The following is a 57,371-nucleotide window of genomic DNA, read 5'->3' as shown; positions in this document are numbered from 1 at the left end:
CCGCCGAGCCGCAGCGCGATCCCGGGCAGCGGGACGCTGGTGACGAGGACGTCGAAGAGCAGCCGGGCGGCCTGGGCGAGGAGGGGGCCGCCGAGCCGGTGCCCGAGCGGCGGCACGTGCTCGGCGAGGAGCGCCACGGCGCCCGCGCCGCGCTCGGGGCCCGCCTCCTTGTTGCGGTCCATGGCCGTGCGCACGCGGCGCAGCCTGACCAGCGGGTCCTCGTCGCTGACCGGGAGGCGCACCAGATAGCCGGAGAGCCGGTTGCCCGGCGGCTGCGCGGAGCGGGGGCGGCGCCGCGAGACGGGCACCAGGGCGCGCGGCTCGACGCCCTCGCTGCAGTCCCCGCGCTCGTCGAGCCAGCGGCGCAGGGCCCCGGCGACCACGGCGATCAGCACGTCGTTCACGGTGCCGCCGACCGCCTTGCGCACCTGGTGGACGTCGTCCAGGTCGAGGACGACACCGGCGGTGCGGCGGGTGCCGGTGGCCGACGAGGTGAGCGCGTCGCAGGAGCGCGCCCCGAGCGTCGCGCGGGCCACGGAGGTGCCGATGCCGAGGACCTGGCCCACCTCGGCGGCGGTGCCGCGGACGAGTCCGGGCAGCCGGCGCGGGTCGGCGAGGGCCCAGCGGGAGACGGCGGGCGCGGGCGGGCGCGGGCGGGAGGGGGGCAGGTCGGCGGGGTCGAGCAGGGCGGCCCCGAGGGTCAGCGCGCGCAGCCCGTCGGCGAGGGCGTGGTGGAACTTGAACAGCACCGCGAAGGACGTGCCGTCGGCGCCCGGCAGCACGTGGGCCTCCCACGGCGGCCGGTCGCGGTCCAGCTGCCGCCGCATGAGCTCGCCCGCAGCGGCGTGGAAGTCCGTGACGGGCTCCGCGAGCCGCACGTGCTCCAGCGGGTCGAAGGCGGACACGGGCACACGCGTCGATCCGCCGACCGGGAGCCAGACGGAACGTATGCGCATGCGAAGCCCCGGGACGGCGTCCGCGCGGGCCGCGAGGAGCCCGGTGGCGCGCTGCGCCGCGTGCGGACCGTCGGCCTCGAAGACGCCGAGCGCCCCCAGATGCATGGGGTGTTCGGCGGTCTCCATGTTCCAGAAGGCCAGATCGAGAGGGGCGAGCAGGTCAGAGGTGTCAGGAGACGAAGTAGTCAAGGGGATCGCTCTCGCGTCGAGGACGATGCAGGGGATGGCGAACGAGAAGTCAACCGCCGAGAGCAACTACGGTCAAGTACGATCAAGCTACGCTGAGTTAACAACAGATGAAGACCCGCCACTCCGTGAGTGGCGGGTCCTGAGTGGCTCATGTGGTGCAGAAGCGAACCACCGGCGTCAGGTGAGGGGCGGCGGCGCGGTCCCTTCCGACGTTCCCCAGCCGGACGGCTTCTCGCCGACCGTGAAGGAGAGTTCGCGGGCGTCGCGGATGTCGTCGGTGGTGAGGTACGTCGCGTCCCGGCCGACGCCGTCCACACGCGCCGACTGGATGTACCGCTTCTCGGCCGAGGTGCCCGGCGCCCGCACGGTCAGCGCGCCGCGCGGGTAGTAGCGGCGGTCCAGGCGCAGGTCCACGCGGTCGAAGACGGGCGTGGACAGGCCCCAGGTGTCGGTGCCCGGCTGCACCGGGAAGACGCCGATGGAGGACAGCACGTTCCAGGCGGACATCGTGCCGAGGTCGTCGTTCCCGGTCATGCCGGTCGGGGTGTCCGTGAAGAGGGTGAGCGCGGCGTGCACCACGTCCGTGGTCTTCCACGGCTCGCCCGTAGAGAGGTAGGTGTACGGGGCGATGAGGTCCGGCTCGTTCTGGGGGTTGTACTTGTCGGCGTTGTAGTAGTCGTAGGGGCCGTTCACCCACACCTCGCGGGCGGTCTTCGCGGGGTCCTTCAGGAGCTGTTCGTACGCGAAGAAGGAGTCGAGCCGCTCGGTCGCGGCCTTCTTGCCGCCGATCAGGCCGACCATGCCGGGCAGGTCCTGCGGGACGAGCCACTGGTACTGCCAGGACGTCCCCTCGTGGAAGCCCTCGCTCTTGGCCGGATCGGCGGGCCCGGTGAAGGCCCCCGAGGCGTCCCTGGCGCGGAAGAAGCCGGTCGAACCGTCGAAGATCCTGCGGTAGTTCTGCGCCCGCGCCGCGTAGCGCTTCGCGTCCGCCTCGTGGCCGAGGTCGCGCGCCATCCGGCCGAGCATCGCGTCCGAGAGGGCGTATTCGAGCGTCGCGGAGGCGCCGTGGTCGTAGTCGGAGTCGCCGGGCTTGGCGTGCGGGCGTCCCTTGACGTACGGGGCGAAGCCCTCGGCCAGGTACTCCTTGTTGGCCTCGCGCCCGACCGGCGCGGAATCGGCGGGCGGCACCCCGTCGGCGTTCTTCTTCAGCGCGCGGTAGGCCTGTTCCTCGTGCCCCTTGAGCAGGCCCTGCTGATAGGCGTTGGTGAGGAACGGCGTGACCGGGTCGCCGGTCATGATGTTCGTCTCGACCGTGCCGTGGCCCCACTTGGGCAGCCAGCCGCTCTCCTCGTCGATCCTGAGGACGGAGAGCGCCATGTCGCGGGACTCGCGCGGCGCGAGGAGGGCGAGGAGCTGGGCCTGGGTGCGGTAGGTGTCCCACAGCGACCAGTTCTGGTAGTACGTGAACCCCTTGGCCCGGTGGGTCTTCTGGTCCCAGCCGGTGTACCGCCCGTCGACGTCGCTGCCGATGTTCGGCGCGAGGAACGAGCGGTACAGGGACGAGTAGAAGGTGCGCCGCACGGTCTCGCTGCCGCCGCGCACCCGCACGTCGTCCAGCCGGTCCTCCCACGCGTCGCGCGCGGCGGCCGCCACCCGGTCGTACGAACGGCCGCCCTCCGCACGGAGGTTGCGGGCCGCGCCGTCGGCGTCGACGTAGGAGAGCGCGGTGGTGGCCTCGACGGTACGGTCCTTCTTCGTGTCGAAGCGGACGAAGGCGCCGGTGCGCTCCTCCCCCGCCGACGTCTCCTTCGCGCCCTCGGTGACCGTGCCGCCCTTCCAGGTGCCCGACGCCGTGAAGGGCCGGTCGAAGCGGGTGATCGTGTGGACCGTATACGGCTCGGTGTCCTGGCAGAAGCCGCGGCCGGTGATCGAGGTGCGTACGGTGCGGCTGTCGAGGATCTCGACCTTCGTCCGCACGGTCCTGTGCAGCGACTGGCCCGCGTTGAGGAGGACGTTGGCCTTGGCCGTGGCGGGGAAGGTGTAGCGCTGAACGCCGGTGCGCTTCGTCGCCGTCAGCTCCGCCTCGATGCCGCCCTTGAGTCCGACCCGGTAGCGGCCGGGGCTCGCGCTCTCGTCGTCGTGGCTGAATTCGGCCGCGTACTTGGCGTAGTCGGTCTCCGTCACGTCGCCCGTCGTGGGCAGCACGGGCAGATCGCCGCCGAGCCCGCAGCCGACGCCCGAGAGGTGGACGGCGGAGAAGCCGCGGATGTGGGTGTCGGAGTGGTCGTAGCCGGTGTTGTGCCCGGTGTCGGGCGAGAACTGCACCATGCCGAAGGGGACGGCCGCGCCGGGATAGGTGTTGCCCTCGTTCTCGGTGCCGATGAACGGATTGACCAGGTCGGTGAGGGGGCCGGCGGAGCGCGGGGCGTCCGCCTGGGCCGGGGGAAGGGCGAGCCCGCCGCCGAGGAGCGCGGCCACCGCCGCCACCGTCCCCGCGCCGCGCAGCCGTTGGGTCCATCTCATGGGTGGGAACGCCTCCTCGGGGGCCCTCCGCGAGAGCCTTGGACAACGTTGTCAGAGACCGCTTCGCGATCATTCTTCGGTCGCCGGCGCGTACCCGTCAAGGGGCGTGCGGCAGCCGGCGGATCAGGGGGCGCGGTACGCGCGGGGGTCTCCGGCCCGCCGGGCGGCGGGCCGGAGACCCCGTGGCTCAGGAGCGCGCGCAGCCCGGCACCGTGGCCTGCGACGCGTCGCGGATCAGCGCCTCGTGCGCCGCCCTCACCCGCTGCACGTCCGGCTTGACGACCTTGCGGTCATAGGTGAGCAGACCGTTCAACTCGCCCTCCACATCGGTGATCTGGGTGTAGACGGCGCCGTTGTTGCCCTTGCAGGCAAGGGCCCGCACCTCGTCCAGCTTGGCGATGTAGTCGTCCGTATACGTCGCCGGGTCCACGTCGACGTAACTCTGCTGCACCGCCCAGGCGTGGCCGGGCACCGCGAGTCCGAGACCGCCGTACTCGCCGCTCACCAGGGCGCGTTCGCCGTCGGGGCGCGGTGGCAGGGCCGGGCTCGGGTAGCCGTGCTCGTCCATGATGTCGCCGGCCCGTCCGTCGGCACCCAGGTTGAGCCCGGACATGTTGTTGACCAGCCGGGTCGGGTCCCAGGACTTCGCCTGCTCGGCGACGCGGCCCACGTCGTACTGGCCCCAGCCCTCGTTGAAGGTGACCCACATGACGATCGACGGGCTGCTCGCGTGCTCGTCGATCATCTGCTTCATCTCGCGCTCGTACTGGGCGCGGGCGGCGGCGTCCGGGGTGCGGCCCGCCTCCATCGCCGGCATGTCCTGCCAGACGAGCAGCCCGAGGCGGTCGGCCCAGTAGAACCAGCGGTCGGGCTCGACCTTGATGTGCTTGCGCACGGAGTTGAAGCCCATCGCCTTGTGCATCTTCAGGTCGTACGCGAGGGCCTCGTCGCTCGGCGCGGTGTGCAGGCCGTCCGGCCAGAAGCCCTGGTCGAGCGTGGCCATCAGGAAGACGGGCTTGCCGTTGAGGACCGTGCGCGGGGTGCCGTTCACCTTCTCGACGGCGATCGAGCGCATCCCGAAGTAGCTGGTGACGCGGTCGTCGCCGACCCGCACCGTGAGGTCGTAGAGGAACGGGTCGTCCGGCGACCACAGCCGCGGGTCCGAGATCTTGAGTTCGAGCGGTTGCCCGGTGCGCCCGCTGACCTCGGCGACCTTCTTGCGGCCCGCGTACGCGGCGGCCGTGACCGGCACCCCGTCGCGCACTCCGCGCGCCTCGACGGTGACCCGCTTGCCGGGCACGTCCGGCGTGATCTTGAGGGAGTCCGCGTGGTCGGCGGCCACCGGCTCCATCCACACGGTCTGCCAGATGCCGGAGGACGGGGTGTACCAGATGCCGCTGGGGTCGAGGCGCTGCTTGCCGACGGGCGGGTTCTCGCCGTTCTGCGCGTCCGTCGGGTCGTACACGCCGACGATCAGCTCCTGGGTGCGGCCGGGCTTCAGCGCGTCGGTGACGTCGGCGCCGAACTTGTCGTAGCCGCCCTTGTGTTCGGTGACCTTCGTGCCGTTGACGTACACCTCGGCCTGCCAGTCGACGGCGCCGAAGTTCAGGTTGAGCCGCTTGCCGTGGCCGATCCGCCAGTCCTTGGGGACGGTGAAGGTGCGGCGGTACCACATGCGGTCCTCGTGCCGCTCGACGCCGGAGAGCTGGGACTCCACCGGGTAGGGCACCAGGATCTTCTCCGCGAGGTTCTTGCCGACCGGCGGCTTCTCGCCGGCCTTGGCCGCGGCGAACTGCCAGGAACCGTTGAGGTTCTGCCAGTCGGTGCGCTTGAGCTGCGGCCGGGGGTACTCGCGGTGCGCGTTGCCGGGCGTGACGTCGTCGGCCCACTTGGTGCGCAGCTGGTACTCGGAGTGGTTGGGGCCGCTCGTCCAGAACTGTCCGACGGCCTTGCCGTCCGTGCCGCTCAGACCGCCCTTGCCGTCGTAGCGGATGTCGGCGAGGCCGGGCGCGTCACCGCCCTTCTTGCCGACGACGGGTTCCTTCAGGGCGACGAGCAGGCTGCGGTCGTCCGCGGGGTCGGCCTTGACCGTGCCCAGGGGCCACGTGGCGCCGCCGATGACGGCGTCGAGGTGGTCGGCGAGGCCGGCCGGCGGGGCGCCGAGGCGCTGGGCGAAGTCCAGCTTGAGGCTGCGGCCGTCCTTCAGGACGGTGGCGTCGACGGCACCGTCGTAGTCGAAGTCCGCGGGGATGCGCAGGGCGGTGCGCGGGACGGCCTTCTTCTCGCCGCCCGGCGGCGTCCACCTCAGCCGCAGGTTGGATCCGCCGTAGTGCTCGAAGTACTCGACCTTGATGTCGTAGGCCTTGCCGGCCTCCAACTCGACTGGTGCGGAGGTCTGTTCCTTGTCCCAGTCGTCCTGCCAGTGGTCGATGGCGAGCCTGCCGTCGACCCAGAGGCGGAAGCCGTTGTCTCCGATCATCGAGAAGGTGGTGGCGCCGCTCTTCTCGGGCACGACGCTGCCGGTCCAGCGGACGCTGACGTCGTCGGCCTGTCCGGTGGTGGCCTTCAGGCGCGACTCCAGGTTGCCGAAGTCGATGTTCGGGTCGAGTCCGGTGGCCTTGAGCTCGTCGAAGTCGAAGGCTCCGGGGGCGGACTGGGTGTAGTACTCCCCCTTGAGCCCGTGGATCTCGACAGGGTCGTCGACGGCGGTCGCGGCGGGGACCGAGGTCAGGCCGGCGACGCCGAGGGCCGCCGCGAGCAGCAGGGCCAGGCGCCTGCCGATGCGTCCGGGGTGGCGGGGACGGCGAGGGCGGCGGGGCCCTTCGAGGCTCGGGGTGCTTGCCGGACTCGTGGTGCTCACGGTGCTTCTGGAGCTTCCGGGGCTCTTGGCGCTTCCGGGATGTCGTCTGAGGCGCACGGATCCTCCTTGGTGAGGAAGGGTGGCGGCACGTCGCTGCAGTCTGTACAACGAATCTGTACAACGTTGGAAGGAACGGCAGTTGGCATGACAGCACGCCCCCCGGCGCGCTGTCCAGGGCCATGACAAACGCCCCCGGGCGACCGGGGCGGCCACCGACGCAGGGAGATGCAGTGCGGGTAAGCCTCAAGGACGTCGCGGAGCGTGCGGGCGTCTCGATCAAGACCGTCTCGAACGTGGTGAACAACTATCAGCACGTCACCCCGGCGATGCGGGCCCGCGTACAGGAAGCCATCGACGAGCTCGGCTACCGCCCGAACCTGACGGCGCGCCACCTCAGGAAGGGCCGCACCGGCATCATCGCCCTGGCCGTCCCCGAACTCGGCAACCCCTACTTCGCCGAACTCGCGGGCGCCGTCATCGACGCCGCCGCCGAGCACGACTTCACCGTCCTGCTCGACCACACCCGCGGCACCCGTGAGCAGGAGGTCCTGGTCAGCCAGGGCTTCCGGGCGCGGGTGATCGACGGCCTGATCCTCAGCCCGCTGGAGCTGGAGTCGGAGGACCTGCGCGGGCGCGAGGACGACGTGCCGCTGGTGCTGCTCGGCGAGCGCGAGTACGACCTGCCCTACGACCACATCGCCATCGACAACGTCGCCGCGAGCCGCACGGCGGTGCGCCACCTCATCGGCCGCGGCCGCACCAGCATCGCCTTCCTCGGCGCCCGCACGGACTCCGCGAACCGCCCCGCCCACCTGCGGCTCTCGGGCTGGCGCGAGGAACTGGCGGCGGCCGGGATACCCGCCCCGGAGAGCCTGGTGGGCCCGGTCGGCGGCTGGGACCGCTGGGACGGCGCCAAGGCCATGGCACGGATGCTGGACGCGGGGGTGCGGCCCGACGCGGTGTTCGCGTACAACGACCTGGTGGCGATCGGCGCGATGCGGGTGCTGCACGAGCGCGGTCTGCGCGTGCCGTGGGACGTGGCGGTGGTGGGTTTCGACGACATCGCCGAGGGGCAGTTCGGGGCTGTCACGCTCACCACGGTGGCACCGGACAAACAGGCCATCGCGCGCCTCGCGGTCGAGTCGCTGCTGCACAGCCTGGCCCACCCCGAACAGTCCGTCGGACGCGAACTGACCGCGGACTTCCGGCTGGTGGAGCGGGAGAGCACACTGGGCCGGCGCTGAGCGTGCGCCGCCCGCGCCCCGGCCCCGACCGGCGGTCGAAGAGTGCGCGGAGGGTTTACAGCCCTCTTTCAACGATGTAAAAAGCTCCCCGTACCGCCGAGTTGACCGCAAGTGCCGTCTCTCCCGTGAGCGCTCTCAGTGCCGGGGCCGTGCCGTTTTGGGGACTCCAATGAAGACCACACTCCTCAGCCGTACCTCAGCCAGGACCCTGGCCGCCGCCGGCCTCGCCGCGAGCCTGGTGTTCGCCGCAGGATGCGCGAAGTCCGAGGACGACGCCTCCGGTGGCAGCGGCACCGCGCAGGACCGGGCCGACTCCGGACAGGAGGTCTCCTCCGGCGGGGGCAGCGGCAAGACCTGCGCCATCGACGCGTACGGCGGCGAGAAGCTGGACCTGAAGAAGGCGACCGTGGGGTTCTCGCAGTCCGAGAAGGAGGCCAACCCGTTCCGCATCGCGGAGACGGCCTCCATCCGGGCCGAGGCCGGGAAGCGGGGCGTCAAGCTGCTCACCGCCAACGCCCAGTCGCAGTTCTCCAAGCAGATCAGCGACGTGCAGGACCTCATCGCCAAGGGCGCCGACCTCCTCGTCATCGCCCCGCTCAACTCCGACGGCTGGGAGCCGGTGCTGCGCGCGGCGGGCGCCAAGCACATCCCGATCGTCACCATCGACCGCAAGATCAACGCGACCGCCTGCAAGGACTACGTGAGCTTCATCGGCTCCGACTTCGTCGAGCAGGGCCGCCGGGCCGCCGACCGGATGATCGAGACCACGGGCGGCAAGGGCAAGATAGCGATCCTGCTCGGCGCCGCGGGCAACAACGTCACCACCGAGCGCACCAAGGGCTTCGAGGAGCGCATCAAGGAGAAGGCCCCGGACCTGAAGGTCGTCTTCAAGCAGACCGGCGAGTTCGCCCGCGAGAAGGGCCAGCAGGTCACCGAGCAGCTCATCCAGTCCAAGCCCGACATCACCGGGATCTACGCCGAGAACGACGAGATGGGCCTCGGCGCCGTCAACGCCCTCAAGGGCGCGGGCAAGAAGGCCGGCGACGTCAAGATCGTGACGATCGACGGCACGAAGAACGCCGTGCGCGGCATCGTCGACGGCTGGATCGACGGCGTCATCGAGTCCAACCCCCGCTTCGGCCCGCTCGCCTTCCAGACCCTGGACCGGTTCACCCAGGGCGAGAAGGTGGCGCAGGACATCGTCATCAAGGACAGCGCGTACACGAAGAAGAACGCGGAGTCGGACCTCGGCAAGGCGTACTGACGTGCTGTCGGTATCCGGCTTGACCAAGACGTTCCCGGGCGTGCGCGCCCTGGACGCGGTCGACTTCACCGCACGCGCGGGCGAGGTGCACGCGCTGATCGGCGAGAACGGCGCGGGCAAGTCCACGCTCATCAAGGTCCTGACGGGGGTGTACCGGCCGGACGCGGGCGACGTGACGTACGACGGTCGCCGGGTGTCGTTCGCGACCCCGCTCGAAGCCCAGCACGCGGGCATCTCCACCATCTACCAGGAGGTCAACCTCGTCCCCCTGATGAGCGTGGCCCGCAATCTCTTCCTGGGCCGCGAGCCGCGCGGACGCCTCGGCCTGATCGACTTCGGGCGCATGCACCGGGAGGCCGACGAGGCGCTGCGGGGCCTCGGCATCCGTGTCGACGTGCGCCGTCCGCTACGCGAACTGGGCGTCGGCGCCCAGCAGATGGTGGCCCTGGCCCGCGCGGTCTCGGTCGACGCGCGCGTCGTGGTGATGGACGAGCCCACCTCGTCCCTCGAACCCCGCGAAGTACGCACCCTGTTCGGAGTGATCCGCATGTTGCGGGAGCGCGGCATCGCGGTGATCTACGTCAGCCACCGCCTCGACGAGCTGTACGAGGTGTGCGACGCCGTCACCGTGCTGCGCGACGGCAAGGTCGTGCACACGGGACGCCTCGCCGAGCTGGACCGGCTGCGCCTGGTGGCACTGATGCTGGGCAGGGAGATCGAGACCGTCCAGGACGAGGGGCTGACCCGCTTCACGGGCGAGCACGCGTCGCGGGGCGAACCGGTGCTCAGTGCACAGGAACTGACGGTCCGCCACCGGCTGCACGGGGTGTCCGTCTCCGTCCGGCCCGGTGAGGTGGTGGGCCTCGGCGGGCTGCTCGGGTCCGGGCGCAGCGAGACGGCGAAGGCCATCGCGGGCGCGCTGCCGCCCGACTCCGGGCGGGTCGTCCTCGCCGGCGCGCCGATCCGCACCGGCTCCACACCGGCCGCCATCCGGGCCGGCATCAGCCTGCTCCCCGAGGACCGCAAGGCGGAGGGCATCGTCCCCGGCCTCTCGGTCCGCGAGAACATCGCCCTGGCCGCGCTGCCCCGGCTCTCCCGCCTCGGCCTGGTGGACGAACGGCGCATCGACACGATCGTCGACACCTTCATGAAGCGGCTGCGCATCAAGGCGTCGAGCCCGCACCAGAGGGTGGGCGAGCTCTCCGGCGGCAATCAGCAGAAGGTGCTGCTCGCCCGCTGGCTGGCGATGAACCCGAAGGTCCTCCTCCTCGACGAGCCCACCCGCGGCATCGACATCGGCGCCAAGGCCGAAGTGCAGTCCCTCATCGACGAGTTGGCGACGGACGGCCTCGGGGTCCTGCTCATCTCATCGGACATGGAAGAGCTGATCGAGGGCTCGGACCGGGTGGTGGTCCTCAAGGACGGCGCGGTGGTGGCGGAGCTGACCGGCGACGACGTGACGGAGGACCGGCTGCTGCGCGCCATGGCGACCGAGACGGCGGGCGCCCCCCTGAGCGCACCCGCCGACGGCCCCCCGAGCGGCCCCGAGAGCGCACCCGTCCCGCACCAGCCCCGGAGCTCCCCGTGACAGACGCAGTCCTCGACCGCCCGGCCGCCCTCCAGGACCGCGACCGGATCCTGCGCTTCCTCCAGAACTACGGCGTCTATCTGGGCGTCGCCGTCCTCCTGCTCGTCAACATCGCCTTCACCCCGCACTTCCTGTCCGCGGAGAACTTCCGCACCCAGGCCGTCCAGGTCGCCCCCGTCCTCGTCGTCGCGCTCGGCATGGCGCTCGCCATCGGCACCGAGGGCGTGGACCTCTCGGTCGGCTCGGTGATGGCCCTGTCCACCTCGCTCCTGTCGCTCTACCTCGGCTACGGGATGTGGATCGCCCTGGCCGTCGCGGTGCTCGGCGGCATGGCGGTCGGCGCGGCGAACGGCTCGCTCGTCGCCTTCGTCGGCGTCCAGCCCATCGTCGCGACACTCGCGCTGATGGTCGCGGCCCGGGGCCTGGCCCTGGTCCTGCTCCCCCAGCTCAAGGACGTACGCGACCCGACCATGGCCTCGCTCGGCTCCGGGGACCTGCTCGGCATCCCCTATCCGGCGCTGATCGCGGCGGCGCTCGCGCTGCTCGTCGGCTTCGTCGTGCGGCGCACCACGTTCGGCCGCCGGCTCCTGGCCATCGGCGACAGCCGCCCCGCCGCGCTGCTCGCGGGCCTGCCGGTGCGCCGCGTGCTCATCGTGGTGTACGTCGTCTCCGGCGCCCTCGCCGCGCTCGCCGGTGTCCTCGCGACCGCGCGCCTGACCGCCAGCGACCCCACCTCGCTCGGCACGCTGATGGAACTCTCCGCGATCACCGCGGTGGTGGTCGGCGGCACCCCGCTGAGCGGCGGACGCGTCCGCATCGGCGGCACCGTGGCGGGCGCCGTCCTGATCCAGCTGCTCACGGCCACGCTCATCAAGCACGACCTCCCGCCGTCGTGGACACAGATCGCCCAGGCCGTGGTGATCGTCCTCGCGGTCTACGCGGCACGCGAGAGGGGCAGGCGATGACCACCGACACGAGGACCGCGGCGGAGCCCATGAGCCGGACCGAACCACAGGAGCGGACCGCGGGGCCCTCCCGCTCCGAGCGCCTCAGCGCACTGGCCCAGCAGCACGGTGCGCTGGTGACCCTGCTGGTCGCGGTGGCCGCCGCGTCGATCGGCTTCGACACGTTCCTGACGGCCGACAACCTGGAGAACATGGCGGTGTCCTCCGCGTTCCTCGCGGTGGTCGCGCTCGGCATGACCTTCGTCATCGTCACCGGCGGCATCGACCTGTCGGTGGGCTCGCTGTTCGCCCTCGGCGGGGTGCTCGCCGCCTGGGGCTCGCGGTACGGCACGGTGGTGGCCCTGCTGCTCCCGCTCGCCGTGTGCGGGCTGATCGGCCTGGTCAACGGCCTGCTGATCGCCCGCTCCCGGCTCGCGCCGTTCATCGTGACGCTCGCGGCGATGCTGGGGGCGCGCGGCATCCTCCTGTCCCTCACGGACGAGGGGTCCACGACCTACCTGGTCGACAAGGACACCTTCTTCGCGACGCTCGGCCAGGGCAAGGTGCTCGGCGTCGGCGCCCCGGTGTGGATCACCGTCGCGCTGTTCGTCGCGGGCGCGGTCGTGCTGCGCCGCACGCGGTTCGGGCAGTACGTGTACGCGGTCGGCGGCAATGAGGACGCGGCGGCGCTGATGGGCGCGCCGGTGGCCCGTACGAAGATCGCCGTCTATACGGTGTCGGGGCTCTGCGCGGGGCTCGCGGGGGCGCTCAACGCCGCCTGGCTGGTCTCCGGGGTGACGATCCTCGGCTCCGGCATGGAGCTGGAGGCGATCTCCGCGGTCGTCATCGGCGGCACGCTGCTGTCCGGCGGGTTCGGCTTCATCAGCGGGTCGCTGGTGGGCGTGCTGCTCCTGAAGGTGATCCAGAACGTCATCAACCAGATCGGCTCGCTCGACTCGGCCTACCAGCAGGTGGTCAGCGGCGCCTTCCTGGCGGTGGTCGTGATCGCGCAGACCTGGCTGGGGCGCAGGCGCCGGGTGCTGTGACGGCGCCCGCGCACGGGCGGTGCGGTGCCGGCGGCGCACCCGGTCGCCGGAACACCCGTCACAGGGGCACCGTCTGCCCCTTGCCCAGGGCGATCACCCCGCCCTTCGACACCGTGTACAGCTCCTCGTCCCGCTCCGGATTGACGCCGATCGTCGCCCCGGGCGGGACGTCGACGTTCTTGTCGAGCACGGCGCCGCGCACCACCGCGCCCCGCCCCACCCGGACGTTGTCGTGCAGCACCGAGCCCTGGACGACGGCGCCCTCCTCGACGGTCACGCCGGGCGAGAGGACGGAGCGGGTGACCTGGCCCCGGATGACGCAGCCGGGGCTGACGATCGACTCGCTCGCGATGCCGCCCGCGCAGAACTTGGCGGGCGGCAGACCGCCGGAGTGGGTGTAGATGGGCCAGCGGCGGTTGTCCAGGTTGAAGACGGGGTGCTCGGAGATCAGGTCCATGTGGGCTTCGTAGTACGAGTCCAGGGTGCCCACGTCCCGCCAGTAGCCGTGGTCGCGCGGGGTCTCGCCGGGTACGTGGTTGCCGTCGAAGTCGTACACCTGGGCGAGGCCGCGCTCGGTGAGCATGGGCAGGATGGAGCCGCCCATGTCGTGCGCCGACTCCTCGTTCTCGGCGTCCTGCTGGAGGGTGTCGACGAGCGTCTTGGTGGTGAAGACGTAGTTGCCCATGGAGGCGAAGACCTGGTTCGGGGAGCCCGGCAGTCCGGGCGGATCCGCGGGCTTCTCCAGGAACCGCTCCACCCGCGTGCCGTCCCGCGCGGGCGTGATGACACCGAACGACGACGCCTCGGAGCGCGGCACCCTGATGCCGGCGACGGTCACCGCGGCGCCGTTGTCGATGTGCTGCTGGAGCATCTGGCGCGGGTCCATGCGGTAGACGTGGTCGGCGCCGAACACCGCGATGTAGTCGGGCTGTTCGTCGTGGACGAGGTTCAGGGACTGCAGGATCGCGTCGGCGCTGCCCAGGTACCAGCGCGGGCCCAGGCGCTGCTGGGCGGGCACGGGCGTGACGTAGTTGCCGAGCAGGCTCGACATGCGCCAGGTCTTCGTCACGTGCCGGTCCAGGGAGTGCGACTTGTACTGGGTCAGGACGCAGATGCGCAGGATGTCGCCGTTGACGAGGTTGGAGAGCACGAAGTCGACGAGGCGGTAGGTGCCGCCGAACGTGACCGCTGGTTTGGCCCGGTCGGCGGTGAGGGGCTGCAATCGCTTCCCCTCGCCCCCGGCGAGCACGATTCCCAGTACCGAAGGTCCACCGCGCATCCCAGCCTCCTACTCGTCGGCGTGCAGGATCTCCTCGTACACCTCGACCGTGCGCCGGGCGACCGCGTCCCAGCCGAACTCCCTGAGCGCGCGGTAGCGTCCGGCCGTGCCCATCGCGGCGGCCCGCTCCGGGTCGGTGGCCAGCCGGTTCAGGAGCACCCCGAGGTCGTGCTCGAAGCGTTCGGGGTCCTTCTGCTCGTAGGGGACGAGCAGCCCCGTCGTCCCGTCGCCCACGACCTCCGGGATGCCGCCGACGTCCGAGGCGACGACCGCCGTGCCGCACGCCATCGCCTCCAGGTTGACGATGCCCAGCGGCTCGTACACGGAAGGACACACGAACACCGCGGCGTGGGTGAGGAGTTGGACGACCTGGGGGCGCGGCAGCATCTCGGGGATCCACTGGACGCCCGCGCGGGTACGGCTCAGCTCCTCGAAGAGCGTGCGGAACTCGGCGTCGATCTCCGGCGTGTCGGGCGCCCCGGCGCACAGGACGAGCTGGACGTCCCGGTGCAACCGCCGTGCGGCGCGCAGCAGATGGGGCACGCCCTTCTGCCGGGTGATGCGGCCGACGAAGAGGACGTAGGGACGCCGAGGGTCGATGCCGAGCCGCGCCAGGACGTCCGTGTCGTGGTCGGGGCGGTACAGCTCCGTATCGATGCCGTTGTGGACGACGTGCACCTTGGCCGGGTCGATGGCCGGGTAGCAGGCGAGGATGTCCTCGCGCATGGCGCCGGACACCGCGATCACCGCGTCGGCGGCCTCGGCGGCGGTGCGCTCGGCCCAGCTCGACAGGGCGTATCCGCCGCCGAGTTGCTCGGCCTTCCAGGGACGCAGGGGCTCCAGTGAGTGCGAGGTCATCACGTGCGGGATGCCGTGCAGGAGCTTGCCGACGTGGCCCGCGAGGTTGGCGTACCAGGTGTGCGAGTGGACCAGTTCGCGGCCGGCGAGGGCGGCGGCCATCGACAGGTCCACGGAGAAGGTGCGCAGCGCGTCGTTGGCCCCGTCGAGCGCGGACCACGCCCGGTGGCGCACGAGACCGTCGCCGACGCCCTCGCCCCAGCAGTGCACGTCGAGGTCGGTGAGGGCGCGCAACTCCCGCGCGAGGAACTCGACATGGACGCCCGCTCCGCCGTAGACGTCCGGTGGATACTCCCGGGTGAGCAGTCCCACCTTCACGTAGAACCCTCCGTCGTCCGCCCGATGTCGGCCGCGCCTTCTCATGGTCACCCAGACGCGGCCCCGGGGGAAGACCGCTGCGGCGGGCGTTCGAAGCAGCAGTCGCCGCACAGGCCGCCGCTGGGGCACCGGTAGTAGAGGCAGCAGCTGCGGCGCCGGAACGCGGTGCCCGTCAGGGTGCCGGTGCCGCGCAGAGCGGGGTCGTCGAAGAGCGTGGCGGCCAGGTCGAGGGCCCGCTCCCCCACGTCGGGACGGCCCGCCCGCACCGCCCAGCCGTGCAACTCGCGCGCGGCGCCGGCGAGCGCGGAGCCCGCGTTGCCCCGCAGCAGTCCGGCGGAGACCCGGTGGCGGGCGCGCAGCGCGTCCGAGAGCGGCTCCAGGTGGCCGCGCTGCACGACGTCCCGGATGGTGCCCGCGTCGCCGGGCAGCGTGCGTACGTCGGTCAGCCACAGGTCGTCGGGCGAGGTGCCGTCGGCGTCCCAGCGCAGCCGTGCCGGGTCGAGGTCCGGCACCAGGCCGTACAGCGCGGCGGAACCGAGCGCCACGGACCAGAGCCGCGCGGCGAGCCCCAGCTGGGCCACGGACACGGCGATGCGGTCCTCGGGGGCACCGAGGCGCAGCGCGACCTTGCGGACACGGAAGGTGAGCGGATCGGGGGCCGTTCCGGGCGCTTCGTACACCTGCGCGAACGGGAGTGCCGCGCCGCTCGGCGGCGCCCCCGCGCGCAGGGCGAAGAAGCCGCCGACGGAGCCGAGTTCTGCCAGGTCGATGTGGGTGGTCACGACAGCAGTAGAGCAAGCCCCACCGGGGTGTCCATCCCCGGGGGGTGTGCCGCCCTCCACCCCTGCCCCTAGGGGGGTAGCACGACCTGGGGAGGACATCACCCGGTCGTACTCCATCGGCAGTAGGACCGAATGCCTGCTCAGGGACGACGACGCGGAGCGATTCGCGCGGCATCGTGGAGACCATGGAAGCCGACCGCTCGTCTGACCGGGCCCGCCGGACGCACCGCACCCCGCGGAGCACGTCATGAGTGCCCTCGCGCTGTCCGTGCTGCTCTCGCTCGTCTCCGCCGTGGCGTACGCGGGCGGGGCGATCCTGCAGGAGCGCGTGGCCGCGACGACGCCGGAGCGGCGGTACGCGCCGCTGCGCAGGGGCGCGTGGTGGACCGCGATCTCGCTGAACGGCCTGGGCGCGCTGCTGCACGTGGTGGCCCTCGCCTACGGCCCGCTCAGCCTGGTCCAGCCGCTCGGCGCGCTGACCATCGTCTTCGCCCTGCCGATGGCCGCCGTCTTCGTGCGGCGCCGGGCCGGGGCCACGGCGTGGCGCGGCGCGATCATGGCGACGGTGGGGCTCGCGGGCCTGCTCTCGCTCACCTCCTCGACGCGCACCCAGTCCCTGGACGGCCCGGAGCACCTGATGCTGGCGCTGGTCACCGGGGGCGGCGTGCTCGCGCTGATGGTGGCGGCGCACGCCGTGCACCGGCACCCGGTGGTGCGCAGCGTGCTGCTGGCCTGCGCCGCCGGTGCGGCGTTCGGCATCGCCTCGGTGTTCACGAAGACGGTGGCCGTGGAGTGGGGCAGGGACGTGCCGCTCTTCGAGCAGCTCCCGAGCCTCGGTGTGATCGCGGTGCTCGCGGCGGCCGGGGTGCTGATCTCGCAGGCCTCGTACCGGGGCGCGGGTCTCGCGGCGCCCCTGTCGACGGTGACCGTCGTGAATCCGGTGGTCGCGGCGGCGGTCGGGCTGACCCTCCTGGGAGAATCCTTCCGCTACGGCGTCACGGGGACCGCCCTGGCGCTGGGCTGCGGGGTCGTCGCCGCGGGCGGCCTGATCCTGCTCACGACGGAGCGGATCGCGCGCGAGACGTCGACCGCGCCGGTGGCCGAGGAGCTCGGTGGCACCCCGGTGGCCCAGGGGCGACCAGACGTGCCGGTGGCCCAGGAGCGGCCCGACGTGCCGGACCGGCCCCGTCCGAGGCCCGGGCGCGCCCCGGAGGGGCTGCCCGCGATGCCGTCCCAGCACGCGGAGGCGACCCTCGGCAGGCACCGGCCCCGGCACCCGGGGCGCCGCCGCGAACGCATCGTGTCCTGACCGTCCGCGGCGTGCCGCCGTGCGCGCCGCTCAGATCCGTACGCCGCGCGCCCGCAGATAGGCCAGCGGGTCGATGTCGGACCCGAAACCGGGCCCCGTCCGCACCTCGAAGTGCAGATGCGGGCCCGTACTGTTGCCGGTGGACCCGGACCGGGCGATGCGCTGCCCGGCGCCGACCTGCTGCCCGGCCTTCACGGAGAGCGCCGACAGGTGCCCGTACTGGCTGTACTTGCCGTCGGAGTGGCGGATGACCACCTGGTAGCCGTAGCTGCCGCCCCAGCCCGCGGAGACGACCCGGCCCGCGGCGACGGCCTTCACGGACGTCCCGGTGGCCACGGGGAAGTCGACGCCCGTGTGATAGCCCTTCGACCACGAGCCGCCCGCCGCGCGGTAGGGGGTGCTGGGCGAGGCGGCGACGGGGGCGACCGCGCCGGGGGACGCCTGCCGGGCGCGCGGCGCGGGGGCCTTGCGCTCGGCGGCCTTCTTCTCCGACGCCTGCTTCTCGGCGGCTCTCTTCTCCGCGGCCTTCTGCCGGGCCCGCGCCTCGGCGCGGTCCTCGGCACGCTCCTTCGCCCGGTCCTCGGCGCGCTCCTTGGCCCGGTCCTTGGCCCGCTCGTCCGCCCGGTCGTCCGTGCGCCCCTTGGTGGCTCCCCGGCCGTGCAGCGCGAGCCGCTGTCCCGGAGTGATCAGGTCCGGGTCGCCGCCGATGACACGGCGGTTGGTGTCGTACAGCCGCTGCCAGCCGCCCCGGACCCGGCGGTCGTCGGCGATGCCGGAGAGGGTGTCCCCGCGGACCACGGTGTACATCTCGGCGGTGCCCGCGGCGGACTGCGGGGTCACCTCCGGCTTGACGTCCTTCACGTCGCGCTTGGCCGGCTTCGCCTCGGCGGGGGCGCTGACCGGGGTGACGTCGGGCGTGCCGCCTCCCCGGGTGAGGCCGGCCTTCGCGGAGCACACCGGCCAGGCGCCCGGCCCCTGCGCGTCCAGGACCTTCTCGGCGACGGCGATCTGCTGGTCCTTGGTGGCGAGGTCGGCGCGCGCGGCGTAGGCCGTACCGCCGTACGCCGCCCACGTGGACTGCTTGAACTGGAGCCCGCCGAAGTAGCCGTTGCCGGTGTTGATGCTCCAGTTGTTGGTGGACTCGCACGCCGCGACCTTGTTCCAGGTGTCGACGTCGGCGGCACCGGCGGTGCCCGCGACGGTCAGCGGGAGCGCCATCCCCGCACCTCCCGCGGTCACGGTCAGTGACGCGCGGTTGATGCGGTTCGGCTGATACCGGCGGTGCCGGCCCCGTACGGCCATGGGGAGCCCCCTCAGACTCACGTCATCACGGATTGCACACAACGGACACACGACAAGCCCGCAAGCTAGCCGCTCGGAGCAATCCGTGACAAGGGCGTGGCACAGAGGCGGTGTTGCACACATCAGCCCGTCAAGTACCCCGCGAGCCACCGCAGTTGCACTCCCTGCTGATAGGGGCCGCCGCCCTCGTGATCGTTGAAGGCGTACACCTCCATGGAACGCTCGCGCCCCGCGTACGCGTTGAAGGCGGCGAACACCGTCGAGGGCGGGCAGGTCTGGTCCTCCAGACCCGCGGAGAAGAGCGCGGGCGCGCGACCGCGCGCGGCGAAATGGACGCAGTCGAAGTACGACAGCGTCCTGAAGACGCGCTCCTGCCCGCCCCTGCGCGCCTTCAGGTACGCGCCGATCTCCTTGTACGGATAACGGTCGGTGAGGGTCGTCGCGCGCGGGAAGTCGCAGAGGAAGGGGACGTCGGGGGCGATCGCGGCGAGGTCGGGCACCAGCCCGCCGACGGCGAGGGAGAGGCCGCCGCCCTGGCTCGTGCCGATCGCGGCGACGCGCGAGGCGTCCACGAGGGGGTGCGCGCGGACGGCCTCGACGGCACGGACCGCGTCCACGTACAGGCGCCGGTAGTAGTAGTCGTGCGGGTCCTCGATGCCGCGCGTCATGAACCCGGGGTGCGCGGGCGCGCTGCCGGCCGGGTCCGCGGTGTCGCCCTGCGCCCACCCGCCGCTGCCCTGTCCCCGGGTGTCCATCACGAAGTGCGCGTAGCCGGCGGCGGCCCACAGGAGGTGCATATGGGGCAGTCCCCGGCCGCCGCCGTACCCGATGTACTCCACGACGGCGGGCAGCGGCCCCTGCGCCCCCGCGGGGAGCACGAGCCACCCCTTGACGGGGTGCCCGCCGAATCCGGCGTACGTGACGTCGTGCACCCGCACCCCCGTCAAGGGCAGGTCCACCGGCTCGAAGCGGGCGTCGAGTTCGTGCTCGCGCGCCTCCAACAGCGTCTTCTCCCAGAAGGCGTCGAAGTCGTCGGGCTCCGGCAAATCGGGTCGGTATCGACGCAGTTCGTCGAGGGGCAGGTCGAAGTGAGGCACGGCGGATTCTCCTTCGGGCGGGGGTCGAAGGATCACGCTATGCCGAGCGGCCCGCCCACGTCAGGAGGGTTTTCCGGGACTCTCCCGGATCCTCCGTGCCGGGAACCTCCTCGCCCATGGCCGGTCAGCTGTCGCCGCCCTTTCGGACAGACGCTCGCCCACCGTGCGGGGCGGAGGCGTGCCGTCAGGACATCGGCCCCGGCTGGGGCTCGGGCATCGGGTCCGGGCCCGGCGGCTGCGGGATCGGCGACGGGGGCGGCTCCGGGCTCGGGCGGGGCTCGGGGTGCGGGACGGGGTCCGGGTCCGGGAAGGGGCGGTCGGGGTCCGGGAAGGGGGCGGGCGGAACGGGGCCCGGGAACGGGTGGGTCATCGTGCCTCCAACGGTTGAGCTCTTCCCCCCGGGTACCCGAAGCCCCCCTCCCCAAGCGTGCGGGGCGTGGGCGGCGCGCGCCACGGGGCCGCGTGCGCGGGGCGGAGGCCACGGTGCCGCGTGCGCGGGGCGGAGGCCACGGTGCCCCGTACCCGGCGCCGGGGTTCTTCCCCGCCTGCGCCGGGGCTGGGGCCACCTTTACCGCTGCCCGGCACGGTCCGGCTGCGCCGGGGCTGGAGCCACACCTCTCGCCACCCGGCACCGGGGGCTGTGCCCACCCGTTCCGCCCTGCGGAACGCCTGCCCACAGCAGGGGCGGCTACCCGGCCAGTGCCGCCGACCACAGCGGGGACGGGCGGTCCGCTGCCCACCGGGCGCGGCGCGGGCACAACGGCCCCCACCGGGCCGCTGCCGCAAACGCTCCTGAGGGGACGTGGGGGTATGTGCGAACGGAGCACTGAGCGGGCGATGGCGTCTTTGGACTTGGGGCGGGGCGCAGGGATGGCGAGTACGCACATACCCCCGCGGCCCCGCCCCACAGACGAAGCAAGGGCGCAGACGCCAGCCCAAGGCGCCCCCGCCAGACACCGCTACGGCCCCTCCACCAGCCCCACCGCCGCAGCGAACCCCGGAGCCGGGCTGGACAGGACCCGTACCGTCCCGTCGGACAGCAGGCGTTGCGCCGGTGCCATCGACGCCTGTGCCAGCACGATCACGTCCGCGTCCCGGACTCCCCGTACCGCCCCCGCCACGACCTCCGCACACCCGACGGAGTCCCCCGCCTCGAACCGCTCCCACGCCCCGTCGACCAGCTCCGCCCGCACGGACACCTCACGCCCGGCCCGCCGCGCCTCCTCCTCGACCAGCGTCACCGTCGGCCCCAGCGTGGACGCCACCGTGGCGAGCACGACGATCCGGGCGCCCTCGGCGACGGCCGCGGCCGCCATCGGCCGGTCGACCCGCAGCACGGGAACCCCCACGTCCGCCCCGACCGCCTCGGCCACCCCGCCGATGGTGGAGCAGGTGCACAGCACGGCACCGACCGCCCCGCCCCCGGCGACCCGCGCCACCGCGTCCCGTACGTCCGGAGCCACCGCGTCAGGACCGACCACCCGAGCCCGGTCCAGCAGTTCCTCCGCGACGAGATGGCGCAGTTCGAGCCCCGGGCGCGAGGCGTCCCGCAGGCCGTCGAAGACGGGCACGTGAACCGGCGACGTGTGCAACAGCCCCAGCGTCAACGGCGCGTCCGGCGCCCCCGGCGTCACCACGTCGAGGGGTCCTCGCGGACCTTGTCCAGCGCGGCCCGCAGCAACTCCTCGGAGGCCGCGGGCGCCTGCTCGGGATGCCGCTCGGCCCACTTCACGACGTAGGGGCACAGGGGCGCGACGGCCACGCCTTCCCGCGCCGCGAGGGCGTACAGCTCAGCGGCGAGGGAGCCCGCGATGCCCTTGCCCTCGTGCGCGGACGCGACCTCCGTGTGGACCGGCACGAGCGCCGCCTCCGGGGAGTCCAGCGTGAAGTACACGATGTGCCCGACGCGTTCACCGCCTTCGAACGCCTCGAGCACACCTCTGGCCCGGTCGTCCCGAATCTCGACGGCACCCATCGTTCCTCCTCACCCGAAGACCAAACACCCGGCACCCGACACCTGACACCCGACACCTGACACCTGACAGGTCAAGGCATCCCACCGCGCCTCAGCGACTGAGCGGGCTCCGCGTCATCCCCGGATCACCCGGCACCGCCTCCGCCGGATCGTCGCCGAGGGCCACGACACGATTGTCCTCGTCGACATGCACGACCCGAGGCCGCAGCGCACGCGCCTCGGCGTCCTCGACCTGGGCGTAACTGATGATGATCACCCTATCCCCGGGATGAACGAGGTGCGCGGCCGCGCCGTTGATGCCGATGACGCCGCTGCCGCGCTCGCCCTCGATCGTGTACGTCTCCAGACGCGCGCCATTGGTGATGTCGACGATGTGGACGAGCTCGCCGGGCAGCAGATCGGCCGCGTCGAGCAGATCCGCGTCGATGGTCACCGATCCCACGTAGTGCAGGTCGGCCTGGGTCACCGTGGCGCGATGAATCTTGGACTTGAACATGGTTCGCAACATGATCAATCAGCCATTCATGCAGGTAGGACACATGACGGTCCTAGAGAAGGTCGGCACAGGTCAAGCAGGAGTCCCCGGGCAGACCTCGGGGCTCACACGCCAAGGATCCCACGCCGGCCCCGCGCCGGCCCCGCACCGGCTGCTCCCGCCCGGCACGGGACCGGGCGGGAGCGGCACCGCCCCCTCCGGTGGTTCTTCAGCACGAGAGGACGGTGCGCGGCCTTCCAGACCTTCCGGACAGCCAGGAAGGTCGGACGCCGGAGAAGGCGTCCGGGATCCATGGTGCCCCTCGCCGCACACCCCGCCAGGGATGACGTTTTTCCGGCGTCAAAAGCATTCATTTGGACATGTCCTGCCCCTACGGAGAGCCGTGGTGACGCAATGCGAACACTCCGCGCTCATCGACATTGTTCCGTAACCCCATGATCACGTTGAGTCGCGAGGCGTCGGCGGACCATGCTGGCTCCCACTCTTCCCCGAGCGCTTCAGCACCGCCTCGGAAGTGCCTTTCAGGCCCGACGAGTTCAGGAGAACCGAGAACGATGTCCAGTAAGCAGGTGTTGGTCGTCGCCGTACTGGTGGCGGTCTTCGCGTGGAGCACGGTCATGACCGTGCTGGGGCAGCTCGCGGCCGTGGCCACGCTGCTGCCCTCGCTCGGACTGCTGGTGCAGCAGATCCTCACCGTACTCACGGAGGCACGGCGCGACACCACCGCGGCCCCGGCGCAGGACGCGGCGGCCGGCCCGACCGGGCAGGAGGGGATACCTCGATGACACCCTCCTCCGAGCCGGACCAGCCCTCCGGGGCGCCGCCGAGCAGGCGCGGCCGCAAACCGGCCTCGATCGAGGATCACGTGGGCCACTCCCACCGCGCCTGGCTCGAACCGGTCCGCAGCCGCCTCTTCGCCAGCGGCCTCACCCTCGACGACCTCGTCGACCGCTCCGGATACTCCAAGACCCGCATCTCCGAACTGCTGCGCGGCAGGGGCTACTACCCGGGCTGGGAGATCACCTACAGCGTGGTCAGCGTCCTGGACATCCCCATCTGGCCGCTGCGACGGCTGTGGGCGGCCGCCGCCCGCGAGGCCGACAAGGACCCGGACTGGATCGACCGCCGCATACGCGAGGTCGTCCAACTCCAGCCGGACCAGCCGCCCGTGGCCTACCAGGGCTTCAAAGAAGGCATGCAGCAGGCCTACACCGACTACGCCCGCGCCTTCCTCCAGACCGACCAGTACGCCAGGTGGGTCGTCGCGGAGGCCTTCGACATCCTCTGGCTCGCCTGGGACGAAGCCGTCGCGAGCCCCGACGTCCGCCGCTACGCCTGGTGCCTGCTGCGCTCCCGCGTCATGCTGCGCGCCCCGCACCGCAGGGGCCACCCCGATCTCCGCCCCGCGGCGTTCTCCACCGTCGCCCAGGCGCGGATCGACGACCCCGAGGCGCGGCTCGCCGAGATCGCGGAGATGGCCGACTTCTTCGACGCCCTCGCCCGCCTCCCCGAGAACCAGCTCGACGTCGCCGTGCTGCGCTACCTGTGCGGCAGGAACGCATCCGAGGTCCCCGGCATCGTCGGCCTGTCCCCGGCCATGACCCGCACCACCGACCACCACGCCCGAGGAGCCCTGGAAGGCGCCTACCCCCTTCACGACCAGCCGGAGTGATCCCCGCCATGACCGCCATCGACCTCCTCCTCGGCCGCGCGCTGCTCCTGAAGAGCCCTCAGGTCCCGGAGGACACCGTCCCCTATGAGGACACGGCCTACCCCGCCTTCACCTCTGACGGCTCACCGCTGTGGGACAGCGACGACCGCGACCTGACGGACCTGACCGCCGCGGGCCACCTCCACGCCCTCTGCGAGACCGCCGTCTCCCACTGCACTCCCGAGCAGTTGGGCGACTTCATCACCGACCAGCTGCCCTCCCCGCACAGCGCCTGGCTCCTCGGCTGCACCCTCCAGCTCGCGAGCGCCGATACCGGCGCGCGGTTCTGGTGGCAGTACGCCGCGGGCGCCGGGGACGACCGCGCCTCGTACTGCCTCTACCTGCACCACCTCTCCCTCGGCGACAGCCACGCGGCCGGCTTCTGGTTCCATCAGAGCGGCATCGCCACCCAGGACTCCGACACCGACATCCCCCTCTTCCTGCGGATCCTCACCCGTCTCGTCCCCGCCGCGGGCCGTAGGGGCAGGCGCACGGAGACGATGACCCTGGTCATCGACTACGTCACGCGGGCCGTCGCCCTTGGGTACGCGAGCCATCCCGACCTGGAGATCCCGCTGCCCGGCCCCTACTTCGCGGAATGGATCGGGATCATCCTCGCGGTCGGCCCGCTCGCCACGAGACCGTCCCGGCAAGAGGAGCCGTCGACCGCCAAGACCCTGCCGAACCGCCCTCCGCTCGACGAAGGCCCGGGCGAGGGCAGGGCCCCGCGGGCCCAGGAGGCGGAGTACGTGCTGGAGGTCCCGGTCGCGGACACCCAGTCCGCGGCCGCCTTCAAGGAAGCCGTCGCCGCCTTCTGGGAGGACACCACCGCCGACCGCACGGCCCGGCCGAACCCCGCCGAGGCGCGGCTGCGCTACCACCTGGAACCACGGCCCCTCACCGCCGGTGCTGCGGGCCCCGGCGCCAGAACGGCCCGGCCCTCCTGACCCCCCGACCGGTCGTGCGTTCGCACGTCGGTCGCCGTACTCGCCGTCATCGCCCCGGACCCCGCGGCGCCGGAGCGAGGTACGCCCGGTACCCCTGGTACACGCCCAGCGCCCTCAGGCGGTCCGGGTGCCAGGTGCGGGCGTAGGAAGGCGGTCCGTCTCCGGCGGGTTCCAGGGCCGCGGTCCGCACGGTCCGGGCCTCCGAGGCGATCTGCCCGTCCGTCGCGTTGGCGTTGTGGCCCTGCGTGTGGGCGGAGGCGCACCCGGCGTAGAAGGCGATCTGGATGGCCTCGTGGCCGGTGAGCAGGCACGGGGGGCGTACGCCGAGGCGGCGCAGGTCGGCCGCGGCGCGGGCGTAGTCGCGGCCGGCCGCCGTGGCGCGGTGCACGGTGTGCTCCAACACCGTGGTCTGCACGGCCAGATGTGCCGCGAGCCCGGCCGTCACCAGGGCGATCGCCGGTGCCCGCCACCGCCTCTTGGGCGCGGTGACGGCGCGGACGAGGGCGTCGGCGACCGGGATCGCGAGGAGGGCGTAGGCGGGGAGGAGGAAGCGCGGGGCCGCGTAGTCGATCAGGAAGAGGTACGGGAACGCGGCCGACGCCGCGCACGCCAGGGCCAGCAGGGTGCCCGCCGTCCGGCCCGCCCGCGCCGCGACCGTCAGGCCCGCGGCCGCGAGCACCGGCAGCGCGAACCACCACAGGGTCACCGCCGCGTCCGGCATCGCCGAGGTGCACGGTCGGCACAGCGTCCGTCCGCCCAGGCCGCGCAGCTGGTCCCCGACGGCGAAGTGCCAGCCCAGGCCGCCCTCTGTCCGGGATCCCTCGGCCAGCCGCGCGCCGAGCCCGCCGTAGCGGACGAACGCCTCGACGACCCATTCGGCGGCGCCTGCCGCGAGCCCGAGGCAGAGCGCCGCCGGCAACCACGGCCGTCGCCACCGCCGAACGCAGACCAGCGCGCCGCACAACGGCAGCGCCACCCAGACCGCGTCGGTGGGCCGCATCAGCGCCATCACCGCGCCGCCCGCCGCGAGCCCCCACACGGCCGCCCGGTCACGGGGGTCGGCCTGGGCGCGCAGGAAACACCCCACTGTCACCAACGCCCCCATGGCGACCCAGTAGTTGGGCATCGCCTGCGGCCCGTAGAACACCGTCACCCACAGCGAGCCGAACAAGGCCCCCGCCAGGGCCAGTACGCGCACCGGCAGCAGTCCCCGCCAGCAGCGCAGCGCGGCGTAGAGGCCGGCTCCCGCCAGCAGCGCGAGATAGACCCGCAGCAGCGCGGTGGACGACGACCAGGACGCCACCGGCGCCACGAGGAGCGAGACGCCCCGGGCGCGCGGTGCGCTGAAGAACGCCGGCGGAGCGTGCGAGCTGACCTGGCTGACGTACACGGTCTCGTCCCAGCCGAGCCCCATCCCCGTTCCGATCAGGGCCAGTTGAGCCGCGGTGAAGGCCCCGGCGACGACGGCGAGCGCGGCGTGCGGGCTCTTCGTCATGACCACCCCCGGCCCTACCGGCTCGGCGCCGCCGAAGCCGGCAGTTACTTCTTCTACTTCTTCCGACTCCTCACGCACACAACGCCGTTCCGGAACGCGTGCGCGGCGCAGCTCACCGCCGGGTCACGCGATCCGGTAGGCCCGCAGGAACGTCCGTACCCCCTCGACGACGAGGGGCCGGACGCGGGTGTCCTCCACGGCGTTCGCTGAACCCAGCCTGTCCAGTGCGACGCCGAACGTCAACGCGATGAACTGGTCGGCCGCGAGCCGGGGGTCGGGGACGTGGAGCAGCCCGGCCTCGCCGAAGGCGGCGAGCCGCTCGGCGAGTGCCTCGTCGGGGGTGTCGGCCATGGAGTTGTAGCCCTGGTGCGGCAGGTGGCCCGATTCCGCCCGGACCAGCCGTTGCAGCGTCGCGTACTCCGCCGAGCCGAGCATGTCGGTCGCGATGGACATCGAGAACGTGACCAGGGCGTCTTCGAGGTCGGCGGCCTCGGTGAGGTCGGTGAGGGTGTCGTCGAGGGTGCGCCGGATCGTGCTGATCAGGGACTCGCCGACGGAGTCGACGACCGCCTGCAACAGCGTCCGCTTGTCGCCGAAGTAGTCGTAGACCGTCCGCTTGGACACTTCGGCGCGGGCGGCGACCGCGTCGACGCTGGACCGGTCGAAGCCGTCGGCGAGGAACAGTTCCCGGGCCGCCGCGAGGATGGCGGCCCGCTTCGGGGTGGCACCCTCGCGCAGCGTCTTCGCGGCCGGTGACTTCGTGGCCTGCGTCTTCGCGGTCCGCGTCGTGGCGGTCGGCGTCTTCGTGGTCGGCATGGAGCCATCTTAACCGGACTACACTGCACGGTGTAGTGTAGTCTCGGCTCGGCGCGTTGAGCACCCATGTATCCGCCGCGACCGGCAAAGGCGTGCGCGCACCGACTCACCTGCCGACGGCTCGGGTTCACCCAGGCGGCACACCGCGCCTCTCGCGCACGGCAGGCCCCTTCCTCTCTCACCCACCCATGACGGAAAGGACATCCATGACCGCAACCCTGGCTCCCCCGGTACACATCGGGAAGGCCGCTGTCGCAGCCCTCGGCATGCTGGCGGTCGCCACCGGCGCGCTGGAATCGGTGGTGACGCCGACGCTCCCGCTCCTGCAACGCGAACTGGACATGAGCCCGGCCGAAGGGTCGTTGCTCAGCATCGTGCTCCTCATCACCGGCGCGCTCGTCACACCGGTCGCGGGCAAGTTAGGCGACCGCTTCGGCGGAAAACGGGTCCTGATCCGGCTGATGGCGGTGGTCTGCGCCGGCGGTCTGGTGTCCGCCCTGGCACCGAACCTTCCGGTGCTGCTGCTCGGTCAGGTACTTCAGGGGGCGATGGTGGGCGCCCTGCCCCTGTCGTTCATCCTGGTGCGCAAACACCTCCCCGCGGGCGAGTCGAAGGTGGCCATCGGGGTGGTCAGCGGGTTGTTCGTGGGCGGCGGGATGGCGGGCACGCTCGCGGCCGGGCCCGTGGCGGAAGGGCTGTCCCGGCACTGGATGTTCGCGCTGCCGACGATCGCGGTCATCGCCTCCACCGTGCTGGTGAACAGGCTGATGCCGCACGACCCGCCGGGCCCGTCGGACGGCGTCGGGATCGACTGGCCCGGCCTGCTCCTCCTGAGCGGGACGCTGGTCACGCTCATGCTCGTGCTGGCGACCGCCCCCGAGATCGCCTCGCAGCCGCTCGCCCTCGGCGGTCTCGTCGTGGTCCTGGCCGCCTTTGTGACCGGCTGGATCGCCGTCGAGCGCCGCGCGGCCTCGCCGATGGTCGACCTGCGCATGCTGGCACGGCCCGCGATGTGGAAGTCGTGCGTGCTGACGTTCGTGATCTGTGTCGGCACCTCGGTGGCGGTCTATCTGATTCCGCAGCTGTTCGCGGTGCCCTCCCGCGCGTACGGCTTCGGGGCCGGTGCCACCGAGATCGGCCTGTTCCTGCTGCCCGGCGCCGTGGCCGCGTCGCTGGCCGGGCCGCTCAGCGGGATCGGGGTGCGGCGTTTCGGCTCGCGCGCCGTGGTCACCGCCGGGATCTTCCTCATGGCCGCCGCCCTGCTCTCCCTGGCAGCCGTGCACACCGAGGTCTGGCACCTCGTCGTCGGCAAGGTGATGATCTCGCTCGCCAACGGCCTGTGCGTCACGGCGATGGTGACCAGCACCGCCACGTCCGTCGGTCAGGGCGACACCGGCATCGCCACCAGCCTCGTCCTGGTGACGCGCGTGATCGGCTACGCCGTGGGCGCGCAGCTCGGTGGCGCGCTCCTCACCGCCGCGACCCCTTCCGGTTCCGACGTCCCGGCCGAATCGGCCTTCGTCACCGGCTTCGTCGTCGCCGGCGCCGTCGCGGCGCTGTCCCTGCTGGTCGCCCGCACCATGAGCAAAGGAGTCAAGGAATGACCCGCACCGACCTGTCGACGGGCCTGCGCACCGAGCCGGGGCGCACGGTCCTGATATCCGGGGCCAGCATCGCGGGGCCCGCCCTGGCGTTCTGGCTCAACCGCCACGGATTCGCGGTCACGGTGGTCGAGAAGGCGAGCGCCCTGCGGGGCGGCGGCTACCCCATCGACGTACGCGGCACCGCGCTGGAGGTCGTCCGGAGGATGGGAATCCTGCCGCGGCTGCGGGAGGCGCACATCGACCTGCGCCGGCTGACCTTCCTCGACGGCGACGGCGGCGAGGTGGCCTCGGTCTCCCCGCACGCCCTCACCGGCGGTGTCGCGGGCCGGGACCTGGAGGTGCGGCGCGGGGACCTGACCGACGCCCTCTACGCGGCGGTCCGCGACGACGTGGAGTTCCTGTTCGACGACTCCATCGACACCCTCGACCAGTCCGGCCACGGCGTCGACGTCACCTTCCGCGGGGGCGGCAGGCGTACGTTCGACCTGGTGATCGGCGCGGACGGGCTGCACTCACGCACCCGCGCGCTCCTGTTCGGCCCCGAGGAGCAGTTCCACCGCTACCTCGGCTACTGCTTCGCCGGGTTCACCCTGCGCAACACCCTCGGGCTCTCCCACGAGCTCATGATGTGGAACACCCCGGGCAGGGCCGCGGCGCTCTACGCCGTGGGGGGCGCGGGGGACGACGAGGAGGTGCACGGCTTCCTGAACTTCGCCCACCCGGCACCGCCGTTCGAGGCGTTCCGGAATCCGGCGGCCCAACGGGACCTGGTCGCCTCGGTGTTCGCCGACGCGGGCTGGGAGGTCCCGGGGATGCTCGCCGCCCTGCGCGAGGCGGACGACCTGTTCTTCGACGCGGTCAGCCAGATCCGCATGCCGCGCTGGTCCAGCGGCAGGGTGGCGCTGGTGGGCGACGCCGCCCACGCGCCCTCGTTCCTGACCGGCCAGGGCTCGAGCCTCGCGCTCGTCGGCGCGTACATGCTCGCCGGTTCCCTGGCCGGCCGGGACCACGCCGCGGGCTTCGCCGCGTACGAAGACGGCACCCGCGCGTTCGTGACCGCGAACCAGGACCTGGTCGGCGAGGGCGATGCCGCGCTCTTCCCCACCACCGCACGGGCCCTGGAGCGGCGCAACGACATGCTGCGCAGTCTCGACGCCATGCCTCCGGCGGAGGGGCGACCGGCACATTCGGCGCTCGTTCTGCCCGAATTCACGCCCGTGACGGGATAGATCGGCACTCCGCGGTACATCCGCGACAGGACGGGGAGGGCGTAGGCGCGACCACCGGCTCACCGGCGGGTGCGAGGAACTCCCCGTCGTTTTCCAGAAGGTGGCCCGACTTCCGAACCTTCCGGCGGTATGACCCGTCTTCCGTGTCGGCAATTCTGTTCAGACGTACAGGCACGGGGGCGCCTCCGCCGAGGCGGGGGCGCGTCCCGGCGAGAGGAGATGTTCCGCAATGAAGCGTCGCGTTCGAGCGCTGCTGCTGACCGCCCTGCTGACGGTGACGGGCTCAGCGCTGGCCACCGCGCCGGCCTCCGCCGTCATCGGCGGGTCGAAGAGCACCTACGGGCCGTGGGCGGTGCGCATGCTCGTCGACGGCGAACCGGTGTGCACCGGGACGGCGCTCACCAGCCAGTGGATCCTCAGCGCCTCCCACTGCTTCTACGAGCAGGCGGAGCCGATCGCCGACAAGCGCATCTCCTTCCGGGTCGGCGACCTCGACATGCGCAAGGGCGCCACGGTCCACCCGCTGCGCGGCAAGCGCGTGGGCAGCGCGCACGCCGACATGTTGCTCATCAAGGTGAACCCCATGAAGGGTGTCCGCCCGGCGCGCCTGGCGACGGCCGGGGTCCACCGGGGGCAGCAGGTCCGGCAGTACGGGTGGGGCGCGACCTGCACCAAGGACGAGAACGCCTGCCAGTCGCCCGTGCTGAAGCAGTCGAAGCTGCGGGTCGTACGACCGGACGACCGGCGGTGCGACGGCTACACCTCGCCGGACGGCTCGGACTTCTGCATGGAGAAGATCTCCGGGATCCCCGCGGGCGGCGACTCCGGGGGCCCCGTGATGAGCATCGCCCCGCGCGGCCGGGAGACCCTGGTCGGCGTCTTCAACGGCTCCGACCGGGAGGAGGTCGCCGAAGCGGGACTGGTCTCCCGGCAGCTCGCCTGGATCCGCTCGGTCATCAAGAAGTAGCCGTACTCCTGGGGTGGGAACGCGTGGCGCCCGCGGACGCGCCACGCGTTCCCACGGTTCTCCCACCTGACGCGGACGCCCGTGGAACACGGCACCGGCAGGCTTCCCGCCATGGGAAGGACACTTGACAGCCGGGCCCACGTGACGCGTCTGCTCCAGCGCTCGGGGTTCGACGCCCGGCCGGACGCCGTGGACGCGGCGCAGAAGGCGGGGTTCGAGGCCACGCTCGACCGCGTGCTGGAGGCGGCGGGAACCGACCGCGGGGCCGACGCGACGCCCGCACCCGAGCCGGAGGCCCTGCCGCCGCGCAGGACCAAGGCGGACGACAGGCCGAAGGACCCCGAGGACGATCCCGTCCGCAAGCACTACCGCGAAGCGGTGCGGCGCCAGCGCGAGGACATCACGCAGTGGTGGCTCGCACGCATGGTGGCCGCCGAGCATCCCTGGACCGAGAAGCGCACCCTGCTGTGGCACAACCACTGGGCCACCTCCGTCAAGAAGGTGCGGTCCGGTGCGGCGATGCTGCGGCAGAACGACACGCTGCGGCGGCTGGGCGCGGGCGACTTCCGCGAGCTGGCCCGCGCCATGGTGGTCGACCCCGCGCTCATGGTGTGGCTGGACGCCGACGGCAGCACGGCGAAGGCACCGAACGAGAACCTCGCCCGCGAGCTGATGGAACTCTTCGTGCTCGGGGTGGGCCACTACACCGAGTCCGATGTGCGCCAGGCGGCCGCCGCCCTCACCGGATGGACCCTGGACCGGCAGGCGCATCCGTGGACGGCGCGCTTCAAGCAGCGCAGGCACGATCAGGGACGGCAGACCGTGGTGGGCGAGACGGCCGACTTCACCGCGCGTTCGCTCGTCGACCACCTGGTGGGCCTGCCGCAATCGCACGCCCACGTGGCCACCCGGATGTGGGGCGCCTTGGTGAGCCACGAGAACAAGCCGTCGAAGGCGGCGCTGGCCCGCGTCACGGCGGCGTACGGGAGACAGCGCGACACGACCGCCATGTTCCGGGCCATATTCAGCGACGAGGCGTTCGCGGACGCCGACAACGTACTGGTGAAGCAGCCGGTCGAGTACGTGGTGGGCAGTCTGCGCGCGTTGGGCGTCCGTCCCTCGGCGCTGCCGGAGAAGGTGCGCGGGCACCTGCTGACCCGGACCCTGGCCGGTCTCGGCCAGGTGCCGTTCGCCCCGGAGAGCGTGGGCGGCTGGCCCGCCGGTGCGGCCTGGCTGACGACGGCCGCCGCCCAGGTGCGGATCGCCTTCGCACAGCGGCTCGTCCACCACGCCGACCTCGACGACGTGGCCGACGCGGCCACCGGCGAGCGCCCCGACCTGCTCGCCCGCAAGCTCGGCGTCACCGCCTGGAGCGCGCGCACACGCGGCGTGCTGCGCGCCGCCGCACGCGATCCGCGCAAGGTGACGGCCGTCGCGCTGACCGCGCCCGAACACCTCGTCCTGAGCTGAAGGAGAGCCCACGTGGACACCTGGACCCGACGGAAGTTCCTCACCGCGAGCGGGGTGGCCGGGGGCGTCGCGCTGGCCGCCGGAGCCACGGCCTGGGGCGTGGACGAGCTGCTCGCCACGGGCTCCGGCGCCGCCCACGGCGACGCCGCGACCCTGGTGCTCGTCACCCTGTACGGAGGCAACGACGGCCTCAACACGCTCGTGCCCGCCGCCGATTCCCGCTACCAGGACCTGCGCGGCGACCTCGCGTACGGCGAGGACGAGGTGCTGGCGCTGGGCGACGGCCTCGGCCTCAACCCGGGGATGAAGCGGCTCAAGGGGCTCTGGGACGACGAGCGCCTCGCGGTCGTGCGCGGTGTGTCGTACCCGAAGCCGGACCACAGCCACTTCCGCTCGATGGCGATCTGGCAGACCGCGTCCCCCTCCGGGCCGGTGCCCTCGGGATGGCTGGGCCGCTGGCTGGACCACGAGGGCGGCGACGACCCGCTCAGGGGCGTGTCCGTGGGCGCCACCCTGCCGCCGCTGATGGCCGGCGAGAGGACGGCGGGCGCGGCCGTGCGCCTCGGCGGCACGAAGCTGCCGGACGCCTGGCGGCGCACCTGCGCCGAGCTCGCGCACGTCGACGACGACGCCCACCCGCTGCTGCGGCGGGCCGGAGCCTCGCTGGCCGACCTGACGAAGGTCTCCTCGGCCTTCGGCGGCGGCAAGGACCGGGACGACACCGGGGAGTCGGGCGACGACGACGCGACGGACGACGGGGGCTCCGCCGGCGGTCAGAGCGGGCTCGGCGCCCAACTGGAGGTGGTGGCCCGGGCGATCGAGTCGGGCGTGTCCACGCGGGCGTACAGCGTGAGCCTCGGCGGCTTCGACACCCACGCGAACGAGAAGGCCACCCAGTCCCGGCTGCTGGGTCAACTCGACGGGGCGCTCGGCGCGTTCCTCGATCGCGTTCGCGGGACGGAGGCGGGCAGGAAGGTCGTCGTCGCCGTGTACTCGGAGTTCGGCCGCCGCCCCAGGGCCAATGCCGACCAGGGCACCGACCACGGGACCTCGGGTCCGGTGTTCGTGCTCGGCGAACCGGTCAGGGGCGGCTTCTACGGCGACCAGCCGAGCCTGACCGACCTCACGGACGACGATCTGCGCACGACGACCGACTTCCGCGACGTGTACGCCACGCTGCTGGACCGCGTCCTCGGCGCCGACCCGGCGAAGATCCTCGACGGCCACGACACGACCCTCGCGTTCCTGTGAGGGCCGCCCGGCCTGCGGTGCGTCAGGGGGCCGGCGGGAGGCGGACGGTCACGCGGGTCCCCTCTCCCCGCGCACTGACGACGTCGACGGCGCCGCCGTGGGCCTCGGCGACCGCCGCGACGATGGCCAGCCCCAGACCGCTGCCGTCGCCGCGGTGCGCCGGGTCGCCGCGGTAGAAGCGGTCGAAGACGCGCGGCAGCGCCTCGACCGGGATCCCCGGGCCGTCGTCGGCGACTTCGAGGGTCACGTCCGGGCCACCGGCGCGCACCGTCACCCGCGCCGCCGTCCCGGACGGCGTGTGCCGGCGCACGTTCGCCAGCAGATTGTCGACCACGCGCCGCAGTTGCTCCGCGTCCGCGCGGACCGTCGCGCCGCCCTTTGCCCGTACCGTCACGGGGCTTTCGGGGGCCACGACGCGCGCGGCGGCCACCGCGTCGCGCACGATCGCGGCCAGGTCCACGGCGCGGTGCTCGCGGGCCGGGGCGCCGTCGAGCCGGGCGAGCAGCAGCAGGTCGTCGACGAGCCGCTGCATGCGCAGCGCCTCGGTGGTGATGCCGTGCATCGCCCGTTCCCGTTGCTCGGGGCGGGTGAGCGCGCCCTGATGGTGCAGGTCGGCGTAGCCGAGCACGGCGGTGACGGGGGTGCGCAGTTCGTGCGAGGCGTCGGCGACGAACCGCCGCAGGCGGTCCTGGGTGATCCGTTCGGCGGCCAGCATCGTGTTCAGCGCCAGGCCCAGGCGTCCGACCTCCGTGTCGTCGTCGGCGGGCGCGACCCGTCCGACGCGGCCGGTCCGGTCACCGGACGCGATGGCGTCCGCGTCCCGGGCCATCGACTCCAGGGGCCGCAGTCCGCGGCGCAGGACCCACAGGCCCGCGCCCGCGAGGAGGGCGAGCACCCCGGTGGTCGCCGCCGCCTCGACGACGAGCACCTGCCGCAGCGTGCCCTGGACCTGGTCCAGGGGGACGGCCGCGATCAGTGTGCCGCGGCCGGGGATCCGCTGGACCAGCAGCCGGTAGTCGGGGCCGCCGGGCGCCTGTGGCCCCACCGTGACCGGTTCGCCGCGCGCGTCGGACAGCGGGTCCGGCAGGCGCGGCGCGGCGTCGTCCGGGTCGCGCAGCCGGGGCACCAGATCCCGTACGCCGCCGTCGGGCCTGCGCAGCTGGAGGTAGAACTCCGAGGCCCCGAGCAGCCGGACGTCGTTGCCGAGCGTGCCGCCCGGCCCGGCCTGTTCCAGTTGCTGCGCCACGCGCTGGCGGACCGCGCGCAGGGTGACGTCGGTGCGGTGCGTGAGGTCGTCGCTCAGCGCCGCGTAGACGACGGCGTCCAGGGCGAGCAGGGCCGCGGCGACGAGGGTGAGCAGCGCGAGCAGGAGCCGGCCGCGCAGCGAACGGGGGCGCGGGGGACGGAGCCGCGGTCGCGCGGGCCTCATGGGGTCTCCTGGTCGCGGAGGATGTAGCCGATGCCGCGCCGGGTCTCGATCAGCCCCGGGCCCAGTGCGTCGAGTTTGCGCCGCAGGTAGGAGATGTAGGTCTTCAGGACCCCGTGGTCGCCCTCGCCGAAGTCCCAGACGTGGTCGAGGAGTTGCTCGTGCGTCAGGACGCGGTTCCTGTTGATCAGCAGGTGGTGGAGCAGCCGGTACTCGGTGGGTGAGAGGTCGACGAGCACCCCGGCCCGGCGCACCTCATAGGTGTCGGTGTTCATCTCCACGTCCGCGCAGACGAGGAGCCCCGGCGCGGCGCGGCCCTCGCCCCGGCGCAGGACGGCGCGCACCCGGGCGGCGACCTCGGCGAGCCGGAACGGCTTGGTGATGTAGTCGTCGGCGCCCAGGTCGAGGCCGCCGACGACGTCCTGGCCGCTCTCGCGGGCGGTCAGGAAGATCACCGAGGTCGTCGCGCCGGCCCGTCGCAGTCGGCGTACCACTTCGAAGCCGTCGATGTCGGGGAGCATCACGTCGAGCAGCACGAGCTGCGGGGCGTGCTCGCGGACCGCCGTCAGGGCCGCCCTGCCGGTGGCCGCCTCCGCCACCTCGTACCCGAGGAAGCGCAGCGAGGTGGCCAGGACGTCGAGGATGGCGGGCTCGTCGTCGACGACGAGCAGCCGGGTGCCGGGCGGGACCTCTGGTGCGTTCATGCCCGGCATCCTGGCATCGCCGTCCCCGCACGGAACAGCGCCCCCTCGGGCCCCGGGCCGCTACACCCCGAACCGTGCCGCGTAGGCGTCGGCGCCCACCGGGTCGAGCAGCCACGAACGGTACGTCAGCGGATCCGCGTAGCCGTTGGTGAAGCGGTGGGCGACCTCCGGGTGGGCGAAGGCGGCTCCCATGATCCGGCCCACCCGCTCGGGCTGCGGATCGCCCAGCATCAGCTCGGTGAAGGCGTGCGTGTGCCGGGCGTTCTCCCAGTACGCGTCGAACGTCTCCCGCATCCACTCCTCGTCGAAGGGGAGTTCGCCGCGCCGGAGGATGGCGGCCAGGTAGCTCGCCGCCGCCCGCGCCGCGTTGTTCGCGCCCTGGCCGGTGACCGGGTCGTGGACGACGAGGGCGTCCGCGAGGCCGAGGACGGGGTGGCCCTCGTCCACCCGTGCCACGGGGCGGCGCACCGCGGGGGTGATCGCGCCGTACAGGGCGGCGCCCGCGTCGGTGGGCTCGGCGCGGCGGAAGCGTTCGTACTCCCAGGGCGCGAACGTCCGCAGCAGGTCGAGGCCGCGCCGCAGCCCCGCGGCGGCGCGGGGGCGGTCGCCCCAGCAGTCGTACGCCCCGTCCCACCGGCCCTCGAACAGCAGGATGTCGCAGGGCCCGCCGACGGTGAGCGCCCGCATCATGATGACGTCGCCGGTGGGCGGCACTCCGGTGGCCCGGACGTAGCCGGCGGCCGGGTCGGTGCCGTCGTGGGCGACGCCGTTCACGTAGAAGCAGGCGAGGCTGCGCGGCGGGCTCGCGTGGGCGGGCCAGGACGTGTCGCGGGGGAAGAGCGCGGAGAGCGGGCCGCGTCCGGTGGCGAGCACGGTGAGGTCGTGCGCGGCGGCGACGGCGGCCACCTCGGCGGGGCCGACGGAGCGGTACTCGACGCGTCCGCCCCGCTCCTCGAACAGCTCCAGCCAGCGGGACAGCTTCACCCGCTGGTCCACGGAGCGCACCTCGTCGTCGAACGGCGCGGTGAACCGCCGTACCGGAGCGGCGGGCTGGCCCTCGGGGTCCCAGTGGCTGAGCTCGAACCTCGGCATCACGGGGGCCTCGTCGTCCCAGAGCGCGAGCCCGGCCTCCCGTTCGATGCCCAGGGCCGGGCCGAACATGAGCTGGGTCGAGGTGACCCGCCCGCCCCGTACCTCCTGGGGCCGCCGCTCGGCGGTCAGTGTCACCTCGTACCCGGCCCCGAGGAGCCCCAGGGCCAACTGGAGCCCCGCCTGTCCCGCTCCCACGATCGCGATCCTGCGCACCCCGTGCCCCTTTCCCGAACCGGCTCCGTCGACCGGGCACTGAGGGTCGTACCCACCCCCTTCGGGCCCTACCGGGTGCGACCGGACGGAATGCGACGCGGTCGCCGGTGACGGACGGGTCACCGGCGCGCGTTCACACCCGGCTCAGGGCCCGGGTGGTCCGCGTGCGGTGCGCCAGGCGTGCCGTGCGCGTGGCGACGTCGACGGTGTAGGCGTCCACCGTCATCGCCTTGCGGGAGACCTTGAGGACCATGAAGCCGTGGTCGGAGAAGTTCTGCCAGGCCGACGGGTGGTCGAAGTGCGCCTTGCCGTCGCCCGCCTTGCCCGCGGCGCCGCACACGATCTGGCGGGTGCCGCGCGTGTCGGCCGTGGGCTCCAGGACCTGCAGCGTGTGGTCGTGCCCGGACAGGATCACGTCGGCGCGACCGCACACCACCTCCTCGTACAGCTCCTTGAGGTGGATGCCGCTGGTGTAGTTGCCGATGACGAAGCCGTCGTACGAACCGGCGCTGCCGTGCTTGCCGTTGTTCAGGTACGGGTGGTGGCCGAGGACGACCTTCCAGCGCGCCCGCGACTGCTTCAGCGAGGTGTCGAGCCAGGCCCGCTGGTCGCGCATGTAGGGGCCGTTCCACCAGTAGTGCGGGTCGAGCTGGGCGACGTACGAGGAGACGGGGTTGGTGTCGATGGCGAAGAACTCGACCAGCGGGTCGGCCTCCTCGCCGCCCGGCGCGGGGGCGGCGCCCGGCAGCGCCACGTTGTAGTAGCGGCTCGGCATGTACCAGCGCCGCGAGCCCTTCGCGTACGAGACCTCGCGGTCGCCGCGCGAGGGGTCGCCGCCGCTGCCCGGGATCAGGCCGGAGCAGTCGTGGTTGCCGAGGACCATCAGCCACGGCATGTCCAGGCCCGAGTTGGGGTCCTCGAACTTGGTGCGGAACTCGGAGTCGTGGTCGGACTCGGGGCCGTTCTCGTAGATGTTGTCGCCGAGGCCGACCGCCAGGCCGACGCCCTCGGCGCGGCACACCTCACGGGCGGCGGCGGCCACCGCGTGCTGCGCCTCCTCGCCGGTGCCCGCGTCGCCGGTCAGGAGCACCGCGTACTCCCCCGCCCGGTTCGGCCGCGAGGGCAGGGGGAACTTTCCGTCGCTTCGACGGTCGGCCGCCGCGGCCGGTGTCCGCGCACCGGGCAGGACCGTCAGCGCCGCGGCCCCCGCCACCACGCCGCCCAGCACGGACCGCCGCCGCAGCGCCCGCATCTCCTGGACCCGCTGCCCCACGGGCCCCTCGGCGATCCGCGGCTGTTCCCGCAGCCACTGGTCCTCCGTCATGTCCGCGCTCGGCGGTATCAACTCGTCGTCGCACATGGGGGGTTTCTCTCACGCGAGAGGGTGTGGATGGTGGGGAACCAATGAACTCCTAGTGGACGTATGGACACGGCTCGGCGGCCCGGGCGTGGTGTCCCGGGCCGCCGAGCCGTCGGCGGGAGCGTTCTCAGGCCGCCTCGACGACCTCCGTCGCGTCCGCCGCCTCCGTGCCCTTGGCGAACTGCGTGCGGTACAGCTCCGCGTACCGCCCGTCCGCCGCCAGCAGCTCCTCGTGGGTGCCGCGCTCCACGATCCGGCCCGCCTCGACGACGAGGATCTGGTCGGCGGAGCGGACGGTCGAGAGACGGTGGGCGATCACCACGGCGGTGCGGCCCTCCAGCGCCTCGCCGAGCGCCTCCTGGACGGCGGCCTCGGAGGTGTTGTCGAGGTGGGCCGTCGCCTCGTCGAGGATGACGACGCGCTGCCGGGCGAGCAGCAGGCGGGCGATGGTCATGCGCTGGCGTTCGCCGCCGGAGAGCCGGTAGCCGCGCTCGCCGACCACCGTGTCGAGGCCGTCGGGCAGGGCCCGCACCAGGTCCTCCAGGCGGGCCCTGCGCAGCACGTCCCACAGGTCGTCCTCGCTCGCGCCGGGCCGGGCGAGCAGCAGGTTGGCGCGGACGGACTCGTGGAAGAGGTGGCCGTCCTGCGTGACCATGCCCAGGGTGGCGCGCATCGAGGCGCTGGACAGGTCGCGTACGTCGACGCCGCCGATGCGGACCGTGCCCTCGTCGGCGTCGTAGAGCCGCGGCAGGAGCTGCGCGATGGTCGACTTCCCCGCGCCGGAGGAGCCGACGAGCGCCACGGTCTGGCCGGGTTCGGCGCGGAACGACAGGCCGTGCAGGACCTCCTCGCCGCCGCGGGTGTCGAGCGAGGCGACCTCTTCGAGGGAGGCGAGGGAGACCTTGTCGGCGGACGGGTAGGCGAACCGCACGTTCTCGAACTCGACGGCGACGGGCCCCTCGGGGACCGGCACGGCGTCCTTCTTCTCGTCGATCAGCGGCTTCAGGTCGAGCACCTCGAAGACCCGCTCGAAGCTGACCAGCGCGCTCATCACCTCGACGCGCGCCCCGGCGAGGGAGGTGAGCGGCGCGTACAGCCGGGTGAGGAGCAGGGCCAGCGAGACGACGGCGCCCGCCTCCAGGGTGCCCTCCAGCGCGAAGTACCCGCCGAGGCCGTAGACCAGCGCCAGCGCGAGGGCCGACACCAGGGTGAGCGCGGTGATGAACGTGGACTGCGCCATGGCGGTGCGCACGCCGATGTCCCTGACCCGGCGGGCCCGCGCGGCGAACTCGTCGGACTCGTCGCCGGGGCGGCCGAAGAGCTTGATCAGGGTGGCGCCGGGCGCGGAGAAGCGCTCGGTCATCCGGGTGCCCATGGCGGCGTTGTGGTGGGCGGCCTCGCGCTGGAGCTTCGCCATCCGCGAGCCCATGCGGCGCGCGGGCACGATGAAGACGGGCAGCAGCACCAGGGCGAGCAGCGTGATCTGCCACGAAAGAGTGAGCATGACGACGAGGGTGAGGACCAGGGTGACGATGTTGCCGACCACTCCGGAGAGGGTGTTGCTGAAGGCGCGCTGAGCGCCGATCACGTCGTTGTTGAGCCGGCTGACCAGCGCGCCCGTGCGGGTGCGGGTGAAGAAGGCGACCGGCATGCGCTGGACGTGGTCGAAGACGGCGGTGCGCAGATCGAGGATGAGACCCTCGCCGAGGTTCGCCGACAGCCAGCGGCTCAGCAGGCCGAGGCCGGCCTCGGCGAGCGCGATGGCGGCGATGAGCAGGGCGTACCGCACGACGGTCCCGGAGTCGGCGCCGGAGACGATGGCGTCGACGACGTTGCCCGCGAGGACGGGGGTCGCCACGGCGAGCAGTGCGGTCAGGACGCTGAGCAGCACGAACTGCCAGATGCGTCGGCGGTGGGACCGGGCGAAGGCGCCGATGCGGCGCAGGGTGGCGCGGGCGAAGGGACGGCGGTCCTGCTGCGCGTTCATGACGCTGTGCAGCTGCGTCCATGCGGTCGTTTCCATGCTCATGCGGGAAACGTTAGGACCTCGACCAAACTTGAGGTCAACAGTTTTCCCCGCGCCCCCCCCGCGAAGGGGCGCGGGGCGCTCACCCGTACGACTGCGCCGGGCGGAGCGGCCGGGGAGCGGTCAGCCCAGCTCCAGGGAGGTGACGCCGAAGACGCGGTGTGCGGCGTACTCCCTGATCGGGCCCGTGTACATGCGGGCCGTGTCGAACGTGGGCTTCATGCCGCGCCCCTCGGCGAGCGCGACGGCCGCCGCGTTGTTGCCGGGCACGTCGAGGGCGACCGGGGCGCCGTCCGCCTCGGCGGCCAGGGCGTCCAGGAGCGCCTCGGCGTCGGCGCGCGTGTCCGCGAACAGCGGCCCGACGCGCCGGACGTCGCGGCCCGGCCGGATCACGCCGTAGCCGGTGAGCCTGCCGTCGACGATGCGGGCGAGGGCCCGGTGGCCGGGGGCGGCCAGCCAGGACTGGAGGAAGCGCGGCCGGTCGGCGGGCAGGCACGCGCTGTCGTACGCCATGAGCGCGCGCAGGCCCGCCGCCTCGACGGGGCGCACGTGCCGGTCGGGCACGCCCGTCGTGGGCAGCGGGCCGAGATAGCGCTGGGTGCCGTGGCTCCAGGTGAAGCCGGAGCGGCGGTAGTTGTCCTGCTGGCCGGGCACGCCGTCCAGGCCGACGGTCCGGCCGCCGGCGTGGGCCAGCGCGGCCTGCCAGGTGGCGAGGCCGAAGCCGTGGCCGCGCCGGTCGGGACGGACGAGGTAGAAGCCCAGGAAGGCGTAGTCGTCGCCGTAGTTGACCACGGAGACGGCGGAGACCGGCTCGCCGTCCAGGCGTCCGATGAAGAACCCCTCGGGGTCCTGCGCGAAGAACGAGGGGGTGTCCCCGAGGCCGGGGTTCCAGCCCTCGTCCCCCGCCCACCCCGTCACCACGCGCCAGTCATCGGGCGTCGCCCGTCCGATCGCCAGTCGCCCGGGGGCCGAATCCGTCATCGCTGCACCCTTCTCCTGCGTCGCGGTGCGCCGTGAGCGACGCACCGGGTGCATATCTGCCCGAGCCGGGCTCAGCCGATGCCCGCGACGTGCCGGTCGCGCGCGGCGCCGAGTCCGGCCACGACCTGCGGCACCAGCAGGACCAGGAGCAGGACGAGCGGCACGGTCCAGCTGTGCGAGGCGTCGTGGACGGCACCGAGGACGGTCGGGCCGGTCGCCGCGAGGATGTAGCCGAAGCACTGGGCCATGCTGGAGAGCTGCGCCGCGTGCCGTGCGTCCGGCGCCCGCTGCACGATGAACAGCAGCGCGAGGCTGATGGCCGCGCCCTGGCCGAGGCCGAGCAGGGTCATCCACACATAGGCGCCGCCGACCGGCGCGGCGAGCAGTCCGGCGAAGCCGAGCGCGCAGAGCACGGCGCCGAGCACGGCGAGGGCACCCGAGCCCAGCCGCCTGCCGACGATCACCGGGGCGAGGAAGGAGCCCGCGATGCCGAGCAGCGAAGAGAAGGAGAGCATCCAGCCCGCGTCGCCCGGGGCCATGCCCGCGTCCTGGAACACGGTCGGCAGCCAGGCGGCGGCCGCGTAGTAGTTCAGGGACTGCAGCCCCATGTACGCGGTGACCTGCCAGGCCAGCGGGGAGCGCCACAGGCCGCGCACGGGGTGGGCGGCCTGCCGTGCGGCGGCCGCGCCCACGCGCGTGCGCGACCGGATCTGCGGCAGCCACACGAGCAGCGCGACCACGGCGAGCGCACCCCAACAGGCCAGCATGGTGCGCCAGTTCATGCCGCTGGCCTGCTGTACGGGCAGGGTGACGCCGGCGGCGAGGGCGGCGCCGCCGAACAGCGACATGGAGTACAGGCCGGTCATCAGGCCCGCCCTGGCGGGGAAGTCCCGCTTGATCAGGCCGGGCAGCAGGACGTTGGCGACGGCGATGCCCGCGCCGATGACGACGGTGCCCGCGAAGAGCGCGACGACCGAGTCGAGCAGGCGCAGGGCCGTGCCGGCGCAGATCAGCGCCATGGTGCCGAGCAGCGAGCGCTCCATGCCGAGGCGGCGGCCGAGCCGGGGCGCGACGGGCGCGAGCAGCCCGAAACAGAGCAGCGGCAGCGCGGTGAGCAGGCTGGTCGCGGCGGCCGACATGCCGCTGTCCTCGCGGATGGTGTCGGCGAGCGGCGAGACGGCGACGAGCGCGGGGCGGAGGTTGAGCGCGAGCAGGACGACGCCGAGGGCGAGGTAGAGGGCGCGGCGGCCGGTGGGGATGCGGGAGGCGTCCGTGGCGCGGCTCGACGTGGTCTCTTCTTGCGCGGTGTTGCGCGGAGCGGTGGCCTCCGGTGCGGTGTCTTCCGGCGCGGTCTCATGCGACACGCTCTCCCCCGGCGCGGTCTTCCCCGGCGCGCTCTTCCCCATGGCGGGTGACGTCTCAGACACAGCCGTCTCCCTGGTCGCCGCCGTCGGCGCGTCCGGCGTGCCCCGCGGCCTTGTCCTCCTCCAGGGGCTGGTCGCGCAGCGCGGCCATGCCCTCGGTCAGGTGGGCGACCACCGCGGCCTCGGCGGCCTCCGGGTCGCGCGCCTCGATGGCGTCGACGATCGCCTCGTGCGCGTCGAACTGGTGGCGCACCGCGTCCGGCACCGGCGCGGCGACGACGGACTGCAACGTCTCGCGCAGGGCGTCGCTGAGGTGGGCGTACAGCTCCGCGAGGACGCTGTTGTGCGCCGCGTCGGCGACCGTGCGGTGGAAGGCCATGTCCGCGTCGATGAACGCGGCCACGTTCCCGCTCTGCCAGGCGAGGCCCCGCTCGGCGAGCGCGGCCCGCAGGGTCGCGAGGTCCTCGTCCGTGCGGCGCCGCGCGGCATGGCGGGCCGCGTCCCGCTCCAGACAGGCACGGACCTCGTACGCCTCCAGGACGTCCGCCCTGCGCAGCCTGCGCTGCACGGCGGCGCCGAAGTCACTGCTCGCCCGCACGTATGTGCCGTCGCCCTGGCGCGGCTCCAGCATGCCCGTGTGCACGAGCGCGCGGACCGCCTCCCGCACGGTGTTGCGGCCCACGGCGAGCTGCTCGACGAGCAGCGGTTCTGCCGGGATCTTCTCGCCGACCTGCCACTCGCCGTCGGCGATGAGGCTCTCCATCTGGGCGATGACCAGGTCGACGAGGTTGGTCCGCGCGGCACTGCGCAACGGCATCGGGGGGCACCTTCTCTCTTCTCGCTCACTTTCCGTCAGACATGGGAACATCCCATGTTTCGACCTGTCAAAGCCGCAAACACCGCGCAAGATTTGCACTAATCTTGCGTTCATGACGCGACGACTTGCTCAGGTGGCACAGAAGGTCGGGGTCAGCGAGGCCACGGTCAGCCGGGTGCTCAACAACAAACCCGGCGTCTCCGAGGCGACCCGCCAGTCCGTGCTCTCCGCCCTCGACGTACTGGGGTACGAACGCCCCACGCAGCTCCGCGGCGAGCGGGCCCGCCTGGTCGGCCTGGTCCTGCCCGAACTGCAGAACCCGATCTTCCCGGCCTTCGCCGAGGTGATCGGCGGGGCGCTCGCCCAGCAGGGCCTGACCCCGGTCCTGTGCACCCAGACCAAGGGCGGCGTCTCCGAGGCCGACTACGTGGAGCTGCTGCTCCAGCAGCAGGTCTCCGGCGTCGTGTTCGCCGGCGGTCTGTACGCGCAGGCGGACGCGGAGCACGAGCACTACAAGCGGCTCGCCGCCCGCAAGATCCCGGTGGTCCTCGTCAACGCGGCCATCGAGCGGCTCGGCTTCCCCGCCGTGTCCTGCGACGACGCGGTCGCGGTGGAGCAGGCCTGGCGCCATCTGTCCTCGCTCGGCCACCGCCGCATCGGCCTGGTGCTCGGCCCCGCCGACCACCAGCCCTCGCGGCGCAAGCTCGCCGCCGCCCGCGCGCTGGCGGCGGCGTCCGGGGAGGAACTGCCCGAGGAGCACGTGGCGCGGGCGATGTTCTCGCTGGAGGGCGGACAGGCGGCGGCGTCACGCCTTCTCGACGCGGGCGTCACCGGCGTCGTCTGCGCGAGCGACCCCCTGGCGCTCGGCGCGGTGCGCGCCGCGCGCCGCCGCGGCCTCGCCGTACCGGACGAGGTGTCGGTGGTCGGCTTCGACGACTCGGCCTTCATGAACTGCACCGAGCCGCCGCTGACCACCGTGCGCCAGCCCATCGAGGCGATGGGCCGCGCGGCGGTCGAGCTGCTCGCGCTGCAGATCGGGGGCGGCGCGGTGCCGGCCGACGAGCTCCTGTTCGAGCCGGAGCTGGTGGTGCGCGGCTCGACGGGGCAGGCGCCGCGGGGCTGAGCGCCGACCGGCTCCGGACGCCGCGCGACCAGCTCCGGCCCCGCGCGACCGGGCCGGGACCGGCTGCGCGGGACCACCTGCGCGGGGCCGGTCCCGGATCATCCCGGGCCGAATGCCGTGCCCGTACACGGCATTGTCAATTTCTTGCGACTTACGCGCGACATATTGCGGACTTCTGTGGGCGGTGCTTGAGTGAGCGCCGCCCACAGTGCGTGCCGTTCCCTGTCCGCGAAGGGTCTCCCCGATGAAAAGCTCACGACGCTCGCGCATCCCGCTCCTCGCCCCCGCGCTCGCCCTCACCGCCCTGACCGCCCTCGCGGGCTGCGGCACCAGCAGCAGCGCCGACGGCGGCTCCGGCGGCAGCGGTGGCGGGTCGTCCGACGCCACCGCGCCGCTGGACAAGAAGACCAAGGTCACGCTCACCATCGACTGCATGCCGCCGGCCGCGGAGAAGGCCGAACTCAAGCAGTGGAAGGAGGACGTGAAGGCGTTCAACGCGACGTACCCGAACGTCACCGTCGAGGGGAAGCAGACCGATCCCTGCCTGGAGCCGCCGCGCTTCACCGCGATGCTCAAGGCCAAGTCCCAACCCGACGTGTTCTACACCTACTTCACGGATCTGAAGCAGGTCCTGGACAACGACGGTGCCGAGGACATCAGCGCGTACGTCACGCCCGAGTCCGTGCCCGCGCTCAAGGACATGGATCCGGACGTCCTGGGCGTCATGAAGCAGGACGGCAAGCTCTACGGCCTGCCCTACAGCAACTACACGATGGGCCTGCTGATCAACCGCAAGCTCTTCGAACGGGCCGGGCTCGACCCCGACAAGCCGCCGACCACCTGGAGCGAGGTCCGCGCGGCCGCCAAGAAGATCGCCGCTCTCGGCGACGGCGTCGCGGGCTTCGGCGAGTACAGCGCCGGCAACAACGGCGGCTGGCACTTCACGGCGGCCACCTACGGCCTCGGCGGTGACATCGTCGACGCGAGCGGCACCAAGGCGGCGTTCGACGACGCCACCGGGCGGCAGGTCGTCGACAACCTCAGGGCCATGCGCTGGGACGACGACAGCATGGGCAGGACGCAGCTGCTCAAGTGGGGCGACCTCCAGAAGCAGATGGCCGCCGACAAGCTGGGCATGTTCCTGGCGGCGCCCGACGACATCACGTACATGGTGCAGAACCTCGGCGCGAAGTACGGGGACTTCGGGATGGGGCCGATCCCCGGGCAGAAGGCCACGCTCTTCGGCGGCAACGACTACATGATCAAGAAGGGCAGCTCGCCCGACACGATCAAGGCCGCGATCGCCTGGATCAACTTCAAGTTCCTCACCCCCGGCAAGGGCCAGTTCGACTGGGCCCGCACCAAGACCGACGGACTGCCCGTCGGACTGCCGCAGCCCAACTTCTGGACCGGCGCCACCAAGGCCGCCGACGACAAGGCGCGCGCCGCGAGCTCGACCATGCCGGTGGCGAACTTCAAGGCGTTCACCGACCGCCCGGTCAAGGGCAGGGCCGAGCCGCCCAAGGCGCAGGAGATCTACAAGGTCCTCGACACCCTGATGTCCGCGGTCCTCACCAACCCGGACGCCGACCCCGACAAGCTCCTGCGGACCGCGGCGCGGCAGGTCGACCAGGTGCTGGCCAACCAGTGACCGCCGACGCCCCGCTCAAGCGCCCGGACGGGCACGCGGTGCGGCGTCAGCTGACCGCGCACGGCTTCCTGATCGGCGCCGTCCTGTGCTTCTCGTTCTTCTCCTGGTATCCGATGGTCCGAGAGGTCGTCCTCGCCTTCCAGAAGAGCGAGGACGGCGCGACGGTCTGGGCCGGCTGGTCCAATCTGACGTACGTCTTCAACGACCCGGCGTTCTGGCAGGCCTGGCGCAACACGCTCACGTTCACCGGCCTTGCGCTGCTCCTCGGCTTCGCGGTGCCGTTCGTCGTCGCCCTGGTCCTCAATGAATTCCGGCACGGCCGGGGCTACTTGAGGCTGCTCGTGTACCTCCCGGTGATGCTGCCGCCGGTCGCCTCGGTCCTGCTGTTCAAGTACCTCTACGACCCCGGGCACGGGCTGCTCAACCGGGTCCTGGAGTCCGTGGGCCTGCCGGCCCAGCAGTGGCTCCAGGACCCCGACACGGCGATGTTCTCCGTGGTCGTCGCCGCCACCTGGATGAACATGGGCGGCGCGACCCTGATCTACCTCGCCGCGCTCCAGGGCATTCCCGGCGAGCTGTACGAGGCGGCCGAACTGGACGGCGCGGGCGTGCTCCGCAAGATCTGGCACGTCACCGTCCCGCAGACCCGGCTCGTCCTGTCGCTCATGCTGCTCATGCAGATCATCGCCACGATGCAGGTGTTCGTGGAGCCGTTCCTGCTGACCGGCGGCGCGGGGCCCGAGGGCGCGACGCTCACCGTCGTCCAGCTGATCTACCAGTACGCGTTCACCTTCAACAACTACGGCGGCGCGGCGGCGCTCGGCCTGGTCCTGCTCGTGCTCCTCGCCGGTTTCTCGGCGGCGTACGCGCGGCTGAGCCGGGCCGGCGGCGAGGACTGAACGGGGATGCCATGTCGACGAGAACCCTGATCTCCCCGGCCCAACTGGCCCGGCCACGCGGCAAGTTCCTCTACTGGACCTCCTTCGTGCTGGTGCTCGGCCTCTTCACACTGGTCTTCATCGGCCCGCTGTACTGGATGGTGACCAGCGGCCTCAAGTCGCCCCAGGAGTTCGTGCGGACGCCGCCCACCCTGGTCCCCGAGAGCGTCCGTCCGGACAACTACGCCGACGCGTGGGGCGTGTTGAACCTCGCCCGCCTGCTCTTCAATACCGCGTACTACGCGCTCGGCGCGCTCGCGTTCCAGCTGGTCCTGGACGTCGCGGCGGCGTACTCGCTCTCCCGGCTCAGGCCCGTCCTCGGCAAGGCGATCCTCGGCGCGATGCTGGCCACGCTGATGATCCCGGCGACCGTGCTCGTCGTACCGCAGTACCTGACGGTGCTCGACGTGCCGATCGTGGAGCGCAACCTCGTCGACTCGCCCTGGGCGATCTGGCTGCCGTCCGTCACCAACGCCTTCAACATCTTCCTGCTCAAGCGGTTCTTCGACTCGATCCCGCGCGAGCTGCTGGACGCTGCCGCCATGGACGGCGCGTCACCGCTGCGCACCCTGTGGTCGGTGGTCCTGCCGATCTCGCGGCCGGTCCTCGGCGTGGTCTCGATCTTCGCGGTGGTCGCGGTCTGGAAGGACTTCCTCTGGCCGATGCTCACCCTGCCCGACCCGGCCAAGCAGACCGTCAACGTCGGCATCTACTCCCTGGCCGCGAGCGTCCCCGAGAACTGGCTGCTCGCCGCGCTCGCCATCGCCTCGGTGCCCACGCTGGCCGTCTTCCTCCTCTTCCAGCGCCACATCATGAGCGGCCTCACCGCGGGCAGCCTCAAGGGCTGACCCGCCACCCCGCCTCCCCGAAAGGACCACTCACGTGGCAGTCACCCCCGTGCCGGACGCCGCATGGTGGCGCTCGGCCGCCATCTACCAGGTGTACGTACGCAGCTTCGCGGACGGCGACGGCGACGGCACCGGAGATCTCGCGGGCGTCCGTGCCCGGCTGCCCCACCTCGCCGAACTGGGCGTCGACGCCCTGTGGTTCACCCCCTGGTACCTCTCCCCCATGGTCGACGGCGGTTACGACGTCGCCGACTACCGTCTGATCGACCCGGCGTTCGGCACGGTCGCCGAGGCCGAGAAGCTGATCGCCGAGGCACGGGCGCTCGGCATGCGCACGATCGTCGACATCGTCCCGAACCACGTCTCCGACCGGCACGCGTGGTTCCGGGCGGCGCTGGCCGCGGGCCCCGGCAGCCCCGAGCGCGAGCTGTTCCACTTCCGTCCCGGTCGCGGCGCGCACGGTGAACTGCCGCCCAACGACTGGCCCTCGCAGTTCTCGCCGACCGCCTCGACCTGGACCCGCGTCCCGGACGGCGAGTGGTACCTCCACCTGTTCGCGCCGGAGCAGCCGGACCTCAACTGGGCGCATCCCGTGGTCCGCCGGGAGCACGAGGACGTGCTGCGCTTCTGGTTCGAGCGCGGTGTCGCGGGGGTGCGCATCGACTCGGCCGCCCTGCTCGCGAAGGACCCGACGCTGCCCGACTTCACCGAGGGCGTCGACCCGCACCCCTTCGTCGACCGCGACGAACTCCACGACATCTACCGCTCCTGGCGGGCGGTGGCCGACGCGTACGACGGGGTCTTCGTCGGCGAGGTGTGGCTGCCCGACGCCGAGCGCTTCGCCCGCTACCTGCGCCCCGACGAGCTGCACACGGCCTTCAACTTCGCCTTTTTGTCCTGCCCTTGGGAACCGCGGGCGCTGCGTGCGTCGATCGAGAGCACACTCGCCGAGCACGCCCCCGTGGGCGCCCCGGCGACCTGGGTGCTGTGCAACCACGACGTGACGCGCACGGTCACGCGCTACGGCCGGGCGCACACCGGCTTCGACTTCGCCGCCAAGGCCTTCGGCACGCCCACCGATCTCACCCTCGGCACCCGGCGCGCCCGCGCGGCCGCGCTGCTCTCGCTGGCCCTGCCCGGCGCGGTCTATCTGTACCAGGGCGAGGAGCTGGCCCTGCCGGAGGCCGAGATCCCCAGGGAACTGATCCAGGACCCGATGCACTTCCGGTCCGGGGGCACCGACCCGGGCCGCGACGGCTGCCGGGTGCCGCTGCCGTGGGCGGCGGACGCACCGTACGCGGGGTTCGGTTCGTCGGTACGCCCCTGGCTGCCGCAGCCCGCGGGGTGGGCCGCGTACGCCGCCGACCGGCAGGCCGCCGACCCCGGCTCGATGCTGTCGCTGTACCGCGCGGCCCTGCGGCTGCGCCGGGCCGAGCCGGGCCTCGGCGACGGCCCGCTGACCTGGCTGCCCACCGGCGACGGCGTGCTGGCGTTCGTCCGGGAGCCGGGCCTGGCCTGCGTCGTCAACCTCGCGGCCGAGCCCTGCCCGCTCCCCTCCCCCGACCTCCTGCTGGCCAGCGGCCCCCTGGACCACCGGGGCCGGCTGCCGCAGGACACGGCGGCCTGGCTGCGCGTCTGACGCCGCCGGGCCACCGCCCCCCACCCATGAGGAAGGTGCAGCACACCATGGCATTACCTGACAGGAACACACCAAGACGGGCACGCGTCTGGTGCGCGGCGCTCGCCACCGCCGGGCTGGTCGGCACCCTGATCGGCGCCACGGGCACCGGTGCGCACGCCGCCCCCGGCGCGCCCGCCGTCCGGGCGACCGCGGGCGCCACCACCCCCTTCACCTCCGTCGAGGCGGAGAGCGCCACCACGGACGGCACGAGGATCGGCCCGGACTACACCCAGGGCACGCTCGCCTCGGAGGCGTCGGGCCGCCGGGCGGTGCGCCTCTCCGGTGGCCAGAGCGTCGAGTTCACGCTCCCCGGGGCGGCGAACGCGCTCAACGTCGCCTACAGCGTCCCGGACGGCCAGTCCGGTTCGATGGCCGTGTACGTCAACGGCACGCAGCTGGACCGGACACTGCCCGTGACCTCCAAGTACAGCCACATCGACACCCCCTGGATCGCGGGCTCCAAGACCCACCACCTGTTCGACAACGCCCGGCTGAGGCTCGGACGGGACCTGCAGGCCGGCGACAAGGTGAAGCTGGCGGCCACCGCGACCCAGGTCACCGTCGACGTCGCCGACTTCGAGCAGGTCGGGGCGGCCGGCGAGAAGCCCTCCGGTGCGGTCTCGGTGACCGACAAGGGAGCCGACCCCACCGGCCAGGGCGACTCCACCCAGGCCTTCCGCGAGGCGATCGCGGCGGCCAGGGGCGGCACCGTCTGGATCCCGCCGGGCGAGTTCAAACTGTCCCAGTCGCTCAACAACGTCGACGACGTGACGATCCGCGGCGCGGGCAACTGGCATTCCGTGGTGCGCGGTTCGCGCTTCATCGACCAGTCGTCGGCTCCGAACGGCAAGGTGAGGCTGCGCGACTTCGCGGTCCTCGGCGAGGTCACCGAACGCGTCGACGGCAACCCCGACAACTTCGTCAACGGCTCGCTCGGCCCGAACTCCGCGGTCTCCGGGATGTGGTTGCAGCACCTCAAGGTCGGGCTGTGGCTGATGGGCAACAACGACAACCTCGTCGTCGAGGACAACCGCTTCCTCGACATGACCGCCGACGGCCTCAACCTCAACGGCACCGCCAAGGGCGTCACCGTACGGAACAACTTCCTGCGCAACACCGGTGACGACGCGCTGGCCATGTGGTCCCTCAACACCACCAACAGCGACTCCACCTTCTCGGGCAACACGATCTCCCAGCCCAACCTCGCCAACGGCATCGCCATCTACGGCGGCCGGGACATCACGGTCAAGGACAACCTGATCCTCGACACCAACGCCCTGGGCAGCGGCATCGCCATCTCCAACCAGAAGTTCATGGACCCGTTCTTCCCGCTCGCGGGCACCATCACGGTCTCCGGCAACACGCTGGTGCGCACCGGGGCGATGAACCCCAACTGGCAGCACCCGATGGGCGCGCTGCGCGTGGACGCGTACGACAGCGCCATCGAGGCCACGGTGAACATCACCGGCACGACGATCACCGACAGCCCGTGGAGCGCCTACGAGTTCGTCTCCGGCGGCGGCACCGGCAAGGCCGTGAAGAACGTGACGGTCGAGGGCGGCGCGGTCGACAAGGTCGGCACGGTCGTCGTCCAGGCGGAGACCCCCGGCGCGGTGCGCATGACCGGCGTCAAGGCCACCGGTGTCGGTGCGGCAGGCATCTACAACTGCCCCTACCCGGCGGGTTCGGGCACGTTCACCCTCACCGACGGCGGCGGCAACTCCGGCTGGGACAGCACCTGGGGCGACTGCGCGACCTGGCCGCGGCCCGGCGGCGGCAACCCCGACCCCGACCCCGACCGCAACCTCGCCAAGGGCCGCCCCGCCACCGCGAGCGGCTCCGCCGACGTCTACACGCCCGGCAGGGCCGTCGACGGCGATGCGGCGACGTACTGGGAATCCACCAACCACGCCTTCCCGCAGTCACTCACGGTCGACCTCGGCAAGGCGGAGGCGGTGCGCAGGCTCGTCCTGAAGCTGCCGCCCTCCGCGGCCTGGGAGGCGCGGACCCAGACCCTCTCGGTCCAGGGCAGCCCCGACGGGTCCGGCTACACCACGCTGGCCGCCTCGAAGGCGTACCGCTTCGACCCGGCGACCGGCAACAGGGTCACCGTGGACCTGCCCGCCGGCACCCCGGCGATCCGTCACCTGCGGCTCCAGGTGACGGCGAACACCGGCTGGCCCGCGGCCCAGTTCAGCGAGGTCGAGGCCTACCTGTCCTGACGCCCGGCGGCGGTCCGCATGCTGGACGGTCCGGATCCTTTACCTTGGCCCGGGCCCGGCCGCGGGCCGCCGCTGACGTCAACTCCTGCGCACATCCGCCCTGTTGAGCGCCCCATTCGCCCGCCAGATGCGGTGCGGAATCGCCGCACGGCCGCCTCGGGAGACTTTTCCCTTTTTTGGTCCAGACCTTGACAGGTCCAGACCATTTCGCTTGAGTCGCGGCACCCCCATGGCGGCGCGGGACCCTCCACCCGCTCCGCCCGTAAGGAGAGTTGGCATGATCAAACGCATCACCAGCTGCGCGGCCGCGCTGGCCGCGCTCGGCGCGATGATCGTCCTCGGCCCGGCCGCCACGTCGGCGTCGGCCGCCGAGTGCGCCGCGCCGTGGAGCTCCTCGTCCGTCTACACCGGCGGCAAGTCGGCCTCGTACAACGGACACAACTGGACCGCCAAGTGGTGGACCCAGAACGAGACCCCGGGCAGGTCGGACGTGTGGACGGACCAGGGCACCTGCGGCGGCGGCACGGACCCGGGCAACCCCGACCCGTCCGGCTTCGTGGTCAGCGAGGCGCAGTTCAACCAGATGTTCCCGAGCCGGAACTCGTTCTACACGTACAAGGGCCTGACCGACGCCCTGAAGTCGTACCCGGCCTTCGCGAACACCGGCAGCGACACCGTCAAGCGCCAGGAGGCCGCGGCCTTCCTCGCCAACGTCAGCCACGAGACGGGCGGCCTGAAGTACGTCGTCGAGCAGAACCAGAGCAACTACCCGCACTACTGCGACAAGACCCAGCCCTACGGCTGCCCGGCCGGCCAGGCCGCCTACTACGGCCGCGGCCCGATCCAGCTCAGCTGGAACTTCAACTACAAGGCCGCGGGCGACGCGCTCGGCATCGACCTGCTCAACAACCCGTACCTGGTCGAGCAGAACCCGGCGATCGCCTGGCAGACGGGCCTTTGGTACTGGAACACGCAGAACGGCCCCGGCACCATGACCCCGCACAACGCCATGGTCAACGGCGCCGGCTTCGGTGAGACGATCCGCGCCATCAACGGCACCCTGGAGTGCAACGGCGGCAACCCCGCCCAGGTCCAGAGCCGCATCGACCGCTACAAGTCCTTCACCCAGATCCTCGGCACCACACCGGGCTCGAACCTGAGCTGCTGACGCCGCGGTCCCTGCCGGGCGGGCCCGCACCACGGGCCCGCCCGGCGCCTCACTCCCCCGGCACCAGCCGGAACACCGGGTGCCGCGCCGCCTCCGCGGCGAACTCCTCGTCCGAGGAGTCGGACGTCACGTCGAAGTAGGGCCGGGTGACCGGCACTTCGCGCAGATACTGGCGCAGCACCGGCACGCTCTCCGCGGGCCCGAGCTCCACCACTCCCACGCTCTCGGAGCGCCCGCCCCGGCTGAGGCCGATCCGCCCGGCCGCGCGCGCGTTGCGGACCCAGTCACCCACCCCGTAGGCCGCCACGACCCAGCGCTCGCCGCCGGCCGACATCACGTCGACCGGGGTGGAGTACAGCCGCCCGGTCCTCCTGCCGCGCACGCTCAGGTTGTACCGGTAGCCGTTGCCCATCCCGAGCCCGGTCAGCGTGTGGAACATGCGGTTGATCATCCGTGTACCGAAGTGCACGCGGTACGTCTTCGCCATCGCCCCTCCTCGTGTCGAACCGTCGGAGCTTACGACGCGGCCAGCAACCGCGCGGCACCGTCCCGCGCCTGGCGGGCCGGTTCGGGCGAGCCGGAGATCGCCGCGGACGTCATGGCCCCTTCGGCGAGGAGCACCAGCGGGCCGACGGCCGCCTCCGGGGCGCCCGCGTCGGCCACCAGGGAGGCGAGGTACGCGCCGAAGGCGCTCTTGTGCGCGCGGACGACGTCGGCGACCGCCGGGTCGAGCGCGCCGAGTTCGCCGAAGGAGTTGATGAAGGCGCAGCCCCGGAAGTCCGGCTCGGTGAACCACTCGTACAGCCAGTCGTAGACCGCGAGGACGCGCTCCTCGCCACCCTCCTGGCCGTCCACGTAGGCGGCGAGCCGCTCGCGCCAGCGCCGGTCGCGGCGCTCCAGGCAGGCCCGCACGAGCTCCGACTTGGCCGGGAAGACCTGGTAGAGCCGCTTGAGGGAGACGCCCGACGCGGTGCGGACCTGGTCCATGCCGACGGCCTGGATGCCGCGTTCGTAGAACAGCGCCTCGGCGGCGTCCAGGAGCCTGACCTCGGCCTCCGCGTGATCCATGGGGTCTCCCAGCCGATTGAGAACGTACGTTCTCCTGACCCTACTACGGGCGCGGCCACCTTGCACCGTTGCGCGAGAACGATCGTTCTCCTAAGGTGGCGGACCACGGGAGAACGATCGTTCTCCCGCTGCGGAACGACCAAGGAGAGACCACCCATGCCCACCGCCGCCCGCCCGCCTGTCCCGCCCTTCACCAGGGAGAGCGCCATCGAGAAGGTCCGCCTGGCCGAGGACGGCTGGAACAGCCGCGACCCGGAGAAGGTGGCCCTCGCCTACAGCGAGGACTCCCGCTGGCGCAATCGCGCGGAGTTCGTCACCGGACGCGAGGCCGTCGTCGGCTTCCTGTCCCGCAAGTGGGCCCGCGAACACGACTACCGGCTCGTCAAGGAGCTGTGGGCCCATGACGGCCACCGCATCGCGGTGCGCTTCGCCTACGAATGGCACGACGACGCGGGCCAGTGGTACCGCAGTTACGGCAACGAGAACTGGGAGTTCGACGACGACGGCCTGATGCGCGCCCGCCACGCCTCCATCAACGACCTGCCCATCGAGGAGTCCGACCGCCTCTACCACTGGCCCCTCGGCCGCCGCCCCGACGGCCACCCCGGCCTCACCGAACTCGGCCTGTGAATCCGGGCACGCGGCACGGCGGACCGGGTGTCGCGCCCCCGTACGCGGGGCACCCGGTCGGCGAGCCACGGCGGGAGCGGGCAGGGCCCGGGCACCGGCGCCGCGCTCCGGCGTCCGGGGGTGCCCCCTCCCGCGCGGCGAACTAGGCTGGACGTCCCGGCCTCAGGGGCGACGGCGTCCGGTCGTACGCCGCCCCGTCCCACCCCACCGCGCGAGCCGCGGGCTCCGCAGGAGCCACCGGCCCGGGAGGAGGCACTCCATGCCCATCGCCACGGTCAACCCCGCCACCGGCGAGACAATCGAGACCTTCGAGCCGCTCGCGGCCGACGGGATCGAGCGCCGGCTGACGGCCGCCGCCACCGCGTACGCCCGCTACCGCCTCACCGGCTTCGCCGACCGCGCCCTGCTCCTGGGCCGCGCCGCCGACCTGCTGGAGGAGGACGTCCCGGACGTCGCCCGCACGATGACGCTCGAAATGGGCAAACCCGTCACGGCGGCCCGCGCCGAGGCCGCCAAGTGCGTCAAGGCCATGCGCTGGTACGCCGAGCACGCCGAGGCCCTGCTCGCCGACGAGCGGCCCGCACCGGCCGACGTGGCCGACTCGGGCGCCTCCCGGGCGGTCGTGCACTACCGCCCGCTCGGGGTCGTCCTGGCCGTGATGCCGTGGAACTTCCCGCTCTGGCAGGTCGTCCGCTTCGCCGCCCCCGCGCTCATGGCGGGCAACGTCGCCCTGCTCAAGCACGCGTCGAACGTGCCGAGGACCGCCCTCTACCTCCAGGACCTCTTCGCCCGCGCCGGGTTCCCCGAGGGCTGCTTCCAGACGCTCCTGATCGGGTCGGGCGCCGTCGAGAAGGTCCTGCGGGACCGGCGGGTGGCCGCGGCCACCCTCACCGGCAGCGAGCCCGCGGGACGCGCGGTGGCGTCGGTCGCGGGCGACGAGGTCAAGAAGACGGTGCTGGAACTGGGCGGCAGCGACCCCTATCTCGTGCTGCCGAGCGCCGACGTCGAGCGCGCCGCCAGGACCGCGGTGACCGCCCGGGTGCAGAACAACGGACAGTCCTGCATCGCCGCCAAGCGCTTCCTCGTGCACACCGACGTCCTCGACGCCTTCCGCGACCGGTTCGTCGCAGGGATGCGGGAGTTGACCGTCGGCGACCCGATGGACGAGGACACCGACGTCGGCCCGCTCTCCACCGAGCAGGGCCGCGCCGACCTGGAGGAGCTCGTCGAGGACGCGCTGGCCCGTGGCGCCACCGCGCTGTGCGGCGGGCAGCGCCCCAAGGAGCAGACGCGGGGCTGGTACTACTCCCCCACGGTCCTCACCGACATCACTCCCGAGATGCGGATCCACCATGAGGAGGCGTTCGGCCCGGTGGCCACGCTCTACCGCGTCGCGGACCTGGACGAGGCCGTGGAGCTGGCCAACGACACCCCGTTCGGCCTGAGTTCCAACGTCTGGACCCGTGACGAGGGCGAGATCGCGCGCTGTGTACGGGACCTGGAGGCGGGCGGCGTCTTCTTCAACGGCATGACGGCCTCCCACCCCGGCCTGCCCTTCGGCGGTGTCAAACGCTCCGGCTACGGACGGGAGCTGGCGGGCCACGGCATCCGCGAGTTCTGCAACGCCACGACGGTCTGGTACGGCCCGGAGACCAGGGACTGACATGGGCGGGGCCGGCCCGACCGGCCGCCGGGAGACGGCAGAGGAGCGCGCCGACCGGCGCTGGAACGAGCTGATCCAGGAGGTGCGGGTCACGCAGACCGGCGTACAGATCCTGTTCGGCTTCCTCCTCACCGTGGTCTTCACACCGCGCTTCACGGTGCTGAGCGACATGGACCGGACGATCTACGTCGTGACGGTGCTCCTCGGGTCGACCGCCACCGGCGCGCTCATCGCGCCGGTGGCGTTCCACCGCATCGTGGCGGGGCGCAGGATCAAGCCGCAGGCGGTCGTGTGGGCATCCCGTCTCGTCTTCACCGGGCTGATCCTGCTGCTCGGCACGCTCACCGCCGCGCTGCTGCTCGTGCTGCGGGTCGCCATCGACCACTCCGTCGTGCCCTGGCTGGTGACCGGTGTCGTCGGCTGGTACCTGCTGTGCTGGTTCGTCCTGCCCGTCTGGGTGCGGTACCGCCATACGACGCCGGACTGACCTCCGCCGTTCCAAGATCGCCGATTACGCCAGGTTTCGCTACCTTCGACTCGGTTGACCTGCGGCGCGAAGAGGTTAACGATGACTAACGCAGGTCGTTGCCGACCCGCCGACAGGGGCTACCGATCACGCTGCCGCTACATTTGGCGGGACCCCCTCACCGCAGCCTCCTGCCTACGGCACAGTCCCCGCGTACCCGCGCGGGGCGCTCACTGGTCTCCCGACGTGACGGAGGCCCGGCTCCGGATGCACCCGGAGCCGGGCCGGTCACGCGGGCGGCGGGCCCGGTCGATTACGCAGCGGCCGGGCCCGTTCACGAGCCCGCCGACCGGATCGCCGCGCGTCGCCGTCACACCATGAACGACGCGACGCACCCCACGATCACTCCA

At 72.4% G+C, this 57,371-nt stretch carries 48 protein-coding genes (1 of these 48 cut by a window edge); 24 read left to right on the top strand and 24 right to left on the bottom strand.

Features of this window, described 5'->3' with window-relative positions:
* The 3 genes from AB0L89_RS05700 to AB0L89_RS05690 all read right to left on the bottom strand — a co-directional run.
* Positions 1 to 1,145 carry the 5' portion of a wax ester/triacylglycerol synthase family O-acyltransferase gene (locus AB0L89_RS05700; protein WP_365134820.1) on the bottom strand. 226 nt of this gene lie to the left of the window's left edge, so 1,145 of the gene's 1,371 nt are visible here — the first part of the coding sequence; its start codon is at positions 1,143 to 1,145; its stop codon lies off the left edge, out of view.
* 177 nt (positions 1,146 to 1,322) lie between these two features.
* Positions 1,323 to 3,668 (bottom strand): GH92 family glycosyl hydrolase, encoded by a 2,346-nt coding sequence (locus tag AB0L89_RS05695; RefSeq protein WP_365134817.1) that lies wholly within the window; start codon positions 3,666 to 3,668, stop codon positions 1,323 to 1,325.
* A 187-nt stretch (positions 3,669 to 3,855) separates the two neighbouring features.
* Complete coding sequence (locus AB0L89_RS05690; protein WP_365135580.1) at positions 3,856 to 6,450, bottom strand: PA14 domain-containing protein; 2,595 nt, start codon at positions 6,448 to 6,450, stop codon at positions 3,856 to 3,858.
* Positions 6,451 to 6,758: 308 nt separating this feature from the next.
* Here AB0L89_RS05690 and AB0L89_RS05685 point away from each other — a divergent pair, with 308 nt between their 5' ends.
* The 5 genes from AB0L89_RS05685 to AB0L89_RS05665 all read left to right on the top strand — a co-directional run bounded on the left by AB0L89_RS05685 (position 6,759) and on the right by AB0L89_RS05665 (position 12,614).
* The gene (locus tag AB0L89_RS05685) at positions 6,759 to 7,772 is read left to right on the top strand and encodes a LacI family DNA-binding transcriptional regulator (protein ID WP_365134814.1); all 1,014 of its coding nucleotides are present in this window, start codon (positions 6,759 to 6,761) and stop codon (positions 7,770 to 7,772) included.
* A gap of 169 nt (positions 7,773 to 7,941) precedes the next feature.
* Positions 7,942 to 9,036 (top strand): ABC transporter substrate-binding protein, encoded by a 1,095-nt coding sequence (locus AB0L89_RS05680; protein WP_365134811.1) that lies wholly within the window; start codon positions 7,942 to 7,944, stop codon positions 9,034 to 9,036.
* 1 nt (position 9,037) lies between these two features.
* Complete coding sequence (locus AB0L89_RS05675) at positions 9,038 to 10,624, top strand: sugar ABC transporter ATP-binding protein (RefSeq protein WP_365134808.1); 1,587 nt, start codon at positions 9,038 to 9,040, stop codon at positions 10,622 to 10,624.
* Positions 10,625 to 10,671: 47 nt separating this feature from the next.
* Entirely contained in the window at positions 10,672 to 11,589 is a 918-nt protein-coding gene (locus AB0L89_RS05670; protein ID WP_365135577.1) for an ABC transporter permease, read from the top strand.
* On the top strand, positions 11,586 to 12,614 hold the full coding sequence (locus AB0L89_RS05665; RefSeq protein WP_365134804.1) for an ABC transporter permease: 1,029 nt from the start codon (positions 11,586 to 11,588) through the stop codon (positions 12,612 to 12,614). Before AB0L89_RS05670 ends, AB0L89_RS05665 begins: the two co-directional genes overlap by 4 nt.
* A 58-nt stretch (positions 12,615 to 12,672) precedes the next feature.
* On the opposite strand, the gene glgC is transcribed toward AB0L89_RS05665, so the two are convergent.
* From glgC to AB0L89_RS05650, 3 genes are read right to left on the bottom strand one after another with little or no spacing between them, the layout of a single operon-like run.
* Positions 12,673 to 13,893: a glucose-1-phosphate adenylyltransferase gene (gene glgC, locus AB0L89_RS05660; RefSeq protein WP_365134801.1), complete on the bottom strand. Its 1,221-nt coding sequence runs from the start codon at positions 13,891 to 13,893 to the stop codon at positions 12,673 to 12,675.
* 9 nt (positions 13,894 to 13,902) lie between these two features.
* Entirely contained in the window at positions 13,903 to 15,069 is a 1,167-nt protein-coding gene (gene glgA, locus AB0L89_RS05655) for a glycogen synthase (RefSeq protein ID WP_365134798.1), read from the bottom strand.
* A 47-nt stretch (positions 15,070 to 15,116) separates the two neighbouring features.
* On the bottom strand, positions 15,117 to 15,851 hold the full coding sequence (locus AB0L89_RS05650; protein WP_365134795.1) for a (2Fe-2S)-binding protein: 735 nt from the start codon (positions 15,849 to 15,851) through the stop codon (positions 15,117 to 15,119).
* Positions 15,852 to 16,098: 247 nt separating this feature from the next.
* Between AB0L89_RS05650 and AB0L89_RS05645 the strand changes: the two genes are divergently transcribed.
* Complete coding sequence (locus tag AB0L89_RS05645) at positions 16,099 to 17,160, top strand: DMT family transporter (RefSeq protein WP_365134793.1); 1,062 nt, start codon at positions 16,099 to 16,101, stop codon at positions 17,158 to 17,160.
* 30 nt (positions 17,161 to 17,190) lie between these two features.
* On the opposite strand, the gene AB0L89_RS05640 is transcribed toward AB0L89_RS05645, so the two are convergent.
* The 6 genes from AB0L89_RS05640 to panD form a co-directional block, all read right to left on the bottom strand.
* The gene (locus AB0L89_RS05640) at positions 17,191 to 18,462 is read right to left on the bottom strand and encodes a transglycosylase family protein (protein ID WP_365134790.1); all 1,272 of its coding nucleotides are present in this window, start codon (positions 18,460 to 18,462) and stop codon (positions 17,191 to 17,193) included.
* A 122-nt stretch (positions 18,463 to 18,584) separates the two neighbouring features.
* On the bottom strand, positions 18,585 to 19,559 hold the full coding sequence (locus AB0L89_RS05635) for an acetylxylan esterase (protein ID WP_365134787.1): 975 nt from the start codon (positions 19,557 to 19,559) through the stop codon (positions 18,585 to 18,587).
* A gap of 184 nt (positions 19,560 to 19,743) precedes the next feature.
* Entirely contained in the window at positions 19,744 to 19,929 is a 186-nt protein-coding gene (locus AB0L89_RS05630; protein WP_365134784.1) for a hypothetical protein, read from the bottom strand.
* A 589-nt stretch (positions 19,930 to 20,518) separates the two neighbouring features.
* Positions 20,519 to 21,196, bottom strand: a complete 678-nt coding sequence (locus AB0L89_RS05625; RefSeq protein WP_365134781.1) for an aspartate/glutamate racemase family protein — start codon at positions 21,194 to 21,196, stop codon at positions 20,519 to 20,521.
* On the bottom strand, positions 21,190 to 21,534 hold the full coding sequence (locus AB0L89_RS05620; protein WP_365134778.1) for a GNAT family N-acetyltransferase: 345 nt from the start codon (positions 21,532 to 21,534) through the stop codon (positions 21,190 to 21,192). Before AB0L89_RS05620 ends, AB0L89_RS05625 begins: the two co-directional genes overlap by 7 nt.
* 91 nt (positions 21,535 to 21,625) lie before the next feature.
* The gene (gene panD / locus AB0L89_RS05615) at positions 21,626 to 22,042 is read right to left on the bottom strand and encodes an aspartate 1-decarboxylase (protein WP_365134776.1); all 417 of its coding nucleotides are present in this window, start codon (positions 22,040 to 22,042) and stop codon (positions 21,626 to 21,628) included.
* A gap of 542 nt (positions 22,043 to 22,584) precedes the next feature.
* Here panD and AB0L89_RS05610 point away from each other — a divergent pair.
* The 3 genes from AB0L89_RS05610 to AB0L89_RS05600 are packed head-to-tail and all read left to right on the top strand — an operon-like array spanning position 22,585 to position 24,688.
* A complete protein-coding gene (locus AB0L89_RS05610; protein WP_365134773.1) occupies positions 22,585 to 22,815 on the top strand; it encodes a hypothetical protein in 231 nt (76 codons plus the stop codon).
* Positions 22,812 to 23,702: an XRE family transcriptional regulator gene (locus tag AB0L89_RS05605; RefSeq protein WP_365134770.1), complete on the top strand. Its 891-nt coding sequence runs from the start codon at positions 22,812 to 22,814 to the stop codon at positions 23,700 to 23,702. Before AB0L89_RS05610 ends, AB0L89_RS05605 begins: the two co-directional genes overlap by 4 nt.
* 8 nt (positions 23,703 to 23,710) lie before the next feature.
* The gene (locus tag AB0L89_RS05600; RefSeq protein ID WP_365134767.1) at positions 23,711 to 24,688 is read left to right on the top strand and encodes a DUF6207 family protein; all 978 of its coding nucleotides are present in this window, start codon (positions 23,711 to 23,713) and stop codon (positions 24,686 to 24,688) included.
* 46 nt (positions 24,689 to 24,734) lie between these two features.
* On the opposite strand, the gene AB0L89_RS05595 is transcribed toward AB0L89_RS05600, so the two are convergent.
* Both AB0L89_RS05595 and AB0L89_RS05590 read right to left on the bottom strand, forming a co-directional pair.
* On the bottom strand, positions 24,735 to 26,183 hold the full coding sequence (locus AB0L89_RS05595; protein ID WP_365134764.1) for a hypothetical protein: 1,449 nt from the start codon (positions 26,181 to 26,183) through the stop codon (positions 24,735 to 24,737).
* A gap of 123 nt (positions 26,184 to 26,306) precedes the next feature.
* Positions 26,307 to 26,999 carry a TetR/AcrR family transcriptional regulator gene (locus tag AB0L89_RS05590; RefSeq protein ID WP_365134762.1) on the bottom strand — a complete coding sequence of 231 codons (693 nt, stop codon included), beginning with the start codon at positions 26,997 to 26,999 and terminating at the stop codon, positions 26,307 to 26,309.
* Between the two features lie 206 nt (positions 27,000 to 27,205).
* Between AB0L89_RS05590 and AB0L89_RS05585 the strand changes: the two genes are divergently transcribed.
* The 5 genes from AB0L89_RS05585 to AB0L89_RS05565 all read left to right on the top strand — a co-directional run bounded on the left by AB0L89_RS05585 (position 27,206) and on the right by AB0L89_RS05565 (position 33,520).
* On the top strand, positions 27,206 to 28,603 hold the full coding sequence (locus AB0L89_RS05585) for an MFS transporter (RefSeq protein ID WP_365134759.1): 1,398 nt from the start codon (positions 27,206 to 27,208) through the stop codon (positions 28,601 to 28,603).
* Complete coding sequence (locus tag AB0L89_RS05580) at positions 28,600 to 29,832, top strand: FAD-dependent monooxygenase (RefSeq protein ID WP_365134756.1); 1,233 nt, start codon at positions 28,600 to 28,602, stop codon at positions 29,830 to 29,832. Before AB0L89_RS05585 ends, AB0L89_RS05580 begins: the two co-directional genes overlap by 4 nt.
* 229 nt (positions 29,833 to 30,061) lie before the next feature.
* The gene (locus AB0L89_RS05575) at positions 30,062 to 30,799 is read left to right on the top strand and encodes a trypsin-like serine protease (RefSeq protein WP_365134753.1); all 738 of its coding nucleotides are present in this window, start codon (positions 30,062 to 30,064) and stop codon (positions 30,797 to 30,799) included.
* Positions 30,800 to 30,910: 111 nt separating this feature from the next.
* A complete protein-coding gene (locus AB0L89_RS05570; protein WP_365134751.1) occupies positions 30,911 to 32,269 on the top strand; it encodes a DUF1800 domain-containing protein in 1,359 nt (452 codons plus the stop codon).
* A gap of 12 nt (positions 32,270 to 32,281) precedes the next feature.
* A complete protein-coding gene (locus AB0L89_RS05565) occupies positions 32,282 to 33,520 on the top strand; it encodes a DUF1501 domain-containing protein (protein WP_365134748.1) in 1,239 nt (412 codons plus the stop codon).
* A gap of 22 nt (positions 33,521 to 33,542) precedes the next feature.
* Here AB0L89_RS05565 and AB0L89_RS05560 read toward each other — a convergent pair whose 3' ends face one another.
* The 8 genes from AB0L89_RS05560 to AB0L89_RS05525 form a co-directional block, all read right to left on the bottom strand.
* Positions 33,543 to 34,949, bottom strand: a complete 1,407-nt coding sequence (locus tag AB0L89_RS05560) for a HAMP domain-containing sensor histidine kinase (protein WP_365134745.1) — start codon at positions 34,947 to 34,949, stop codon at positions 33,543 to 33,545.
* Positions 34,946 to 35,650 (bottom strand): response regulator transcription factor, encoded by a 705-nt coding sequence (locus AB0L89_RS05555; RefSeq protein WP_365134742.1) that lies wholly within the window; start codon positions 35,648 to 35,650, stop codon positions 34,946 to 34,948. The genes AB0L89_RS05560 and AB0L89_RS05555 overlap by 4 nt, the downstream gene beginning before the upstream one ends.
* A 60-nt stretch (positions 35,651 to 35,710) precedes the next feature.
* On the bottom strand, positions 35,711 to 36,955 hold the full coding sequence (locus AB0L89_RS05550; RefSeq protein WP_365134739.1) for a styrene monooxygenase/indole monooxygenase family protein: 1,245 nt from the start codon (positions 36,953 to 36,955) through the stop codon (positions 35,711 to 35,713).
* A 133-nt stretch (positions 36,956 to 37,088) separates the two neighbouring features.
* A complete protein-coding gene (locus AB0L89_RS05545; RefSeq protein ID WP_365134736.1) occupies positions 37,089 to 38,315 on the bottom strand; it encodes a metallophosphoesterase in 1,227 nt (408 codons plus the stop codon).
* Between the two features lie 127 nt (positions 38,316 to 38,442).
* Positions 38,443 to 40,344 (bottom strand): ABC transporter ATP-binding protein, encoded by a 1,902-nt coding sequence (locus tag AB0L89_RS05540; RefSeq protein WP_365134733.1) that lies wholly within the window; start codon positions 40,342 to 40,344, stop codon positions 38,443 to 38,445.
* A 120-nt stretch (positions 40,345 to 40,464) separates the two neighbouring features.
* Complete coding sequence (locus AB0L89_RS05535; protein ID WP_365134730.1) at positions 40,465 to 41,322, bottom strand: GNAT family N-acetyltransferase; 858 nt, start codon at positions 41,320 to 41,322, stop codon at positions 40,465 to 40,467.
* Between the two features lie 71 nt (positions 41,323 to 41,393).
* Positions 41,394 to 42,749 carry an MFS transporter gene (locus AB0L89_RS05530; RefSeq protein ID WP_365134727.1) on the bottom strand — a complete coding sequence of 452 codons (1,356 nt, stop codon included), beginning with the start codon at positions 42,747 to 42,749 and terminating at the stop codon, positions 41,394 to 41,396.
* Positions 42,742 to 43,503, bottom strand: coding sequence for a FadR/GntR family transcriptional regulator (locus tag AB0L89_RS05525; RefSeq protein WP_365134724.1), 762 nt, complete (start codon positions 43,501 to 43,503; stop codon positions 42,742 to 42,744). Before AB0L89_RS05525 ends, AB0L89_RS05530 begins: the two co-directional genes overlap by 8 nt.
* Positions 43,504 to 43,615: 112 nt before the next feature.
* On the opposite strand from AB0L89_RS05525, the gene AB0L89_RS05520 reads away from it, so the two are divergent.
* The 7 genes from AB0L89_RS05520 (at position 43,616) to AB0L89_RS05490 (ending at position 53,134) form a co-directional block, all read left to right on the top strand.
* Positions 43,616 to 44,626 (top strand): LacI family DNA-binding transcriptional regulator, encoded by a 1,011-nt coding sequence (locus AB0L89_RS05520; RefSeq protein ID WP_365134721.1) that lies wholly within the window; start codon positions 43,616 to 43,618, stop codon positions 44,624 to 44,626.
* A 244-nt stretch (positions 44,627 to 44,870) separates the two neighbouring features.
* Positions 44,871 to 46,277, top strand: a complete 1,407-nt coding sequence (locus AB0L89_RS05515; RefSeq protein ID WP_365134719.1) for an extracellular solute-binding protein — start codon at positions 44,871 to 44,873, stop codon at positions 46,275 to 46,277.
* Positions 46,274 to 47,176 (top strand): sugar ABC transporter permease, encoded by a 903-nt coding sequence (locus AB0L89_RS05510; protein ID WP_365134716.1) that lies wholly within the window; start codon positions 46,274 to 46,276, stop codon positions 47,174 to 47,176. The genes AB0L89_RS05515 and AB0L89_RS05510 overlap by 4 nt, the downstream gene beginning before the upstream one ends.
* A gap of 11 nt (positions 47,177 to 47,187) precedes the next feature.
* Positions 47,188 to 48,063, top strand: coding sequence for a carbohydrate ABC transporter permease (locus AB0L89_RS05505; protein ID WP_365134713.1), 876 nt, complete (start codon positions 47,188 to 47,190; stop codon positions 48,061 to 48,063).
* 34 nt (positions 48,064 to 48,097) lie between these two features.
* Positions 48,098 to 49,702 (top strand): glycoside hydrolase family 13 protein, encoded by a 1,605-nt coding sequence (locus AB0L89_RS05500; RefSeq protein ID WP_365134710.1) that lies wholly within the window; start codon positions 48,098 to 48,100, stop codon positions 49,700 to 49,702.
* 47 nt (positions 49,703 to 49,749) lie between these two features.
* A complete protein-coding gene (locus AB0L89_RS05495) occupies positions 49,750 to 51,966 on the top strand; it encodes a discoidin domain-containing protein (protein ID WP_365134708.1) in 2,217 nt (738 codons plus the stop codon).
* 277 nt (positions 51,967 to 52,243) lie between these two features.
* Positions 52,244 to 53,134, top strand: coding sequence for a glycoside hydrolase family 19 protein (locus tag AB0L89_RS05490; protein WP_365134705.1), 891 nt, complete (start codon positions 52,244 to 52,246; stop codon positions 53,132 to 53,134).
* 49 nt (positions 53,135 to 53,183) lie between these two features.
* Here the strand turns inward: AB0L89_RS05490 and AB0L89_RS05485 are convergent, their stop codons facing one another.
* Together AB0L89_RS05485 and AB0L89_RS05480 are read right to left on the bottom strand one after the other, a co-directional pair.
* Positions 53,184 to 53,621 carry a nitroreductase/quinone reductase family protein gene (locus tag AB0L89_RS05485; protein WP_365134702.1) on the bottom strand — a complete coding sequence of 146 codons (438 nt, stop codon included), beginning with the start codon at positions 53,619 to 53,621 and terminating at the stop codon, positions 53,184 to 53,186.
* Between the two features lie 29 nt (positions 53,622 to 53,650).
* Positions 53,651 to 54,202 carry a TetR/AcrR family transcriptional regulator gene (locus AB0L89_RS05480; protein ID WP_365134699.1) on the bottom strand — a complete coding sequence of 184 codons (552 nt, stop codon included), beginning with the start codon at positions 54,200 to 54,202 and terminating at the stop codon, positions 53,651 to 53,653.
* Between the two features lie 156 nt (positions 54,203 to 54,358).
* Here AB0L89_RS05480 and AB0L89_RS05475 point away from each other — a divergent pair, with 156 nt between their 5' ends.
* The 3 genes from AB0L89_RS05475 to AB0L89_RS05465 all read left to right on the top strand — a co-directional run bounded on the left by AB0L89_RS05475 (position 54,359) and on the right by AB0L89_RS05465 (position 56,982).
* Positions 54,359 to 54,832, top strand: coding sequence for a nuclear transport factor 2 family protein (locus tag AB0L89_RS05475; protein WP_365134696.1), 474 nt, complete (start codon positions 54,359 to 54,361; stop codon positions 54,830 to 54,832).
* A gap of 259 nt (positions 54,833 to 55,091) precedes the next feature.
* Entirely contained in the window at positions 55,092 to 56,495 is a 1,404-nt protein-coding gene (locus AB0L89_RS05470; RefSeq protein ID WP_365134693.1) for an NADP-dependent succinic semialdehyde dehydrogenase, read from the top strand.
* Between the two features lies 1 nt (position 56,496).
* Entirely contained in the window at positions 56,497 to 56,982 is a 486-nt protein-coding gene (locus AB0L89_RS05465) for a DUF6328 family protein (protein WP_365134690.1), read from the top strand.
* The last annotated feature ends 389 nt before the right edge of the window (positions 56,983 to 57,371 follow it).

The organism is Streptomyces sp. NPDC052114 (assembly GCF_040680155.1).
GTDB lineage: Bacteria > Actinomycetota > Actinomycetes > Streptomycetales > Streptomycetaceae > Streptomyces.
This window is presented reverse-complemented; position numbering and strand designations above follow the sequence as displayed.

Bases quoted from the DNA above. Each gene is read 5' to 3' on its own strand.
- AB0L89_RS05580 (WP_365134756.1), top strand. From the start codon at position 28,600: ATGACCCGCACCGACCTGTCGACGGGCCTGCGCACCGAGCCGGGGCGC.
- AB0L89_RS05600 (WP_365134767.1), top strand. From the start codon at position 23,711: ATGACCGCCATCGACCTCCTCCTCGGCCGCGCGCTGCTCCTGAAGAGC.
- AB0L89_RS05620 (WP_365134778.1), bottom strand. From the start codon at position 21,534: ATGGGTGCCGTCGAGATTCGGGACGACCGGGCCAGAGGTGTGCTCGAG.
- AB0L89_RS05465 (WP_365134690.1), top strand. From the start codon at position 56,497: ATGGGCGGGGCCGGCCCGACCGGCCGCCGGGAGACGGCAGAGGAGCGC.
- AB0L89_RS05610 (WP_365134773.1), top strand. From the start codon at position 22,585: ATGTCCAGTAAGCAGGTGTTGGTCGTCGCCGTACTGGTGGCGGTCTTC.
- AB0L89_RS05645 (WP_365134793.1), top strand. From the start codon at position 16,099: ATGAGTGCCCTCGCGCTGTCCGTGCTGCTCTCGCTCGTCTCCGCCGTG.
- AB0L89_RS05505 (WP_365134713.1), top strand. From the start codon at position 47,188: ATGTCGACGAGAACCCTGATCTCCCCGGCCCAACTGGCCCGGCCACGC.
- AB0L89_RS05695 (WP_365134817.1), bottom strand. From the start codon at position 3,668: ATGAGATGGACCCAACGGCTGCGCGGCGCGGGGACGGTGGCGGCGGTG.
- AB0L89_RS05540 (WP_365134733.1), bottom strand. From the start codon at position 40,344: ATGAGCATGGAAACGACCGCATGGACGCAGCTGCACAGCGTCATGAAC.
- AB0L89_RS05595 (WP_365134764.1), bottom strand. From the start codon at position 26,183: ATGACGAAGAGCCCGCACGCCGCGCTCGCCGTCGTCGCCGGGGCCTTC.
- AB0L89_RS05680 (WP_365134811.1), top strand. From the start codon at position 7,942: ATGAAGACCACACTCCTCAGCCGTACCTCAGCCAGGACCCTGGCCGCC.
- AB0L89_RS05570 (WP_365134751.1), top strand. From the start codon at position 30,911: ATGGGAAGGACACTTGACAGCCGGGCCCACGTGACGCGTCTGCTCCAG.
- AB0L89_RS05555 (WP_365134742.1), bottom strand. From the start codon at position 35,650: ATGAACGCACCAGAGGTCCCGCCCGGCACCCGGCTGCTCGTCGTCGAC.
- AB0L89_RS05490 (WP_365134705.1), top strand. From the start codon at position 52,244: ATGATCAAACGCATCACCAGCTGCGCGGCCGCGCTGGCCGCGCTCGGC.
- AB0L89_RS05590 (WP_365134762.1), bottom strand. From the start codon at position 26,999: ATGCCGACCACGAAGACGCCGACCGCCACGACGCGGACCGCGAAGACG.
- AB0L89_RS05560 (WP_365134745.1), bottom strand. From the start codon at position 34,949: ATGAGGCCCGCGCGACCGCGGCTCCGTCCCCCGCGCCCCCGTTCGCTG.
- AB0L89_RS05575 (WP_365134753.1), top strand. From the start codon at position 30,062: ATGAAGCGTCGCGTTCGAGCGCTGCTGCTGACCGCCCTGCTGACGGTG.
- AB0L89_RS05520 (WP_365134721.1), top strand. From the start codon at position 43,616: ATGACGCGACGACTTGCTCAGGTGGCACAGAAGGTCGGGGTCAGCGAG.
- AB0L89_RS05535 (WP_365134730.1), bottom strand. From the start codon at position 41,322: ATGACGGATTCGGCCCCCGGGCGACTGGCGATCGGACGGGCGACGCCC.
- AB0L89_RS05470 (WP_365134693.1), top strand. From the start codon at position 55,092: ATGCCCATCGCCACGGTCAACCCCGCCACCGGCGAGACAATCGAGACC.
- AB0L89_RS05495 (WP_365134708.1), top strand. From the start codon at position 49,750: ATGGCATTACCTGACAGGAACACACCAAGACGGGCACGCGTCTGGTGC.
- AB0L89_RS05485 (WP_365134702.1), bottom strand. From the start codon at position 53,621: ATGGCGAAGACGTACCGCGTGCACTTCGGTACACGGATGATCAACCGC.
- AB0L89_RS05480 (WP_365134699.1), bottom strand. From the start codon at position 54,202: ATGGATCACGCGGAGGCCGAGGTCAGGCTCCTGGACGCCGCCGAGGCG.
- AB0L89_RS05525 (WP_365134724.1), bottom strand. From the start codon at position 43,503: ATGCCGTTGCGCAGTGCCGCGCGGACCAACCTCGTCGACCTGGTCATC.
- AB0L89_RS05665 (WP_365134804.1), top strand. From the start codon at position 11,586: ATGACCACCGACACGAGGACCGCGGCGGAGCCCATGAGCCGGACCGAA.
- AB0L89_RS05585 (WP_365134759.1), top strand. From the start codon at position 27,206: ATGACCGCAACCCTGGCTCCCCCGGTACACATCGGGAAGGCCGCTGTC.
- glgC (WP_365134801.1), bottom strand. From the start codon at position 13,893: ATGCGCGGTGGACCTTCGGTACTGGGAATCGTGCTCGCCGGGGGCGAG.
- AB0L89_RS05605 (WP_365134770.1), top strand. From the start codon at position 22,812: ATGACACCCTCCTCCGAGCCGGACCAGCCCTCCGGGGCGCCGCCGAGC.
- AB0L89_RS05515 (WP_365134719.1), top strand. From the start codon at position 44,871: ATGAAAAGCTCACGACGCTCGCGCATCCCGCTCCTCGCCCCCGCGCTC.
- AB0L89_RS05545 (WP_365134736.1), bottom strand. From the start codon at position 38,315: ATGTGCGACGACGAGTTGATACCGCCGAGCGCGGACATGACGGAGGAC.
- AB0L89_RS05630 (WP_365134784.1), bottom strand. From the start codon at position 19,929: ATGACCCACCCGTTCCCGGGCCCCGTTCCGCCCGCCCCCTTCCCGGAC.
- AB0L89_RS05640 (WP_365134790.1), bottom strand. From the start codon at position 18,462: ATGGCCGTACGGGGCCGGCACCGCCGGTATCAGCCGAACCGCATCAAC.
- panD (WP_365134776.1), bottom strand. From the start codon at position 22,042: ATGTTGCGAACCATGTTCAAGTCCAAGATTCATCGCGCCACGGTGACC.
- AB0L89_RS05475 (WP_365134696.1), top strand. From the start codon at position 54,359: ATGCCCACCGCCGCCCGCCCGCCTGTCCCGCCCTTCACCAGGGAGAGC.